The sequence below is a fragment of the Sphingomonas brevis genome, from assembly GCF_023516505.1.
Lineage (GTDB): Bacteria > Pseudomonadota > Alphaproteobacteria > Sphingomonadales > Sphingomonadaceae > Sphingomicrobium > Sphingomicrobium breve.
This window is the reverse complement of record NZ_JAMGBB010000001.1, coordinates 1,673,236-1,727,416: the sequence shown is the minus strand read 5'-3', so window position 1 is coordinate 1,727,416 and position 54,181 is coordinate 1,673,236. Positions and strand designations below refer to the sequence as shown.

General features: G+C 63.2%; 58 protein-coding genes and 2 tRNA genes (2 of these 60 running past the window's edge). 29 read left to right on the top strand and 31 right to left on the bottom strand.

Annotation, left to right across the window (positions count from 1 at the left end; all coding sequences use genetic code 11):
* The 3 genes in view from LZ518_RS08885 to LZ518_RS08875 are tightly spaced (at most 56 nt apart) and all read right to left on the bottom strand, a layout consistent with a single transcriptional unit that may run on beyond the window.
* On the bottom strand, positions 1–209 hold the start of the coding sequence (locus tag LZ518_RS08885; RefSeq protein ID WP_249915642.1) for a thermonuclease family protein. The gene continues 310 nt to the left of window position 1, outside the view; only the first 209 of its 519 coding nucleotides appear in the window; it begins with the start codon at positions 207–209; the stop codon falls past the left edge of the window.
* Positions 210–265: 56 nt separating this feature from the next.
* Positions 266–508 (bottom strand): DUF2171 domain-containing protein, encoded by a 243-nt coding sequence (locus LZ518_RS08880; RefSeq protein WP_249915641.1) that lies wholly within the window; start codon positions 506–508, stop codon positions 266–268.
* Between the two features lie 56 nt (positions 509–564).
* Positions 565–1,149, bottom strand: a complete 585-nt coding sequence (locus LZ518_RS08875) for a hypothetical protein (RefSeq protein WP_249915640.1) — start codon at positions 1,147–1,149, stop codon at positions 565–567.
* A gap of 130 nt (positions 1,150–1,279) precedes the next feature.
* On the opposite strand from LZ518_RS08875, the gene LZ518_RS08870 reads away from it, so the two are divergent.
* The 9 genes from LZ518_RS08870 to trpA all read left to right on the top strand — a co-directional run bounded on the left by LZ518_RS08870 (position 1,280) and on the right by trpA (position 9,287).
* Complete coding sequence (locus LZ518_RS08870; protein WP_249915639.1) at positions 1,280–1,480, top strand: hypothetical protein; 201 nt, start codon at positions 1,280–1,282, stop codon at positions 1,478–1,480.
* A gap of 100 nt (positions 1,481–1,580) precedes the next feature.
* Positions 1,581–2,135, top strand: coding sequence for a VOC family protein (locus LZ518_RS08865; RefSeq protein WP_249915638.1), 555 nt, complete (start codon positions 1,581–1,583; stop codon positions 2,133–2,135).
* Positions 2,132–3,430, top strand: a complete 1,299-nt coding sequence (gene fahA / locus LZ518_RS08860) for a fumarylacetoacetase (protein WP_249915637.1) — start codon at positions 2,132–2,134, stop codon at positions 3,428–3,430. Before LZ518_RS08865 ends, fahA begins: the two co-directional genes overlap by 4 nt.
* 188 nt (positions 3,431–3,618) lie before the next feature.
* On the top strand, positions 3,619–3,963 hold the full coding sequence (locus LZ518_RS08855) for a UrcA family protein (RefSeq protein WP_249915636.1): 345 nt from the start codon (positions 3,619–3,621) through the stop codon (positions 3,961–3,963).
* A 211-nt stretch (positions 3,964–4,174) separates the two neighbouring features.
* A complete protein-coding gene (locus LZ518_RS08850) occupies positions 4,175–4,576 on the top strand; it encodes a UrcA family protein (protein WP_249915635.1) in 402 nt (133 codons plus the stop codon).
* Positions 4,577–4,893: 317 nt separating this feature from the next.
* Positions 4,894–5,964, top strand: a complete 1,071-nt coding sequence (gene trpD / locus LZ518_RS08845) for an anthranilate phosphoribosyltransferase (protein ID WP_249915634.1) — start codon at positions 4,894–4,896, stop codon at positions 5,962–5,964.
* Complete coding sequence (gene trpCF, locus LZ518_RS08840; protein WP_249915633.1) at positions 5,957–7,327, top strand: bifunctional indole-3-glycerol-phosphate synthase TrpC/phosphoribosylanthranilate isomerase TrpF; 1,371 nt, start codon at positions 5,957–5,959, stop codon at positions 7,325–7,327. Before trpD ends, trpCF begins: the two co-directional genes overlap by 8 nt.
* Positions 7,321–8,496: a tryptophan synthase subunit beta gene (trpB, locus tag LZ518_RS08835; protein WP_249915632.1), complete on the top strand. Its 1,176-nt coding sequence runs from the start codon at positions 7,321–7,323 to the stop codon at positions 8,494–8,496. The genes trpCF and trpB overlap by 7 nt, the downstream gene beginning before the upstream one ends.
* Complete coding sequence (gene trpA / locus LZ518_RS08830) at positions 8,493–9,287, top strand: tryptophan synthase subunit alpha (protein ID WP_249915631.1); 795 nt, start codon at positions 8,493–8,495, stop codon at positions 9,285–9,287. Before trpB ends, trpA begins: the two co-directional genes overlap by 4 nt.
* Positions 9,288–9,297: 10 nt before the next feature.
* On the opposite strand, the gene LZ518_RS08825 is transcribed toward trpA, so the two are convergent.
* Positions 9,298–9,373 (bottom strand) — tRNA-Thr (locus tag LZ518_RS08825).
* A gap of 153 nt (positions 9,374–9,526) precedes the next feature.
* Here LZ518_RS08825 and LZ518_RS08820 point away from each other — a divergent pair.
* The 3 genes from LZ518_RS08820 (at position 9,527) to LZ518_RS08810 (ending at position 16,484) form a co-directional block, all read left to right on the top strand.
* Positions 9,527–10,906 carry a PAS domain-containing protein gene (locus LZ518_RS08820; protein WP_249915630.1) on the top strand — a complete coding sequence of 460 codons (1,380 nt, stop codon included), beginning with the start codon at positions 9,527–9,529 and terminating at the stop codon, positions 10,904–10,906.
* 83 nt (positions 10,907–10,989) lie between these two features.
* A complete protein-coding gene (locus LZ518_RS08815) occupies positions 10,990–15,636 on the top strand; it encodes an NAD-glutamate dehydrogenase (RefSeq protein WP_249915629.1) in 4,647 nt (1,548 codons plus the stop codon).
* Positions 15,636–16,484, top strand: a complete 849-nt coding sequence (locus tag LZ518_RS08810) for an ATP-grasp domain-containing protein (RefSeq protein WP_249915628.1) — start codon at positions 15,636–15,638, stop codon at positions 16,482–16,484. The genes LZ518_RS08815 and LZ518_RS08810 overlap by 1 nt, the downstream gene beginning before the upstream one ends.
* Here the strand turns inward: LZ518_RS08810 and LZ518_RS08805 are convergent.
* The 5 genes from LZ518_RS08805 to LZ518_RS08785 are packed head-to-tail and all read right to left on the bottom strand — an operon-like array spanning position 16,452 to position 22,222.
* Entirely contained in the window at positions 16,452–16,691 is a 240-nt protein-coding gene (locus LZ518_RS08805) for a ribbon-helix-helix domain-containing protein (RefSeq protein WP_249915627.1), read from the bottom strand. The two genes, LZ518_RS08810 and LZ518_RS08805, sit on opposite strands and share 33 nt — an antisense overlap.
* Entirely contained in the window at positions 16,691–17,413 is a 723-nt protein-coding gene (gene phbB, locus LZ518_RS08800) for an acetoacetyl-CoA reductase (RefSeq protein WP_249915626.1), read from the bottom strand. Before phbB ends, LZ518_RS08805 begins: the two co-directional genes overlap by 1 nt.
* A 32-nt stretch (positions 17,414–17,445) precedes the next feature.
* Positions 17,446–18,432, bottom strand: a complete 987-nt coding sequence (gene hemH, locus LZ518_RS08795; protein WP_249915625.1) for a ferrochelatase — start codon at positions 18,430–18,432, stop codon at positions 17,446–17,448.
* Positions 18,429–20,555 (bottom strand): molybdopterin cofactor-binding domain-containing protein, encoded by a 2,127-nt coding sequence (locus LZ518_RS08790; protein WP_249915624.1) that lies wholly within the window; start codon positions 20,553–20,555, stop codon positions 18,429–18,431. The genes hemH and LZ518_RS08790 overlap by 4 nt, the downstream gene beginning before the upstream one ends.
* Positions 20,552–22,222 (bottom strand): class I adenylate-forming enzyme family protein, encoded by a 1,671-nt coding sequence (locus LZ518_RS08785; RefSeq protein WP_249915623.1) that lies wholly within the window; start codon positions 22,220–22,222, stop codon positions 20,552–20,554. Before LZ518_RS08785 ends, LZ518_RS08790 begins: the two co-directional genes overlap by 4 nt.
* 62 nt (positions 22,223–22,284) lie before the next feature.
* On the opposite strand from LZ518_RS08785, the gene lgt reads away from it, so the two are divergent.
* From lgt to LZ518_RS08760, 5 genes are read left to right on the top strand one after another with little or no spacing between them, the layout of a single operon-like run.
* Complete coding sequence (gene lgt, locus LZ518_RS08780; protein ID WP_249915622.1) at positions 22,285–23,175, top strand: prolipoprotein diacylglyceryl transferase; 891 nt, start codon at positions 22,285–22,287, stop codon at positions 23,173–23,175.
* Positions 23,172–24,152: a class I SAM-dependent methyltransferase gene (locus LZ518_RS08775; RefSeq protein WP_249915621.1), complete on the top strand. Its 981-nt coding sequence runs from the start codon at positions 23,172–23,174 to the stop codon at positions 24,150–24,152. The genes lgt and LZ518_RS08775 overlap by 4 nt, the downstream gene beginning before the upstream one ends.
* Positions 24,149–24,658 (top strand): GNAT family N-acetyltransferase, encoded by a 510-nt coding sequence (locus LZ518_RS08770; protein ID WP_249915620.1) that lies wholly within the window; start codon positions 24,149–24,151, stop codon positions 24,656–24,658. Before LZ518_RS08775 ends, LZ518_RS08770 begins: the two co-directional genes overlap by 4 nt.
* Positions 24,652–25,419: a peptidoglycan editing factor PgeF gene (gene pgeF / locus LZ518_RS08765; protein ID WP_249916532.1), complete on the top strand. Its 768-nt coding sequence runs from the start codon at positions 24,652–24,654 to the stop codon at positions 25,417–25,419. The genes LZ518_RS08770 and pgeF overlap by 7 nt, the downstream gene beginning before the upstream one ends.
* Before the next feature lie 60 nt (positions 25,420–25,479).
* Entirely contained in the window at positions 25,480–26,742 is a 1,263-nt protein-coding gene (locus LZ518_RS08760; RefSeq protein WP_249916531.1) for a cystathionine gamma-synthase family protein, read from the top strand.
* 37 nt (positions 26,743–26,779) lie between these two features.
* Here LZ518_RS08760 and LZ518_RS08755 read toward each other — a convergent pair whose 3' ends face one another.
* From LZ518_RS08755 to LZ518_RS08745, 3 genes are read right to left on the bottom strand one after another with little or no spacing between them, the layout of a single operon-like run.
* A complete protein-coding gene (locus tag LZ518_RS08755) occupies positions 26,780–27,445 on the bottom strand; it encodes an HAD family hydrolase (protein WP_249915619.1) in 666 nt (221 codons plus the stop codon).
* On the bottom strand, positions 27,442–28,209 hold the full coding sequence (locus LZ518_RS08750) for an NTP transferase domain-containing protein (protein ID WP_249915618.1): 768 nt from the start codon (positions 28,207–28,209) through the stop codon (positions 27,442–27,444). The genes LZ518_RS08755 and LZ518_RS08750 overlap by 4 nt, the downstream gene beginning before the upstream one ends.
* 19 nt (positions 28,210–28,228) lie before the next feature.
* Positions 28,229–29,380, bottom strand: coding sequence for a CDP-alcohol phosphatidyltransferase family protein (locus tag LZ518_RS08745; protein WP_249915617.1), 1,152 nt, complete (start codon positions 29,378–29,380; stop codon positions 28,229–28,231).
* Positions 29,381–29,453: 73 nt separating this feature from the next.
* Here LZ518_RS08745 and LZ518_RS08740 point away from each other — a divergent pair, with 73 nt between their 5' ends.
* Genes LZ518_RS08740 through LZ518_RS08725 form a run of 4 tightly spaced genes read left to right on the top strand, consistent with a single transcriptional unit; the run spans position 29,454 to position 32,892 of the window.
* Positions 29,454–30,557 (top strand): ABC transporter permease, encoded by a 1,104-nt coding sequence (locus LZ518_RS08740; protein WP_249915616.1) that lies wholly within the window; start codon positions 29,454–29,456, stop codon positions 30,555–30,557.
* A complete protein-coding gene (locus LZ518_RS08735; RefSeq protein ID WP_249915615.1) occupies positions 30,554–31,336 on the top strand; it encodes an ABC transporter ATP-binding protein in 783 nt (260 codons plus the stop codon). The genes LZ518_RS08740 and LZ518_RS08735 overlap by 4 nt, the downstream gene beginning before the upstream one ends.
* Positions 31,337–31,342: 6 nt before the next feature.
* Entirely contained in the window at positions 31,343–32,296 is a 954-nt protein-coding gene (locus tag LZ518_RS08730; RefSeq protein WP_249915614.1) for an MlaD family protein, read from the top strand.
* Complete coding sequence (locus tag LZ518_RS08725; protein WP_249915613.1) at positions 32,293–32,892, top strand: ABC-type transport auxiliary lipoprotein family protein; 600 nt, start codon at positions 32,293–32,295, stop codon at positions 32,890–32,892. Before LZ518_RS08730 ends, LZ518_RS08725 begins: the two co-directional genes overlap by 4 nt.
* A gap of 6 nt (positions 32,893–32,898) precedes the next feature.
* On the opposite strand, the gene pepN is transcribed toward LZ518_RS08725, so the two are convergent.
* From pepN to LZ518_RS08705, 4 genes are all read right to left on the bottom strand, one after another.
* Positions 32,899–35,502 carry an aminopeptidase N gene (gene pepN / locus LZ518_RS08720; protein WP_249915612.1) on the bottom strand — a complete coding sequence of 868 codons (2,604 nt, stop codon included), beginning with the start codon at positions 35,500–35,502 and terminating at the stop codon, positions 32,899–32,901.
* A 9-nt stretch (positions 35,503–35,511) separates the two neighbouring features.
* Positions 35,512–36,456 (bottom strand): DMT family transporter, encoded by a 945-nt coding sequence (locus LZ518_RS08715; RefSeq protein WP_249915611.1) that lies wholly within the window; start codon positions 36,454–36,456, stop codon positions 35,512–35,514.
* Positions 36,453–37,457, bottom strand: a complete 1,005-nt coding sequence (locus LZ518_RS08710; RefSeq protein ID WP_249915610.1) for a threonine aldolase family protein — start codon at positions 37,455–37,457, stop codon at positions 36,453–36,455. The genes LZ518_RS08715 and LZ518_RS08710 overlap by 4 nt, the downstream gene beginning before the upstream one ends.
* Before the next feature lie 105 nt (positions 37,458–37,562).
* Positions 37,563–37,637 (bottom strand) — tRNA-Thr (locus LZ518_RS08705).
* A 90-nt stretch (positions 37,638–37,727) separates the two neighbouring features.
* Here LZ518_RS08705 and LZ518_RS08700 point away from each other — a divergent pair.
* The gene (locus LZ518_RS08700) at positions 37,728–37,868 is read left to right on the top strand and encodes a hypothetical protein (RefSeq protein ID WP_249915609.1); all 141 of its coding nucleotides are present in this window, start codon (positions 37,728–37,730) and stop codon (positions 37,866–37,868) included.
* Positions 37,869–37,950: 82 nt separating this feature from the next.
* On the opposite strand, the gene LZ518_RS08695 is transcribed toward LZ518_RS08700, so the two are convergent.
* A complete protein-coding gene (locus LZ518_RS08695; protein ID WP_249915608.1) occupies positions 37,951–39,747 on the bottom strand; it encodes an aminopeptidase P family protein in 1,797 nt (598 codons plus the stop codon).
* A 66-nt stretch (positions 39,748–39,813) separates the two neighbouring features.
* Between LZ518_RS08695 and LZ518_RS08690 the strand changes: the two genes are divergently transcribed.
* Complete coding sequence (locus LZ518_RS08690) at positions 39,814–41,892, top strand: S9 family peptidase (protein ID WP_249915607.1); 2,079 nt, start codon at positions 39,814–39,816, stop codon at positions 41,890–41,892.
* A 12-nt stretch (positions 41,893–41,904) separates the two neighbouring features.
* Here LZ518_RS08690 and LZ518_RS08685 read toward each other — a convergent pair whose 3' ends face one another.
* Positions 41,905–42,249: a hypothetical protein gene (locus tag LZ518_RS08685; protein WP_249915606.1), complete on the bottom strand. Its 345-nt coding sequence runs from the start codon at positions 42,247–42,249 to the stop codon at positions 41,905–41,907.
* A 166-nt stretch (positions 42,250–42,415) separates the two neighbouring features.
* On the opposite strand from LZ518_RS08685, the gene LZ518_RS08680 reads away from it, so the two are divergent.
* Together LZ518_RS08680 and LZ518_RS08675 are read left to right on the top strand one after the other, a co-directional pair.
* Positions 42,416–43,243 (top strand): hypothetical protein, encoded by an 828-nt coding sequence (locus LZ518_RS08680; RefSeq protein ID WP_249915605.1) that lies wholly within the window; start codon positions 42,416–42,418, stop codon positions 43,241–43,243.
* Between the two features lie 39 nt (positions 43,244–43,282).
* Positions 43,283–43,492 (top strand): hypothetical protein, encoded by a 210-nt coding sequence (locus LZ518_RS08675; protein ID WP_249915604.1) that lies wholly within the window; start codon positions 43,283–43,285, stop codon positions 43,490–43,492.
* 33 nt (positions 43,493–43,525) lie between these two features.
* Here the strand turns inward: LZ518_RS08675 and LZ518_RS08670 are convergent, their stop codons facing one another.
* Positions 43,526–43,942, bottom strand: coding sequence for a hypothetical protein (locus LZ518_RS08670; protein ID WP_249915603.1), 417 nt, complete (start codon positions 43,940–43,942; stop codon positions 43,526–43,528).
* Positions 43,943–44,008: 66 nt separating this feature from the next.
* Between LZ518_RS08670 and LZ518_RS08665 the strand changes: the two genes are divergently transcribed.
* Both LZ518_RS08665 and LZ518_RS08660 read left to right on the top strand, forming a co-directional pair.
* Entirely contained in the window at positions 44,009–44,821 is an 813-nt protein-coding gene (locus LZ518_RS08665) for an ATP-binding protein (RefSeq protein WP_249915602.1), read from the top strand.
* Between the two features lie 36 nt (positions 44,822–44,857).
* Entirely contained in the window at positions 44,858–45,106 is a 249-nt protein-coding gene (locus LZ518_RS08660; RefSeq protein WP_249915601.1) for a hypothetical protein, read from the top strand.
* Positions 45,107–45,226: 120 nt separating this feature from the next.
* Here LZ518_RS08660 and LZ518_RS08655 read toward each other — a convergent pair whose 3' ends face one another.
* Both LZ518_RS08655 and LZ518_RS08650 read right to left on the bottom strand, forming a co-directional pair.
* Positions 45,227–45,451, bottom strand: coding sequence for a hypothetical protein (locus LZ518_RS08655; protein WP_249915600.1), 225 nt, complete (start codon positions 45,449–45,451; stop codon positions 45,227–45,229).
* Positions 45,448–45,597, bottom strand: a complete 150-nt coding sequence (locus LZ518_RS08650) for a hypothetical protein (RefSeq protein ID WP_249915599.1) — start codon at positions 45,595–45,597, stop codon at positions 45,448–45,450. Before LZ518_RS08650 ends, LZ518_RS08655 begins: the two co-directional genes overlap by 4 nt.
* Positions 45,598–45,835: 238 nt before the next feature.
* Between LZ518_RS08650 and LZ518_RS08645 the strand changes: the two genes are divergently transcribed.
* A complete protein-coding gene (locus LZ518_RS08645; RefSeq protein ID WP_249915598.1) occupies positions 45,836–46,321 on the top strand; it encodes a nuclear transport factor 2 family protein in 486 nt (161 codons plus the stop codon).
* 324 nt (positions 46,322–46,645) lie between these two features.
* Here LZ518_RS08645 and LZ518_RS08640 read toward each other — a convergent pair whose 3' ends face one another.
* Positions 46,646–47,221 carry a hypothetical protein gene (locus LZ518_RS08640; RefSeq protein ID WP_249915597.1) on the bottom strand — a complete coding sequence of 192 codons (576 nt, stop codon included), beginning with the start codon at positions 47,219–47,221 and terminating at the stop codon, positions 46,646–46,648.
* 61 nt (positions 47,222–47,282) lie between these two features.
* A complete protein-coding gene (locus LZ518_RS08635; RefSeq protein WP_249915596.1) occupies positions 47,283–47,741 on the bottom strand; it encodes a DpnI domain-containing protein in 459 nt (152 codons plus the stop codon).
* A gap of 217 nt (positions 47,742–47,958) precedes the next feature.
* On the opposite strand from LZ518_RS08635, the gene LZ518_RS08630 reads away from it, so the two are divergent.
* Positions 47,959–48,474, top strand: a complete 516-nt coding sequence (locus tag LZ518_RS08630) for a thermonuclease family protein (protein WP_249915595.1) — start codon at positions 47,959–47,961, stop codon at positions 48,472–48,474.
* Positions 48,475–48,572: 98 nt separating this feature from the next.
* Here the strand turns inward: LZ518_RS08630 and LZ518_RS08625 are convergent, their stop codons facing one another.
* The 8 genes from LZ518_RS08625 to LZ518_RS08590 all read right to left on the bottom strand — a co-directional run.
* A complete protein-coding gene (locus tag LZ518_RS08625; protein ID WP_249915594.1) occupies positions 48,573–48,755 on the bottom strand; it encodes a hypothetical protein in 183 nt (60 codons plus the stop codon).
* Between the two features lie 364 nt (positions 48,756–49,119).
* Positions 49,120–49,746: an HNH endonuclease gene (locus LZ518_RS13560; RefSeq protein WP_249915593.1), complete on the bottom strand. Its 627-nt coding sequence runs from the start codon at positions 49,744–49,746 to the stop codon at positions 49,120–49,122.
* Positions 49,747–49,788: 42 nt separating this feature from the next.
* A complete protein-coding gene (locus tag LZ518_RS08615) occupies positions 49,789–50,682 on the bottom strand; it encodes a hypothetical protein (RefSeq protein WP_249915592.1) in 894 nt (297 codons plus the stop codon).
* Between the two features lie 7 nt (positions 50,683–50,689).
* Positions 50,690–51,745, bottom strand: a complete 1,056-nt coding sequence (locus tag LZ518_RS08610) for a ribonucleotide-diphosphate reductase subunit beta (protein WP_249915591.1) — start codon at positions 51,743–51,745, stop codon at positions 50,690–50,692.
* Positions 51,746–51,748: 3 nt separating this feature from the next.
* Entirely contained in the window at positions 51,749–52,093 is a 345-nt protein-coding gene (locus tag LZ518_RS08605; RefSeq protein WP_249915590.1) for a hypothetical protein, read from the bottom strand.
* Complete coding sequence (locus tag LZ518_RS08600) at positions 52,093–52,374, bottom strand: hypothetical protein (protein ID WP_249915589.1); 282 nt, start codon at positions 52,372–52,374, stop codon at positions 52,093–52,095. Before LZ518_RS08600 ends, LZ518_RS08605 begins: the two co-directional genes overlap by 1 nt.
* Positions 52,374–52,604 carry a hypothetical protein gene (locus tag LZ518_RS08595; RefSeq protein ID WP_249915588.1) on the bottom strand — a complete coding sequence of 77 codons (231 nt, stop codon included), beginning with the start codon at positions 52,602–52,604 and terminating at the stop codon, positions 52,374–52,376. Before LZ518_RS08595 ends, LZ518_RS08600 begins: the two co-directional genes overlap by 1 nt.
* A gap of 94 nt (positions 52,605–52,698) precedes the next feature.
* A protein-coding gene (locus tag LZ518_RS08590; protein ID WP_249915587.1) for a ribonucleoside-diphosphate reductase subunit alpha crosses the window boundary here: on the bottom strand, positions 52,699–54,181 show its 3' portion. It continues 395 nt past the right edge of the window; only the last 1,483 of its 1,878 coding nucleotides appear in the window; its start codon lies beyond the right edge, outside the window — the gene reads right to left on this strand; its stop codon occupies positions 52,699–52,701.

The following is a 54,181-nucleotide window of genomic DNA, read 5'->3' as shown; positions in this document are numbered from 1 at the left end:
GAGCCCCGTCCCGGACCGCATCGGGTAAAGGTTGCAGCAACCTCTTCGGTCGCACCGAGAGGGCCGACCGGTTCGATCAGCGACGGGTCGAGCAATGCGCCGGCGAGCAACAGCAATGGCGCGAGCCAGAGCAGTTGCCGAATGTCGCGCCGTTGGGGTTTGAACGACGGCGGCCGCCGGTGCGGCGTGAAGTGCTTCTTCCTGAACATCGGCGCGGACTTTGACTCAGATCATCCGTCTGCGCCAGTCCACGTCGGTTAGGGTGTTACTGACCCTCTTCCTCGAAGGTCACCGCAACATCGGCATTGGCCGACAGCCGCACCTTGTCGCCTTCGACTTCGGCGACGAGGCCGCGCGAGATGAAATGGTGATGGCCTTCATGGCTGCCGATATTTTCCGACTTGGTCAGCTTGATCCGGTCGCCGTCGATCCGGTCTACCGTGCCGACATGGACGCCATCGGCGCCGATCACTTCCATATGTTCCTTAATGTCCTCAAATCCGCTCATCGCTGTCCTCCTTCGAGCTATGTTACGCCAAACGAACCAGAATGATTTCGGATGCGTCAGGGCCGTGCATCGAGGTCGCTCCTGGCAATGTGCCAGCGGCGCTGTTCCTCGGTCGATCCGGGCACATCATTGACTCGCCGAAGAGTCATGGTCCCTACCAGATTGAACGGCGCTCCGCTTGTCGTTTTGCCGTACAATCGGAAGGGGACGTCGATGTAGATCGAGCCGGCGGCACCCTCGCTGTTGCCGGGCTTTCCGACTTCCGAATGAATTTCGGCATATTTGTCATAGGCGGCGACGAATTGTGCCTGGGTCAGCCCGCTCGCGCGGCCATTGTCGGACCACAGCCGATACGCTTCGGCGAATTTGCGCTGTTCGAGCAGGCCGCCAAACATTTGCATGACCTGGCCTGCTCCCTCGGCGCTCTTCGGGTCGATCGGCCCCTTGGGTTCCTCAAGCGGCGTGCGGTCGTCCGGCAGGCCGCCAGGCTCGCCTGGCCTGATCGTTTCCGGATCGACCGGCGCGGGCTCAACCTTATTTGCTTCCGCGATGGGCGAAGGCTCGGCCGTATTATCCGACTGGGCTTTGCCCCATGCGGCGCAAGCCACCGAAATGGCCAGGATCAAGGCAGTACGACTCACGATATGCTCCCTCGGCTGAGCGCCTCAAGCGAATGACGGGCTGCATCGTTCCATACGGGGGCTTGATGGGAACCGGCGGGGAAAGCAATCGTTCGTTTCGCAGCGAAAATGGAATTTCAGGGAGTAAATCATGGCCGACGACAATAACTCGAAAGAACATGTAACCATCGTCGAAACCGATGGTGGCGGCGGAAGCGGCGGAGTGCTGGCAGTAGTGCTGCTGGTGATCGTCGTGCTGGTGCTGTTGTTCCTCTTCCGGGACCAGCTCGGCTTCGGTGCCGACAAGACTGACATCAACATCCCCGACAAGATCGAGGTCAACGTCAACTGATGAACCTAATGGGTCGGGACTCCCAAAGCACGAGGCCCGACCCCATACTTCCCGACTGGCGGTTTGAAATATTTGGCGGGCCAGCGTAACGCGACGACGCATGAGCCATCCGTTCGCCTTGAACCGCATCCATCACGCCGCCTATCGCTGCAAGGACGCAGGCGAAACCGTCGCCTGGTACCAACGGGTGCTCGGCATGCGTTACACCAATGCATTTGCTGAGGATCATGTCCCCTCCACCGGCGCTTACGATCCCTACATGCATGTGTTCCTCGACTGCGGTGGGGGCAATGTCCTGGCGTTCTTCGAGCTTCCCAACCAGCCCGAAATGAGCCGGGACCCCAATACGCCCGAATGGGTGCAGCACATTGCGTTCGAAGTCGCCGACCTTGACTCATTGCTGGCCGCCAAAACGCATATCGAGGCCCAGGGCGTCGATGTGCTCGGACCGACGTTTCACGGTATTTTCCGCTCGATTTATTTCTTTGATCCCAACGGCCACCGGCTTGAGCTTGCGTGCAATATCGGCACGGACGAACAATATGCCGAGCTCGAGCGCGTTGCCCCATTGATGCTCGAGGAATGGAGCCGGACCAAGAAGGCGCCGAAGCACGCCCAATGGCTCCATGTCGATCCTGGCTCATTGGCTGAATGAGCGAGATTGACGAAACCCATGACCCGGCGCGGACCAGCTGGGTCGAAAGCGCCAATGGCCATCCCGATTTCCCGATCCAGAACTTGCCGCTCGGTGTATTCTCGGTTGGGAAGCAGGAGCCGCGGATTGGAGTTGCGATCGGCGAAATGATTTTCGACTTGAAGGGCGCTTCGGCGGCCGGCCTGCTCGACGATCATTGGAAGCTCGCGCTCGGCCTGTCGACGCTCAACGCCTGGTTCACCCACGGGCCGGACGACGCCCGCGAATTGCGCAGGAAACTGTCGGGCCTGCTTAGCGACGAGCGCTACCGGCCCTCGGCCGAGCCTCACCTGGTCCGCGCCGCCACGGTCGAGATGCATTTGCCGTGCGACATTCACGACTACACCGATTTTTACGTCGGCATCCATCACGCGACCAACGTCGGCCGGCAGTTCAGGCCCGACAATCCGCTTCTCCCCAACTATAAATATGTGCCGATCGGCTATCACGGCCGAGCAAGCTCGGTGCGCGTTTCGGGCACGCCGGTGGTGCGACCCAAGGGACAGCGCAAGCCGCCCGACGCGGAAGCGCCCGACTATGGCCCCAGCCGCCGGCTCGACTATGAGCTGGAGCTCGGCATCTTCATCCGCTGCGGCAATGAGCTGGGCAACACTATCCCGATCGGAGAGGCGGGCGGCCATATCGCCGGCTATTGCCTCTTGAACGACTGGTCGGCGCGCGACCTCCAGGCCTGGGAATATCAGCCGCTTGGTCCGTTCCTGGCCAAGAATTTCCTGACCAGCATTTCGCCGTGGATGGTCACCGCCGAGGCGCTGGCGCCGTTCCGTAAGGCCATGCCGCCGCGCCCCGAGGGCGATCCCGCGCCCTTGCCTTATCTGCTCGACGAGGCCGACCAGGCCGCCGGCGGGCTGGGCATCGAGCTGGCCGTTACCCTTGAGACCGCCAGGATGCGTGCGGCCGGGGCCGAGCCGCATGTCCTCAGCAAGGGCGAGGCGGCGACAGCGATGTACTGGTCGGCGGCGCAAATCGTTACCCACCATGCTTCCAACGGCTGCAACCTCCAGCCCGGCGACCTGATCGGCACCGGCACGCTGTCGACCGCCGAAGAGAGCGGACTGGGCTCTCTGCTGGAGATCAGCCAGGGCGGCAAAGCGCCGATCACTTTGCCCGGCGGCGAGACCCGCAGCTTCCTCGAAGACGGCGACGAACTGACGCTGTGGGCCCGCTGCATCGCCGATGGCGCGGTGCCGATCGGCTTCGGCAGCTGCACAGGCCGGATCCTGCCCGCGACCTGACGGCCGGTTTAGCTGATAATCTGAACATCGCGCCCCGCGAAACGTTGTAGGCGCGGATGGAGAGACCATCCTTGAGCGCGCCGATAGTACCGGCGCTCACGGCGTCGCCGCGAGCACTTGCCGGCGACAGGCCAGTTGCTGGCGTCCAGCTCTCCCATCCGAGCGGCGAAGGAAAGGGAGACCTACCCATGTCGGTTCATCTTATTCGAGTCACTGCGGCGATGATGGCTGCCTCGCTAGCCATCCCGATCGCCCCCGCCATCGCGCAAGATCATGAAGTGGTTGTCCGCGGCCTTCCGCAAGGGTCGCAGATGCGGATGGTGTCCTATCGCGACCTCAATTTGAACATCATCGCCCATCGCAAGATCTTGGACGAGCGCGTCGAGCGAGCCGTGCGCCAGGTCTGCGATTTCCAGGGGAAAGACAATCTCGCCAAGGATTATCATATGTGCGCCGACCGGGCCTGGGGCGGGGCACGGCCGCAAATTACGCGGGCCTATGTGCAGGCGTCGCGACTGGCCTATGGCCGTTGAGCGAGCCGAGTTGAACCAGCCGGACGGAACGCAAATGTGACGAAACCGATGCGACCGTCCGGCCACCGGTCGAAATATCAAGGCGCTTGGCAGCGACGAACAGCCCCCGCCGAAATCCCCCTGCAACGCCATCGAAGCGCGGGTGCAATCAATCGATCCTAAGGGCATCTCCCGGTCACCTCTTCGTGACCGTAATGAGGGAGAAGACGAGATGCTTACCCGCTTTAACACTGTTACCGCAGCCGTTTTGTCAGGGGTCGCGGCATCTCTTGCATTCGCCATGCCGGTATCGGCCGCCCAGGAAAAACCGGTGGTGGTCTATGCCGAACCCCAGGAAAATATCCGCACAGCCCATGTCAGCTATGCCGATCTCAACCTGGCCCAATCGCGTGATGCCGGGTTGTTGAAATCCCGTGTCGCCGGTGCCGTCAGGGACGTCTGCCTCTATGAAAATCGGGCGGCGTTGCAGGACGGTGCCTATTACAACTGCGCACAGGGCGCATGGAATAACGCCAATCCGCAGATCGCCCAGGCGGTTGCCAGGGCCAATGAGATAGCGCTCAACGGCTACAGCGCCATCCCAGCGGCCGCGATCCGCATCGCTGCGCGATAGATTTTCGATTGCGCGCAATGCCTGCCCTCGCTTGTCCGCCGGACAAGCGAGGGCAATCATTCAAGGATAAAACGCTGCCATTGCCGTGCTTCTTGACAATTGGATGGGCAAGAACGAGGCTTGGGGCGTGACGGAATTTCGCGCCCTCGCCAATCATTTCCAGCCCGCCGCTGCGGGTTCGGCTTGGCTTTGGTGGCGTGAAATGAACCTCGCGGCGCGATGGCGCGGCTGGTGAGCTGATCGACTGCATCGACACTTACTGACCGACCTTCGACCCGCCTTTTTGGCGGGTTTTTCTTTGCCGAGAGGATTTTCCCATGTTGACCCAAGCCCATTTGACGGCTCCGCCCAGCCGTCACCCCGTCGCCGACACCGGCCCGGTGCCGAACCCGCTGCCGCGCCTGCTGGCGGGCGAGGATCTTCCGGCCGACGATTCAGAGCATCTGTTCGAGCGGCTGGTGCTCGGCAGACTCGAGCCGGCCGAGATCGCGGGCATGCTGATCGCGCTCAGGATGAAGGGCGAAACTGCCGAGGAAATGATCGGTGCCGCACGCGGGCTGTTCGCGGCGGCGCTGCCATTCGACCGGCCGGACTATCAGTTCGCGGATTGCTGCGGCACTGGCGGCGACAGTTCGGGACTGATCAACGTTTCGACCGCCGTCGCATTCGTCGCCGCGGCCTGCGGCTTGCCGGTCGCCAAGCATGGCAATCGCAGCGTCAGTTCGCGATGTGGTTCGGCCGACGTGCTTGAAGCGGTCGGTGCGAGAATCGACGTCGATCCGACAACCGCCCGAAGGGCGCTGGACCAGACCGGATTCTGTTTCCTGTTCGCGCCAGCCTATCATCCGGGAATGAAGCATGCGGCGCTGGTGAGGCGTCAATTGCATGTGCGCACGGTGATGAACTTGCTCGGCCCATGCATCAATCCGGCGAGACCGTCGGTCCAGTTGCTCGGCGTGGCCGATCCAAGGATGTTGCGGCGGATCGCGCAAACGCTCGATGCGATGGGCGTCGACGAGGCGCTCGTTGTCCATGGTTCGGGACTGGATGAAGTCGCACTGCATGCCGAGACCCGGGCAATTCGCCTGTCGAACGGCGAATTTGCCGAAATACTGATTGCGCCCGAAGATGCTGGCCTTCAGCGGGCACCGCTCAGCGTCGTGACCGGCGGCGACGTGGCGGAGAATGCCGCGCGCCTGCGATCGTTGCTGGACGGTGGCGGCAGCGCCGCGGAGCAGGATATTACCATCCTGAACACCGCCGTCCTGCTGCTGGCTGCCGGAAGGGCATCGAGCTTGCGCGACGGAGCGGAATTTGCGCGCGAGGAGCTGCTATCCGGACGCGCCGGCAACGTGCTCGATGCCTATATTGAGGCGACCCGTGGCTGAATGCGTCCTCGACGGGATCGTTCGCCGCAAGCGGCAGGATGTCAGCGCTCGGCTCCAAGGCGTAACGCTCGACCCCGAGCCGACACGAAAGAGCCTGCGATCGGCTCTTGCCCGCCGAGGCGCGCGCTTCATCATGGAAGTGAAGAAGGCATCGCCTTCCGGCCACCGCGGCAATGTCGGAGTGGCCGAGGCGGCCGCCGCCTACGCACCCGTGGCGGACGCGATCAGCGTGCTGACCGACGAGCCCTATTTCTCAGGATCGCTCGACGATCTGAGGGCTGTTCGAGCTGGTTTCGCCGGGCCGATCCTGGCGAAGGACTTCGTTATCGATGCGAAACAGGTCACCGAAGCCCGCGCGCACGGCGCGGACGCCGTGTTGGCAATCCTCGCCGCGCTGAACGACGATGAAGCGGCCGACGTGATTTCCGAAGCGCGGCGGCTCGGCATGGATGTGATTGTCGAGGTTCATGACCGGGCGGAATTGCAACGTGCGATCGCGCTTGATGCCAGGATCATCGGCATCAACAACCGCGATCTCCGGACCCTGGAAACCGACTTGGCCGTGACCGAGCGGCTGGCAGGCCTTGTTCCTGAGGATCGCATCGTCGTCAGCGAATCCGGTATCCGTTCGCGGCGCGACGTCGAACGGCTCTCGGAAAAGGTGGATGCCTATCTGGTCGGATCCTCGTTGATGGCATCGAGCGACATCGCCCAGGCCGCCCGTGCGCTGGTGTTCGGACCGGTCAAGATCTGCGGCCTGACCAGGAGCGCCGATGTCGCGGCCGCTGCCGCGGCCGGTGCGACTCACGCCGGCTTCGTCTTCGTCGATGGAAGCCCGAGGCGCGTCGGCGAAGAGGCCGCCGGGCTAGCGGCAATTGCGCGCGAGCGAGGTGTCCTTCCGGTTGGCGTATTTGGCGACGTAACCGCTGCCGAGATTGTGCGTATTGCAAGCGAACATGCGCTGCGGGCCGTGCAGCTGCACGGCCGCCACGACCTCAAGCAGCTGCGCAAGGGGTTTGCCGCCAACTGCGAGATTTGGGCGGTCTCGGGTGTCGACGATGTGGTCGAGCCCACGCCGACCGGAGCCGATCGAACGCTGTTCGATACCAGGCTCGCCGGTCGAGCCGGCGGTACCGGAAAGGCTTTTGACTGGGATCTGATTGCAGCTCACCCCGATCTTCCTAACGGCTTTCTTGCCGGTGGAATCGGGCCGGCCAATGCTCGCGCCGCCCAACGCGTCGGGACTTATGGGGTCGATCTCTGCTCTTCCGTGGAAGCCACGCCCGGCCGGAAAGACCCTGCCAAACTGCGGGCCCTGTTCGAAGAGCTTCGCCTGCCAAGCCGAGGAAGCCTGCAATGTTGATGGATGGCCGCTTCGGCCGCTTCGGCGGCTGCTTCGTTCCCGAGATTCTCGTTCCTGCCCTTGAGCAGCTCGAGGCCGCGTTCCTTGACGCCGAACAAGACCCGGGCTTTCGCGCGGAACTCGACGAGCTCCTCTCCACCTATGCAGGCAGGCCAACCCCGTTGACGCCGTGCCGCAACCTTACCCGCGGGAAGGCGCGAATCTATTTAAAGCGTGAGGATTTACTGCACGGCGGAGCCCATAAGACCAATCAGGTGCTCGGCCAGGCCCTGCTTGCAAAACGGATGGGGAAGCGCCGCCTGATTGCCGAAACCGGGGCCGGGCAGCATGGCGTCGCAACCGCGATCGCCGGCGCGCTGTTCGGCTTTGAAACCCGAATTTATATGGGCGCCGAGGACGTCGAGCGGCAACGCCACAACGTCTTCCGCATGGAGTTGATGGGCGCTGAGGTCGTGCCGGTGATGAGCGGCGGTCGCACCCTTAAGGATGCGATCAACGAGGCCCTGCGCGACTGGAGCGCCAGCTTTGCCGACACCCATTATCTCTTGGGCACGGCCGCTGGCCCGCATCCGTTTCCGCTGATGGTCCGCCAATTCCAGCGAGTAATCGGTACGGAGGCCCGGGCGCAGATTCTGCGTGCCGAGGGGCGTTTGCCGGACACGGTGGTGGCCTGCGTCGGCGGCGGGTCGAACGCGATCGGTATCTTCGCGGACTTCGTCGAGGACGCCGCTGTCGAGCTTATCGGCGTCGAGGCGGCCGGCCGAGGGCTGGATGGTACTGACCATGGCGCCACCCTGTTGCGGGGTTCGCCAGGCATTCTGCATGGCGCCGAGACCTTCTTGCTTCAGGATGAGGAGGGCCAGGTCCGGGATAGCTGGTCCGTCTCCGCCGGGCTCGACTATCCGGCGGTCGGTCCGGAGCACGCCTTTCTCAAGGAGTGCGGGCGCGCCCGCTATGTCGGGATCGAAGATCGGCAGGCGATCGCCGCCTTCGCAAGCCTGGCGCAAAGTGAAGGGATTATCGCCGCATTCGAATCCTGCCACGCGGTCGCGCATGCAATGCAACTGGCGGAGACGGCCGAAGACAATTCCATCATCGTCGTCAGTCTTTCGGGCAGGGGAGACAAAGACGTCATTCAGGCCGAGGCTCTGCTGGGGAAGCGGCAATGAGCCGCTATGCCAGCATGTTCGAGCGATTGGCCGCGCAGGGCGATGCCGCCTTCGGTGCGTTTCTGGTGCTCGGCGATCCGGATCTTGCCACGAGCGCCGCGCTGCTCGATGCCGCCGTCGAAGGCGGGGCCGACATGATTGAGGTGGGCATTCCCTTTTCGGACCCCGTGGCCGACGGGCCGGTGATCCAGGCCGCGGCGCAGCGGGCGCTGGCGGCGGGAGCCAGGGTTGCTGACTGCCTTGGACTCATCGCCGATTTCCGGATTCGCCACCAGGACGTCCCGGTCGGGATTTTGACCTATGCCAATCTGGTCATGCCGGGACGTGGCTTCATGCATGAAGCGGCGAAAGCCGGGGCGGATAGCCTGCTGATCGCCGACGTCCCGGCGATCGAGGCGGAGCCATTCGCGCGGCGGGCGGAGCAGGCCGGGCTCGAACCGGTGCTGATCGCGGCGGCCAACACACCGGAAGCGGCGCTCAGGCGCATCGCCGCAATGAGCAAGGCTTACACCTATTGCGTCAGCCGGGCGGGGATCACCGGCACTCACTCGGTAGGTGAATTCGATGCAGAGTTGATCCTGCGGCTGAAGGCGGCGGACGCGCCGCCACCGATATTTGGCTTCGGCATTTCTGAGCCAGCCCATGTTCGTGCTGCGCTGAAGGCCGGCGCGGCGGGTGTTATCTGCGGCTCGGCGATTGTCAGCGCGGCGGCGCAATCAGATTATTCGCCGGCCCGGGTGAGCAGCCTGGTTTCAGAATTGAAAGGTGCAACCACGCGCTGCGCGGAATGAGGATTAGTAATGGTGCCGCTTAGGTGACTCGAACACCTGACCCCATCATTACGAATGATGTGCTCTACCAGCTGAGCTAAAGCGGCATGCCCAGGGGCTTGCGGATGCGCCCCTACACGCGCCGCCGCACGCGGGCAAGCCTGCGGACTGCCCTTTCATCGGCCTGTTAACCTTAACGGTTTAGCAACCACTTTTGGACAAAACTGGCTCGGAAACGGGGATTTGCGGGAATTTTGCGCGTGGACAGCTATTCCGACCATCCGAGCGAGTTTGACCAGCCGGCTGCAGCGGTTGTCGAGCCGGAGCACGATATCTCGAACGCTATCGGGGCGGATGAGCGCCGCATGCACGTGCGAGCCTATAATTATTGGTGTTCGCTGCTCGAGGGCCGCGACTATCCGTCGATCGAAGATCTCGAACCCGACAGCATCCAGGATTTCGGCCCGCATTCGGTTTTGCTCGACTTCACCGAGGGCAGCGACAACCCGGCAACTCCCTATATCGGCACCTCGATCCGCGAGGAGTGCGGGATCGGCGACGACATCAAGTCGATTGAGGACGTCCCCGGTCGATCGCTGCTGTCGCGGCTGACCGACCATTATATGCAGATCATCGCCAACCGCGCTCCGGTCGGGTTCGAGGCGGAATTCGTCAACCAGCGGCAGCGCAACATCTGCTATCGCGGCATCCTGATGCCGTTCAGCTCTGACGGCGACACGATCGATTTTATCTACGGGGTCATCAATTGGAAGGACCTGGGCGAGGCCGCCGAGGTTCCCCAGACGATCCGCGCCGAGTTGCCGCCGCTCGCTGTCGAAGCCGAAGAGTCTGACGAAAATGCCGACGATACGCTTGAGCTGACCGAGGCTCTCCCGGTTGCCGAGATCGGGATCGATGTCCCGTTCGATCCGGATGCCGAACCCGAAAACCCCGTCTCGACCCCGCATCTGGTGTGGGAAGACGGGCCGTTGGCCGAGCCGGAACAAGCAGCCGCCGAAGCGGACGAGGAAGACCCGGCGATCGAGCTGAATGACGATGCCGGCCTTGCCGACCGTCTGTGGGCAGCCCGAGAAAGCGCCGAAGTCTGCAAGCAGCAGGACGGCCGCAGCCGTGCCGCGCTCTACCGCACGCTTGCCATGGCCTATGATTTCGCGGTCGCCGCCAAGCGTGTTCCCGACGATTATGCCGAAATCCTCGACGATGCCGGGGTGAAGGCCCAGCTTCGTGCGCCGATGACCCCGATCGTCAAGCTGGTGTTCGGGGTCGACTATGACAAAACCCGCCTGACCGAGTTCGCTGCCGCGCTGAGCTATGCCGAGCGCGAGAATGTCGACTTCGGCGGCTTTCAAATATTTGTTGAGCAGGCCGAGGGCGGCCTCAAAGGGCTGGTCGCCGCCGAGCGCAGGGCTCGCCGCCCGGACCAGCCGGCCGAAGACAAGCTTGAACTGGGCAAGACCGCGCTGCGCGATGCCGCTCCGCTTTCGCTTGCCCAGCTCCAGACCAACCAGGAATTCGCGCTGGTCCTGACCCGCCGCAACGCCGACGGTGTCCATGAAGTGGTTGAACTGGTCGCCGACAGCGCGATGCTCGACCGCGCACTGCGCCGCGCGGCGCGCTAGACTTTCCCCTTCCCACTGTTGCCTTCACAGGCGCGTAGGACTAGGCCGCGCCGCATCGCGAGAGATGCGGAGCAAAAGCGGACATGACGGTTATCACGCGCGCTGAAGGCCAGACGGTCGACGCCCTTGAGCAAGCCCTGGTAGGCAACGCCCTGGCCGGAGAATTGGACGGTTTCAGCGCTGAGGATCGGGAGGAAGCGGCCCGATTTATTGCCGAGGTCGCGCACAAGCGCCGCAAGGGCAATGTTTCGATCCGCCTCGAATCAACCGGCGGCGAGGCCGGCCGACGGCGGATGCGTCTCGGCATCATCAATGACGACATGCCGTTCCTGGTCGACTCTGTCGCCAATGCGATCGCCGGGCGGCAACTGACCGTCCATCGCCTGCTTCATCCAGTAGTATGCGTAGACCGCGATGACAGCGGCGTGCTGCAGGCGCTCGAACCGCTTTGTGACGACAAGAGCCGGCGCGAATCGATGATGTACATCGAGCTCGATCGTACCGACGCCCGCGGCCGGCGCGAGCTGGTCGAAGACCTTCATGCGGTGTTGGCCGATGTTCGCGCGGCGGTACGCGACTGGCCGCAGATGCAGGCGCAAATGCGTGCAGATGCCGCCAAGATCGAGGATCCCGAGGGATCCGCGTTGCTCAACTGGTTCGCCGACGGGGCGCTGACGCTGCTCGGTTACGAGGTCGAGCGCCCAGGCGAGAATTCATCCGGTTGCCTTGGCATCTTCTCCATTCCCGGCGCTCCGACCGACAAGGGCGGCTCGGTTGGGGCCATTCGCTATTTCGAGGCGGGCGGCGCAATTCCGTTGATTGCCAAGGCCGAGCGCCGGTCGACCGTGCACCGGCGCGTCCCGCTCGACCTGATCGTCGTTCCAATCCGCGAGAACGGGAAAGTGACCGGCATCGGCGTCCATGCCGGGCTGTGGACCAGCCAGGCGCTGATCCAGCCGACCGAGGACGTGCCGCTGCTTAGGCGGCGCCTCCAGGACCTCGACGAGGAATTCGGGTTCGATCCGCATGGCCACAGCGGCAAGGCGTTGCGCCACGCCGTGGCGTCCGTGCCGCGGGACCTGCTGGTAAATCTAAGCCAGGATAGCGGCCGCGACCTGGTCATGATGGCGATGTCGTTGGCCGACAGGCCGCGCCCGGCGCTGCTATTGTCCCGGAGCATCCTGGGCGGCCATTTGTTCGCCTTCGTCTGGCTGCCGCGCGACGAGCTCAACACCGAGCGCCGGTTGGCGATTTCTGACCTGCTGGAAGTGGTCACCAAGCGGCCGGTGACCAGCTGGTCGGTCGAACTGGGCGAGGGGGACCTCGCGCTGGTTCGCTATACGCTGGACATCGAGAGAAGCGATCCGACGCCGGACGTCAGGGAGCTAAACCGGCAGCTCGATGCGATGGTCCGCGGCTGGACTCCGAACGTCGAAGAGGCGCTGATCGAGCGGGTCGGCGCGGGCCGCGCCACACGCCTGACACTGACCTTTGCCGACCGTTTTCCCGATTTCTACCGCAACCGTACCAGCCCGTTCGAGGCGGCCGAGGATATCTTGCGCCTTCAGCGGCTGGCCGATCCCAGCGATCGCGATGCGCGCTTCTTCCGGCATCCCGACGATACCGAACGGCAGTTGCGGCTCAAAATCTACCGGCAAGGCCTGATCCCGCTCTCGGAAGTCGTTCCGGTGCTCGAGAATTTCGGTTTCCGCGTGCTCGCCGAGTTCCCGATCGAGCTCGATGGCGAGACCAAGCTGCATATCCATGCCTGTTTGCTGGAACTGTCGGATCACACCTCGGTCGACGCGGTAATGGCGCGGGCCGACGTCATCGAGCCAGCCATTGCCGACGTCTTGCGCGGCGAGGCGGAGAATGACGCCTTCAACCAGCTGGTGCTCTACGCGGGCCTCGACCCCAGGCCCGTCGTCTGGCTGCGTTCCTGGTTCCGCTACATGCGCCAGACCGGCGTGGCGTTCAGCCTTGCCACCGTAGTCGACGCGTTGCGCCGCGCTCCGACGGCTGCCGGCGCACTAGTCCGGCTGTTCACCGTATCGCACGACCCCAAGGCGGCCAGCGGCCGCGAAGCCGCAGTCAAGCAAGCGGCGGCCGACTTCGCCGAGGCGCTCAATTCGGTCAGCGGAATCGATGACGATCGCATCCTGCGGCAAATGCGCGCCGTGGTCGGAGCGACGCTTCGCACCAACGCGTTCGCCCCCCAGGCGGCCGAAGCGCTGGCGTTCAAGATCGAAAGCAAGCAGGTACCGGGGCTGCCGGCGCCGGTACCGTACCGGGAGATCTGGGTTTACAGTCCGCGCGTCGAGGGCATTCACCTGCGCGGCGGGCCGATTGCCCGCGGCGGGTTGCGCTGGTCCGACCGGCGTGACGATTTCCGCACGGAAATTCTCGGCCTGATGAAGGCACAGCTGGTCAAGAATGCGGTGATCGTGCCAACTGGCGCCAAGGGCGGCTTTTATCCCAAGCAATTGCCCAGCCCTGCGGTCGACCGCGAAGGCTGGCTGGCGGAAGGAACTGAAAGCTATCGAATCTTCATCCGCTCGCTGCTCTCGGTCACCGACAATATCGTCGACGACAAGGTCGTTCATCCGGCCGACGTCGTCATTCACGACGGCGAGGACCCTTATTTCGTCGTCGCCGCCGACAAGGGCACGGCGACCTTCTCCGACGTTGCCAATGCCATCGCGCTCGACCGTAATTTCTGGCTGGGCGACGCTTTCGCCAGCGGCGGCTCCAACGGCTACGACCATAAGGCGATGGGCATTACCGCCAAGGGCGCATGGATCTCGGTTCAGCGCCACTTCCTGGAGATGGGCGTCGACGTTCAAAGTGAGCCGGTACGGGTGGTCGGCTGCGGCGACATGTCGGGCGATGTTTTCGGCAACGGCATGCTGCTCAGCAAGGCGATCAAGCTAGTCGCGGCTTTCGACCACCGCCACATCTTCATCGATCCGGATCCCGATCCGGCCAAGAGCTGGGCCGAGCGCGACCGCATGTTCAACCTGCCTCGGTCGAGCTGGGATGATTATGACCGCAAGGCCATGTCGAAGGGCGGGATGATCGTCCCGCGCAGCCTGAAGGCGATCGATCTTACCAAGGAAGCGCAGGCAGCCCTGGGTATCGATGAAGCGACCGTCGATCCGATCAGCCTGATCTCGGCGATCCTGAAGGCGCCGATCGACCTCATCTGGTTTGGCGGCATCGGCACCTACATCAAGGCGTCGCACCAGACCAACGCTCAGGTTGGCGACCCGGCCAATGATGCGCTGCGCGTCGATGCCAAGGATCTCCGCGCCAAGGTGATCGGCGAGGGCGCCAATTTGGCGATAAATCAGGCGGGACGGATCGAATTCGCTTCGTTTGGCGGACGGATCAATACCGACTTTATCGACAATTCGGCCGGCGTCGATTGTTCGGACAATGAGGTCAACATCAAGATCCCGCTGAACCGCGAAATGCGCAATGGGAAGCTGGCCGAAGCGACGCGCAACAAGCTGCTTGCCAGCATGACCGACGAAGTGTCGGACCTGGTCCTGGAAGATAATCGCCTTCAGTCGATTGCATTGTCGATTGCGGAATCGCGTGGCACGGCGGGCATTCCGGGCTTCGTCCGGACGATCGAAATGCTCGAGGCGTCGGGCCGGCTCGACCGCAAGGTCGAGGGCCTCGAAAGCAGTGACGTCCTGCTCCGCCGCGGCCACGAGGGGCGGGGCCTGACCCGGCCCGAACTGGCGGTCATCCTGTCGATGTCGAAAATGGCCCTGCAGGACGCCGCCGAAGAGCTGAAGCTGGCCGACGATCCGTCCATGGAGGCCGACCTGATGGCCGCCTTCCCGGAGCCTATGCAAAAGAAGCATGCCACCGCGATCCGCGCGCACCGGCTGCGGCATCAGATTATCGCCACCAAGGTCGCCAACCGGTTCGTCAACCGGCTTGGGCCCAGCCTGCCGCTCGACATGACCGAAGAGGAAGGCGTTGGCCTGCCGCAGGTCGTCGCCGCTTTTCTGGTCGCCGAGCGACTGCTCGACCTCAAGAGCCTGTGGGCCAAGATCGAGGCGGCGAAGGTCCCGGAAACGGCGCGCATCCGGCTGTTCGCCCTGGCCGCCAGATTTGTCCGGTCGCACATCGGTGACGTGATCCGTGCGGGCGCCGGCGGGACAACCGTCAAGGAAATCGCCGAGCTCTTGAAGCCGGGCCTCGACAAGGTCGCCGCCAAGACCGCTGGGCTCATCCGCGCCGAAGTGCGCGGCGAAGCAGCCGCCCGTCGTGCCCAGCTCGAGGAGCTTGGCGCCGGCAAGGATATTACCGATCGGCTCGTGCGGCTGTATGAGCTCGATGGCATTTTCGGCATTGCCGCGCTCGGCGCGCGCAAGAACCTCGACGAGTTGGCGGTAACTCGGGCTTACACCAGGCTCGGCGAGGTTCTCGGTCTCGACTGGGCCCAGCAGCAGGTCCAGCGGTATATGCCAGCCGACAATTGGGAACGCCTGCTGGTGGCCGGGTTGATGCGCGACTTCGAGCAGGTCCGGATCGACTTCATCAGCCGGGTCCGCAGCGAAGAGCCCGACGAAAGCGTCGAACGTTGGGTCGAGCGCAATCCCAGGCGCATCGCCCAGTTCCGGGCACTGGTCGACCGGGCCAAGCTGGTTGGATCGGTATCGCCGGCAATGCTGGCGCAAATCGCCAGCCAGGCCCGAATTCTATTGTCGCGCTGATGAAGGCCGCAGTCCTGACCCCCGCTCCCAATTTTTGGGAGGAGTGGAAGTGGGCCTATGACGTCGAGGCCGATGCGCTTCGAAGCGGAGGCATCGAGGTCGAGCCGCGGCCGTGGAGCGACGTCGGCGATCTGGACGGGTTCGACCTGGTCATGCCGCTCGTCGCCTGGGGCTATCATCTCGATCCGCCGCGCTGGCATGGCTTGCTCGATCGGCTCGAAGCGGAGGGGCGGAAGGTCCTGAACCCAGTGCCCCTGCTGCGCTGGAACAGCGACAAGCGGTACCTCGCCGAGCTGGCCCAGAAGGGGCTGGCGGTCATTCCGACCCGGATCGCCGAGCAGATCGACGACGCGGCCCTGGCTGACGCCCGTGCCGAATTTGGCGCGGAACTGGTCATCAAGCCGCCGATCTCGGCATCTGCCGATGGAACGCATCGCCTTCAGGAACACGACCCGCTGCCTGAAGAATCGCGGGGCCGGGCGATGATGATCCAGCCGTTCCTCCGCTCGATCGCGGAGGAGGGTGAATATTCGATCATGTTCTTCGGCGGCGAATTCAGCCACGCCGTCGTCAAGCGGCCCAGGCAAGGCGATTATCGCGTCCAACCGCACCTCGGCGGTTCTGAAATGCCCTGTGCGCCCCCGCCCGGCGCGATCGAATTGGCAGGGGCCGCGCTGCAAGCCGCGCCGGCGGATGCAGCCTATGCCCGCGTCGACATGATCCGCGACGGATCAGGGGCCCTGGCGATCATCGAGCTTGAATTGATCGAGCCGGCGCTGTGGCTGCAGCATGCGCCGGACAGCGGCGCATTGGCTTCAGCGGTTCGGCGAGCCCTGGCGAACAAATAGCCACTGGCGGATTGCTGACGTCAGGTTGGGAGCCTTCCCGGGCGTCTCCAATCGCTCGACGTCGATCCGGGCGATGAGCGCATTGACCGGCAACGCTTCGTCCTCAGCGGCCCGCTCCAACGCTTTCCAGAACATCGGCTCCAGGCTTATCGAAGTTTCATGACCGGCGATGGTGACGGAGCGCTTCGTCGGCGAGCCGAGAGCCATCAATACATATGCTGGCCACCGTTGATCGACAGCGTCGATCCGGTGACGAAGCCGGCATTCTCGTCGACGAGGAAGGCGACTCCGCGTGCGATTTCCGACGCCTTCCCAAGCCGGTTGACCGGGATCTTGGCGACAATCTTGGCCAGCACATCTTCCGGCACGGCGGCGACCATGTCGGTGTCGATATAGCCCGGAGCGATGGCATTGACGGTCACATTGTTGCGCGCGCCTTCCTGGGCCAGCGCCTTGGTGAAGCCGTGGATGCCGGACTTGGCCGCGGCGTAGTTGACCTGGCCATATTGGCCGGCCTGGCCGTTGATCGAACCGATATTGACGATCCGCCCGTAATTTCGGGATTGCATCCCTTCAAACACCGCCTTGGCCATGTTGAAGCAGCCACCCAAGTTGGTGTCGATCACTTCCTGCCACTTCTGATGATCGATCCGCTTCATCGTCGAATCGCGGGTTATGCCGGCATTGTTGACCAGCACGTCGACCGGCCCGAGCTCCGCTTCGACCTGGGCGACGCCCTGCTGGCACGCATCAAAATCGGCGACGTCCCACTTATAAGTAAGGATGCCGGTGCGGTCCGTGAACTGGCGGGCCCGGTCATCATTGCCGGCATAGTTGGCGGCAACCTTCATACCCATGTCCTTAAGGGCGACGCTGATTGCTTCGCCAATGCCACGCGTTCCACCGGTTACGATCGCCACTCGCGCCATGACTCTCTCCTGTTTTCTGTTATCGGATTGCGTTAGGCCGGGGGCCACCATCCGGCAAGCTCGCGCCGGATCAAGGCGTCGAGCATCGCCATCCCCTCGGCGCTGTCGTTGAGGCAATCGATCAGGGCAAAATGGGAGCCACCGGCGTGGAGGAACGTCTCTCGGCCGCGAATCCCAAGCTCCTCCAGCGTTTCGAGGCAATCGGCGGAAAATCCGGGCGCGGCGATGGCAATGCGCTTAACGCCCTGCGCGGGGTATGAAGCGAGCACCGCCTCGGTCGCTGGCTGAAGCCATCGGGCCCGGCCGAACCGCGACTGAAATGCGACGTCGATCGGCAAGGCGAACTTCTTCGCCAGCAGCGACGCAGTCGCCCGGCACTGTTCATAATAAGGGTCGCCTAGCGTGCGCGTCCGCTCTGGCATGCCATGAAAGCTGAGGAGGAGCCTTTCGGGCGTGAAATCGAGCGCGGCCATCTGTCGATCGAGACTGGCCTTCAATGCATCGATGTAAAGCGGATCGTCGAAATAGGGCGGCAGAGTGCGGATCGCCGGCTGAGAACGCATCGCCGCGAGCTCGGCAGCGACCGCGTCCATCGCCGAGGCGGTCGTGGCGGCACAATATTGAGGATAGAGCGGCGCTACCAAAATCCGGTTGAAGCCGTGGTCGACCATCTTCGACAAGGCATAGCCGATCGACGCGTCCCCATAACGCATCGCCAAGCCGACGCAGAGTGCATCGCCATAGCGATTGCGGAGCGCTTCGGCCTGGCGCTTGGAAATGGCCATCAGCGGCGAGCCTTCATCGGTCCAGATTTCGCGGTAGGCCCTGGCTGACTTGGCCGGGCGGGTTCTCAGGATGACGCCGTACAACACCGGCTTCCAGATCTTGGGCGAAATTTCGACGACCCTTGGGTCCGACAGGAATTCGGCCAGGTACCGGCGCACGGCGCTCGGTTCCGGCGCGTCCGGCGTGCCGAGGTTGGTCAGCAGCACCGCTACATTGTTGACGTTGGCACTCATGCCGCCGCCATCGGGCTGAACGGCAGATTGCGCAAGCGCCTGCCGGTGCCCGCGGCAATGGCATTGGCGACCGCCGGGGCCAGCACCGCCATTCCAAGCCCGCTGACGCCGCCGGGCTCGTCGCTGCTCTGGATGATCTCGACCTCAATCTCGGGCACGTCGCGCAGTCGCTCATAGCCGGCGGCCATCGGCACCGCGCGGGGCATTCCGGCGATATTTTCGAAGGCCGGAATCGTAGCGGCGGCTAGTGCCGCGAGTAGCCCGCCTTCGATTTGTTGCCGAACCAGATTGGGGTTGACGATGCGGCCGGCGTCAACTGCCGCCACCAGTCGCGAGACCTTGATTTGCTGATCGGCGGCGATTGTCGCTTGGGCCAGCAGGCCGATATGCGATCCGAACAGTGAGGCGCAGGCAAGGCCCATGCTGCTACCGGCGGCGCCGCCGTCCCATCCGCCGATCGCAGCGGCAGTGCTGATTGCCTGTGCGAGCCGCGGCGATCCGCCAAGCTGGCCAATTCGAAAAGCCAGCGGCTCGGCGTGGAGTGCGCGCGCCAACTCGTCGACGAAGCTTTCAGTAGCAAAAGCGAGCATCGCTTCATCGCCGCCACGCATATAGCCGGTGCGAAGTGGTACCTCGGCCTCCACCGCGGAAATCCTGATATTGGCAATGCCGTAGGGCGGCGTGGCGCCGCGCGGCGAAAATGGCGGCGGCTTCTTGGCTAGCGCCCGAGCAAGCGACCCCTCCAATCCGGGCATCCCTGCCACGCGAGTGCTCCAGGCGGCGATTGTTCCGTTAGGCGCGGGTAGTGCTGCCAGCTTGGCCAGCATGGGCGGCCGAACCGCATCCTGATTCTGCGCAACATCCGGTGGCAGTGACAAGCTGACCGGCCGGCCGCTGCGCTGTGCCAGTTCGACCGCCATTTCGATAATGGCGAGGTCCATTGCACCGCCGGACCCATCGCCGACAGGCATTGCGTAAAGGGCGACGTCGCTTGCGGAAATTCCGGCCGCCCTGGCGGCGGCGGTCCGGGCAAGGTCCGGGATTTGCGTCCCCGCCCAAACTTCCAGCCGGCCGTCGGTGAGTCGGGCGACCGCGGCCGGCGGTTCAAGGGAATGGTGAGGGGTTGCGGCAATCGAATAGGTCGCGGCGAGCGGCCGGCTGCCCCTGGAGACGGCCTCATAGTCGCCCTGCTCGAAAAGCCGTGTTGAATCGCCCTGGGCAAGGCTATTCTTGAGTCCGCGGGTAGGGTCGTCGTTCGCGAGGCCGTTGAAGCGAGGCGCGGCGCGGGTCAGCGCGCGATCGGCGGCCCACCATGTCTTGCCTAAAGCGGCAAGCCATTTTTCGCCCACCACCAGGTCGATCAGGCCCTGTTGTCCTTTCGCGGCATTGCGCGAAAAGCCGACCAGCCGACCGCCGGGTGGCGCCATGCGCACCGAGGCGAAGATCATTCGCGGCAAGCGGACATCCCCGGCAAAGCGCAGGCTGCCTTCCGACTTGGCAGGCAGGTCCAGCCGTGGCAGCGGTTCGCCCGAAAGCTTGCCGCTGCCGACTGTCCTAAGCTGCGCCTCGTCCGGAGGAGTTTGAGCGGCGGCGTCGGCCGAAACCTCGCCGAAGCCAAGCCGCTTGCCCTCATGGATCACGAAGCCGCCGTCGGTGTCGCATTCGGTCGCATTGACGCCCCAGCGGTCGGCCGCCGCGGCGCAGAGCATTGTCCTTGCCATCGCCGCAGCTTCGCGCATCGGTTGTTCAAAGGCGCGGACGGAACTGGACTCGGCCGTGATGCGAGTGGTCACCGCGTAATCATGGGCGATCAGTCGATTGGCATAGGCATCGCCATGGGGCGCCGGCTCTATCGCCATGCTGTTCCACGCCGCGCCAAGCTCGTCGGCGGTGATCTGCGCGAGACCGGTCCAAATTCCCTGGCCAGTTTCGACCTGCGGCACCGCCAGCGTGACGCGCCCGTCCACACCAATCCTCAAATATTGGTCGAACACAAAATCGCGCTTGCCGGGACGAAGCGGGCTGCCTTCCCGCCTTGGCCAGGCCAGGAAGGCGACGACCAGCCCGACACCTGCTCCGCCACCGATCATCAGGGTACGGCGATCGACCGCGGGCAGCTTCATTGGCCGTAATGCTGTTTCAATGTGACCCTGTCGATCTTGCCCGTGCCAAGGCGAGGAAGGGGTGTATCCGAAAATATCATTCGAGCCGGAATCTTGAACGCCGCTAGCCGGCCTTGCAGGAATTGGCGCAGCTCATCCTCGCTGATGCTGCTGCCCTCTCGCCGATGCAGGACGGCCACTGGAACTTCCCCCAATCGGTCATCGGGCGCGCCAAACACAGCTGCCTCGCAAATACCCTCGCAAGCATAGAGCGCCGCCTCGACCTCCGCGGCCGAAATATTCTCCCCGCCCCGAATGATGATGTCCTTCTTGCGGTCGACGATGAACAGATAACCGTCCGCGTCGACGTAGCCGATGTCGCCGGTCTTGAAATAACCGTCGGACGTGAAGGCAGCGGCCGTGGCCTCCGGGTTGTCCCAATAACATTTGATGTTTGCCGCCGATCGGATGGCAATTTCACCGCGCTCATTGGCCGGCAAATGGCGGTCCCCTTCGCCGAGGATTGCAAGTTCCGCAAATGGAACCTGAGCCCTGCCGGTCGAGGCGGGTTTGGCCGAATAATTGGTCCAGAAATTTCCGCAGCCGACGGCATTGGTTTCGGTGAGGCCATAACCCAGCGCCGGCTGTGCCGCTGGAAAGGCGTTGCGCAACCGTTCGACATGGGCGACCGGCCGCGGCGCGCCCCCGCCCGCGATGTCGGTCAATGTGCTGAGGTCGTAATTGTCCCGGTCGGGATGATTCATCAGCTCCAGGCTCATCGTCGGAACGCCAACGAAATAGGTGATCCGTTCCTTCTCGATCAGCCGAAGTGCTTCGCCGGCGTCCCACCTGGTCATCAGGACCATGCTGCGCGAAATCACGAAGCTATTCAGCATGACCGGCACTTCCCCCGTCACATGGAATAGCGGAACCACGACCAGAGTCTTGAGCGGGTTGGCCGGGAGGCGGCCTTCCGATTCCAGAATTCCTCGAAGCACCATCAGCGCTGTCGAATAGGCGTAGACGGCGGTGGTCACCGATCGATGCGTTGATAGCGCGCCCTTGGCCTCGCCGGTTGAGCCCGACGTGAACAGGATCGTCGCATCGTCATCGGGCCCGACGTCGGGCAAGGGCGTGCTTTCCGATCCGCTGGCAATCAATTCGGCAAATGCTTCCTCGGCGGGCAGATCAATTGCGATGGTCTCGACGATGCAACTGGAACAAGTCGCTGCAATCCGTTCGGCCCGCGGCGCGTCGGCGAGGACCAGCTTCGTATCGACCAATTGCAACGCCTGTTCCAGCTCGTCGGGCTGCCACCAGCCGTTGAGCAGCGTTGCAACCGCTCCAGCCTTGATCGCGGCCATGTAGGAAAGGACCCAGGCCGGGCAGTTGCGCATGGCGATTCCAACCCGGTCGCCCTTGCCAATGCCACGAGCGACCAAACCTCGAGCAATGTCGTCCGAAATCTCATCGAGCCTGGCGAAGGTCAGGCGCTCTTCGCCGGCGATGATCCCCTCAACCGGTCCGTTTAATGCACAAAAGGTCTTGAAAAAAAGCGGAAGGGTCGCCGGGAAGTTCGAAACGATCGTCCGGCCTAGCTCGTCCTTGGACAGGATCACCCGCCCGCCTGGACCAGTGACCGCGGCCATCACCGCGTCATAGCTCCGATCCAGGTCGGTGGCTGCCATCCGTCACTCCTTGGCGTTTCGTGATCGTCACCCTATGAGGCGGCAACGACAAGGGGAAGCCCATGAGTGTGTTGGTATCGACGATCGCGGCATCCACGGCGATCGCCTTCCCGGATTTGGGTTTGAAGCCGACCGTGTTCGAGATTGGCTGGTTCCAGCTTCGCTGGTACAGCATCGCTTACCTCGCCGGCATCTTCGTCGGATATTGGTACCTCCTGAAATTGCTGAAGCAGCCCGGCGCGCCGATGGCCCGCCGCCACGCCGACGATCTCGTCTTTTACGCGGCGCTCGGCATCATTCTTGGCGGCCGGCTCGGCTATGTTTTGTTCTACAACCTGCCCTTCTATCTCGCGCATCCGCTCGACATTTTGAAACTGTGGGACGGCGGGATGAGCTTCCATGGCGGAGTAATCGGCACATCGGTCGGGATCCTCTACCTTGCGCGCAAGGAGGGCCTGCCCTGGCTTCGGATCCACGATTACGTCGCCTGCTGCGTACCGTTCGGCCTGTTCTTCGGCCGTCTCGCGAACTTCGTGAATCAGGAATTGTGGGGCGCACCGACCAACGTGCCCTGGGCCGTCAGGTTCGAGGAGATGACCGTTTACGGCAAGGTGCTTGGCCCGGCGCGTCATCCCAGCCAGCTCTACGAAGCCGGGCTGGAGGGCCTCGTCCTGTTCGCCATCCTATGGTTCATGTTCTGGCGGACCAAGTCGCGCTACGAGCCGGGCAAGCTGGTTGGCGCCTTCATCCTGTTCTACGGCATTTTCCGCTTCGGCATTGAGTTCATCCGCGAGCCGGATACGCAGCTGGCCGGCTTTGCCCAGGCGACGGGCCTGCACATGGGCCAGTGGCTGACCTTGCCGATGATCCTAGGCGGCCTCTACCTGATCATGACCGCCAGGAAGCGGCGCGAGCGGGTCGAGCCAACGGCCGGGACGGCCAGCGTGGCGTGACGCCGCTCGGGCGCGCCCTGGCGGAGCGCATCCGGAGCGAGGGACCGCTCAGCGTCGAGGCCTATATGGAGGCCTGCAACGCTTACTATTACGCCACTCGCGATCCGCTTGGCGCGGGCGGAGACTTCACCACTGCGCCCGAAATCCACCAGATGTTCGGTGAGCTGGTCGGTGCGGCGCTGTCGGATGTGTGGGTGCGCGCCGGCCGGCCCGACGACGCGGTCTATGCCGAGCTCGGCCCGGGCAGGGGCACGTTGGCCGAAGATGCGCTGCGGGTGCTTCGGCGGGCGGGTTTCGCTGGCCAAATGCACCTGGTGGAGACCAGTCCCAGATTGCGCGAGGAGCAGGCCAAGCGCCTCCCAGGAGCGAAGTTTCACGATGAACTTGGCGACCTGCCGAAATCACCGCTGCTGCTCGTCGCTAATGAATTCTTCGATGCGCTGCCGATCCGGCAGTTCGTCGAGGGGCGCGAGCGGCATGTCATCATTGCCGGGGGCGGACTCGCCTTTGACCGCGATGGACCAATCGAGGAGATCTCGCCCGCGCGCGACGCAGTGACGACGCAGCTCGCCCAGCATCTCGCGGCACATGGCGGCGCGGCCATCATCATCGACTATGGCTATTGCCGCGGCGAACAGGGCGACACGCTGCAGGCCGTCCGAAGCCATGCATTTTCCTATGCCCTCGATCATTCAGGCGAGCAGGACCTGACTGCCCATGTCGATTTCGCGGCGTTGGCCCAAGCCGCGAAGATCGGCGACGTTCAGGCAAGCCGGGCTGTCAGTCAGGGAACCTGGCTCGAAACGCTTGGCATCGGTGCGCGCGCAATGGCCTTGGCTGCCAAAAATCCACAGGATACGGATCGAATCGCGGCCGCCCGGCGGCGGCTGTGTGACGAGGGCGAGATGGGACAATTGTTCAAGGTGATAGGGCTGACCGGCAAGGGGTGGCCAGCCGTGGCAGGGTTGGGGGCATGAACGTCGAATATCGTTTGGCCGATGGAACCGACGCGCAAGCGCTGGCCGAACTCGGCGCCAGCACGTTCATGCACACTTTCGGGCACCTTTATGAAACGAGCGACGTCGAGGCGTTTCTCCAAAATCATTCGCCTGAGAATTGGGACAGGGAACTCAACGACCCGGCGTTTGAAGTGCGCGTCGCCGAAAGTGGCGGCAAGCTGGTCGGCTATGCGAAGCTCGGCCCGCCACACTTACCGTTCGAGCCAAGGGGCGAAGCGGCAGAGCTTCGCCAGCTCTATGTCGTTGAGGAGATGAAGGGTCGCGGTATTGCCCAGTCGCTGATGGATTGGGTGATCGACCGCGCGCGAGACCAGCGCGCTGATTATCTCTATCTTTCGGTGTTCACCGAAAATCACCGTGCCCGCCGCTTCTATGAGAAATATGGCTTCGAACCGGAAGGGACCTACGCTTTCATGGTCGGCAACCACGCCGACGAGGACATCGTCATGAGGCTGAAATTGTGAGTCTCGACATTGTCCGGGCGCGAGCGTTGGAGGGCGTGGCGCACGGTTTTTTCGGGCGCGGGGGTGGACTATCGACCGGAGCGGTAGCCGGCCTCAACTGCGGCACGGGCAGCGGCGACGACCCGAACATCGTCGAGGCCAACCGCCGGCTGGCGGCCGATGCCATCCTGCCCGGGACGCCAATCGCCAGCGTCTATCAGATCCATTCGCCGACCGCGGTGATTGTCACCGAAGCCCTGCCCTATGACGAGCGCGCACAAGCCGACGCCTTGGTAACCGACCGGCCTGGCCTGCTGCTGGGCGTCGTTACCGCCGACTGCGCTCCGATCCTGATGGCCGACCGGCAGTCGGGCGTAGCCGCCGCGGTCCACGCCGGCTGGCGCGGTGCGACGGCAGGAGTCACCGACCAGGCGATCGCGGCGATGCTGACACTCGGTGCGAAAGTCGAGAATATCTCCGCCGCCATCGGCCCCTGCCTGGCCAGGGCCAGCTTCGAGGTTGGTCACGAATTCGCCGAACAGCTCGTCGCGGACGATCCGGCCAACGAGCGATTCTTCAGCGAAGGTCCAAGGGATACGCCGCATTTCGACCTGGAAGCATATCTGATCGCTCGCCTGGCGGCCGCAGGAGTGCGGAAAATCGAAGCAGCCGGGCTCGACACTTATGAGCTTGAGAACCGGTTCTACAGCTATCGCCGCGCGACCCACCGCAACGAACCTACTTATGGACGGCAAATTAGTTTGATTGGCCTATCGGGCTAGCCGGGGCTAAGGCGCGGCCCAAGGAGATTTTAAGTGACTGAAAGCCGTCGCCCCAAGGACATGGAAACGCATATCGGCAACCACAAGCTCGATCCGTCGACGCTGATGATGGGTTATGGGTTCGATCCGGGCCTCAGTGAGGGATCGCTGAAGCCGCCGATCTTTCTTACCTCGACCTTCGTGTTCGAGACCGCGGCCGAGGGCAAACGTTTCTTTGAAGGGATCACCAACAAGCATGGCTCGGGCGGCAAGGCTGAGGGTCTGGTCTATTCGCGCTTTAACGGTCCCAACCAGGAAATCCTCGAAGACCGGCTCAAGATCTGGGAGGATGCCGAAGCGGCACTGACCTTCTCCAGCGGCATGACGGCCATTGCCATCCTGTTGCTGACCTTCGTCCGGCCCGGCGACGTCGTTATCCACTCCGGCCCGCTCTATGCGGCGACGGAAACGATCATCAACAAGATCTTCCCGCAATTCGGAATCCATTACGTCGACTTCCCGGCCGGCGCGACGCGCGAGGAGCTCGATGAGGTCATGGCCCGGGCCAAGGAACTGGGGCGGGTGGCGATGATCTACCTTGAAAGCCCGGCCAATCCGACCAATGCGCTGGTTGACGTGGAAGCGGTCGCGGCGGCCCGCGCAGAGGCCTTCGCTGGCCAGGCGGAACTGCCGCCGATCGCGATCGACAATACGTTTCTCGGGCCGCTGTGGGCCAAGCCGCTCAATGATGGCGCCGACATCAGCGTCTACAGCCTGACAAAATATGCCGGCGGGCACAGCGACCTCGTCGCCGGCGGGCTGGTCGGCAAGCGGGCCTTGCTCGACAAGATCCGGCTGATGCGCAACGTGATGGGCGGCATCTGCGATCCGAATACCGCCTGGATGCTGCTGCGCAGCCTGGAAACGCTGGAGCTTCGCATGACTCGCGCCGGCGAAAGCGCCGAGAAGATCTGCGCCTTCCTGCGCGACCATCCCAAGGTGGAAAGCGTTGGTTATCTCGGTTTCCTTGAGCCCGGATCGCGTCAGGAAGATATCTACAAGCGCCATTGTACTGGCGCCGGATCGACCTTCTCGCTCTACCTCAAGGGCGGCGAGCGCGAGGCCTTCGCCTTCCTCGACGGGCTCAAGATCGCCAACCTGGCGGTCAGCCTGGGGGGCACCGAAACATTGGCTTCGGCGCCAGCAGCGATGACCCATTTGTCGGTGCCTGACGACCGCAAGGCGGCGCTGGGAATCAGCGACAATCTGGTGCGGATTTCAATCGGCGTCGAGAAGGCCGAGGACCTGATTGCCGACTTCGATAATGCCTTGAGGGCCGTCTAGGAGGCTGGCGTTCGTCCGTCTCCCGGACGGCCGAGCCTCAGCCCCAATCCTCGATGCGCCAGCCTCGCTCGGTGGCGAGCTTCCTGAGCCGGTCGTGCGGATTGACCGCTACCGGCTCGTCCGACCATTCGAACACCGGCGCATCGCTCGCATGGTCGGAGTAGAAACGGACATGACCGTGCGCCAGGCCGGCCTTGGCCAGCCAGTCTTCGATCATCCGCAACTTGGCCGGCCCGTAGCAATTTTCGCCGTCGATCTTGGCGTGAACCTGGCTGTCGAGGCCGAGGACCGCATTGGTGCCGATGCAATCGTCGAACCCCAGTCGCTCGGCGATTTCGCGGGCGTAGAATCGATAGCTGGCAGTAGCCATTACCACTCGCCGCCCCTCCGCTTTGTCGCGGGCAATGGCCTGGCGAGCGCCCGGCCGGACATTGCGGGTTAGTAGCTTCGCGGCGAAACTATCGACCAGCGGCTTCAATTCGGCAGGGTGACGGATGCGGCCCAGCAGAAGCCGGTGATTGATCTCTTTCAGGCGGCCGCGATCGATCAACTTCATAGCATAGGCGAGCATCGACAGGATCGCGAACGGAAGCAGCAGCAGGCGCCACGGCGCGCGATGGACCGCGCAATGGAGCAGGAACGGGGTGTAGGTCGCGTAGCGCGTGACCGTCCTGTCCATGTCGTAAATAGCGAGATCGGTCATGCGCGCCCTTCGAGAATGGCGGTGACCAGCTGATGGTCATCGGGCTTGTCGACGTCGACCGCAGCCAGCGGATTGCTTAGCTCCACCTTGCGGATTGAGATGCCGAGCCGCTGGCCGACGGCGGCCAGGGTCTCATCGAGTGTACGCAGTCGCAGCGCCGCTCCAATCAAGGCCGGCAAACCCAGCGCGCCAATGATCCGCCAGCCCTTCTTGCGGTCTTGTTCGACCGAGCGCCACAATTCAACGGCACTGGCGGCCTTGGCGCTCCCGAAGGCGAACAGGTTGGCACCGGAATAGGCACCGCCGCGAAATTTGAGCCAGGTCCGCCGTGTTTGGGGCAGGCGGACCATTAGCGGCGCTCGCTCGACCAAACCGATCGCAAGATCTGCTCCGTCGGCCCTGGCGCAGAAATCGGCAATCATCGCCGGATCGAGCAGGGCGTGATCGGCGGTCGTCACTAGCAGCGGATAGCGGGTTGTCGGATCGGCCAAATAGGCTGCGATGGTTGCTGCGATCGTCTCGCCGGACGGCTCGACGGACAGTCGCGGGTCAGCTGGTAGGGCCGCGGCAATCCGGTCGCGATGCTGCGCGAGTACCCGCACTTGATCGATGTTTGGCGCAGTCAGGAGAGCTTGTACCGGCCGCACGACCATCGGCACGCCACCGACCGGGATCAGCGCCTTTAGGTCCGTCCCATGGGCTTGGGCAAACGGATCGATGCCAGGCCTCGATCCGGCCAGTACCAGCGCCGTCCAACTGGTCATGCCCGCGTTGCCCAGCCGGTCATGCCAGCCAGCTGGTGACAGTCCGGCCGCGGTCGTGGCGGGCGTTGGCCTGAGCCAGCCTCACCGCATGGAAAATCAGCGAGAGGATAGTCCATAGCGCGACCAGTTCGATGCCCAGGTCGGGGCGGCCGACCAGCAGTGCGGCGACAAGGATGACCATGTTGGGGTTGCGCCGCGCGGTGATCAGCCGGAACCGGCTGTCGACCTGCTGCCAGACGTGGATGTGCATCCCGTAGCGGCGGACAAATATCCCCTCGATGACCCGCTGCGCGACGTAGCCGAACACGATCGCCCCGACGATCAGCAGCTCGTAGACCCGCTCGAACGGACGGCCATAGGCTTCCAGGCCTTCGGCCCAGGCCCACCACCAGAAGGGCGGGTGGACCAGATCGACGCCATGGTCGAAGATATTGCCCCAGTGCGACGATTGCCCGGTGCAGCGGGCCAGCTTTCCGTCGACCGTGTCGAGCACCATGAAACCGAATCCGGCCGCGATGCCCGTCCAATACCAGCCGTACATGAACAGGAAGAAGGCGGCAGCGCAAAGGGCAAAGCCAATCGCGGTCACCGTATTGGGCGTCATTCCAGCCTGCGCCGCCCATCGCGTTAAGTAGAAGGCGAGGCGCCGCCAAAGATAGAGGGTCAACACGTCGGTTACCCCCTTGTAGCTGGCGTCATAGGCAGCGCGCTCGACCGGCTCGGGATCGGCTGGGTCGAGCGGCATCACGAACGGTCGTTCGCGCTTGCGCAGCTTGCGGTAGCTGAAATCGGTGGTGTCGGCGTCAATCTGCTCGAGCGCGCCCTGGTAACGATCGCCTGCCAGCATCGCGGCGAGCAAGGGTGCGGGATCCCCTCCGGCGGGGACATTGGCCAACACCGGGTGGCCGTTCTTCACCAGCGCTCCCCCCGGCTTTTCCGCAAGCGCACCGAGCCATTCCGGGTCCCAGGCCCAATTGAGATCGGCGTAAACCGTCGATCGACCTGGTGAGGGCTGGCCGCCCGGCTCAAGCCCGGCCTGGACCGCCATCGCATTTGCCCGGTCCGCGGCGCTCATGCCAAATGCCCGGGCGGGGTTATCCCCGACCGTCACGAACAATGGCTTGGCCGCGCTCGCCGCATCATTGGTCATCGTGGACGCGCTATAAGGCATCAACTCTGGCAACAAAGTGGCAAATTACGCCCGCTCTTGCTGCGTCTGGCGATTTCGAGCAGGGTCGCGCCCGATGGCGTCCCAGTCGACCACATCAGATCCTGCAGCCGGGGGGCAGCCGTATCGCGTCCTCGGCTCGCTCACCATTTCGCGCGCCGGCTCGACGCAACGCGAAATCGAGGCAATGCCCGATCCGCTTACCATCGACCTCAGCGGGGTCGAAAAGGTCGACACGGTCGGCGCCTGGCTGATCTACCGGACGGTTAGGGACCGTGGCGCCAAGGTGGTGGGCGCCAGCAAGGACGTGTCCGGCCTCCTCGATCAAGTCGCCGAAGCCGATCATCCAGCCCAGGTCAGGCCGGAAGAGAAGCCCGGTGCCGTTCGCGTGTTGGACGAGCTGGGCGAATGGGTTGCGGAGTCCGGCACCACGCTTGTTGGCCTGGTCGGATTCCTCGGTTCGGTGCTCATCGGAGTCGCAGCGATAATCCGCCGGCCCAAGCGATTCCGCCTCAATGCCGTGATCCAGCGGTTCGACGTGGTCGGCGTCCGCGCCCTGGGAATCATCGGGCTGATGAGCTTCCTGATTGGCATCGTCATTGGCCAACAGGGCGCAGTTCAGCTCCAGCAGTTCGGGGCCGAAGTCTATACGATCAACCTCATCGGCCGCATCACGATCCGCGAGCTTGGCGTGTTGATGACGGCGATCATGGTCGCCGGGCGATCGGGCTCTGCCTTCGCCGCTCAACTCGGTACGATGAAGATCACCGAAGAAGTCGATGCGATGCGCACCATTGGCGTGTCTCCAATCGAAGCCTTGGTAATTCCCCGCATGCTCGCGGCAGTGGTGATGATGCCGCTTCTTGCTTTCTATGCGATGATCATGTCGCTTCTTGGCGGCGGCATATTCTGCTGGATCTCACTCGATATCCCGCCGCTAACCTATATCCAGCGCCTTCAAGAGGTGGTTCCCCTCCATGACCTTTGGATCGGGCTGATCAAGGCACCGGTTTTTGGTGGCATCATCGCGCTTGCCGGTTGCTTCCAAGGGATGCTGGTAGAAGGCAATTCGGAGGAGGTCGGCATAAGGACCACCAACGCCGTGGTTCAGGCGATCTTCCTCGTGATAATTCTCGACGCCGTCTTCGCGATCTTCTTCAGCTCGATCGGCTGGCTATGAGCGATCCGAACGTCGTCATTCAAATCCGCGGACTGAAGAACAGCTTCGGCGAGCAGGTCATCCACGATGGCCTGGACCTTGACGTGCGCCGCGGTGAAATCCTTGGCGTGGTGGGAGGTTCGGGCACCGGCAAGTCGGTGCTGATGCGCTCGATCATCGGCCTCCAGACGCCTGACGACGGCACAGTCGAAGTGCTTGGCGAGAACATGATTGGCCGGGAGGAAGACGAAGCCAAGAACATCCGCCGCCGCTGGGGGGTGCTGTTCCAGAACGGCGCCTTGTTCTCGACGCTGACCGTCGCCGAAAACGTCGAGGTGCCGATCCGCGAATATTTTCCGTTCATCAAGGAGCCGCTGCTCGACGAAATCGCCAGTTACAAGATTGCGATGTCGGGGCTCCCGGCCAATGCGGGCCCGAAATATCCGTCGGAGCTGTCGGGCGGCATGAAAAAGCGTGCCGGCCTCGCCCGGGCGCTGGCGCTCGATCCCGAGCTATTGTTCCTCGACGAGCCGACTGCCGGTCTCGACCCGATCGGCGCGGCCGGATTCGACGAGCTGATCGAGGGCCTCAAGCACAAGCTTGAGCTTACCGTGTTCCTTATCACTCACGACCTCGACACGCTTTGGGCGATCTGCGACCGGGTGGCGGTGCTCGCCGACCAAAAGGTCGTTGCAGTAGGAACGATTGAAGAATTGCTCGCCTTGGACCATCCTTGGATTCAAGAATATTTTAACGGGCCACGCGGACGCGCTGCCGTCGCCAGTTTGAAGAGGCAATAGACGACCATGGAAACGCGTTCGAACCATGTCCTTGTCGGCGCCGTCACGCTGGCCCTGCTGACCGGCCTGTTGATCTTCATTGTCTGGCTCGCTGGCCTGTCGAACAAGACGACCAAATGCTTCGACATCTATTTCAGCCAAGGCGTCGAGGGCCTCAATAAGGGCTCTTCGGTCAACTTCCAGGGCGTGCCGGTGGGGCAGATCGAAAAGATCAGCTTGTTGCCGGACCGTCCGGAGTTCGTCTGGGTCCGGGTTGTCGTCGACGCGGAAACGCCGGTGCTTCAGGGCACCACCGCTCAGATCAAGGGAGTCGGCTTCACCGGCGTCAGCGAGATCGCGCTGGAAGGCGCGGTTAAGGGCGCCCGGCCACTGACCCAGGCTGGACCGCAAGGCTGTCCGGTGGTCCCGGCCAGTTCGGGCGGACTCGGTGCCCTGCTCAATAGCGCTCCGGAACTGATCGACCGCATCCAGCGCCTGACCGAGCGGCTGACGGAACTGCTGAGCGACAAGAACCAAAATTCGATCTCCGACATTCTCGAGAATGTCGACAAGACCACGGCGGTGCTGGCCGCACGCGCGCCCGACCTGGCCGACGCGATCGGCGATGCACGGATTGCGGCGCGCAACGCCGGAATCGCCGCGCAGCGGGTCGGAGTGCTGGCCGACAGCACCAACCAGATGATCAACGAGCAAGGGAAGCCGGCGGCGGAGGATTTGCGCAAGGCGATCGCCGCGGTTCAGCATAGCGCGGAGAACCTGGATGCGATGGTCGGCGACGCTCGGCCGGGCGTACAGAATTTCAGCAAGAATACGCTGCCAGAGATGAATCGGCTGGTACGCGACCTGCGCGATCTCACTACCTCGTTGCAGGGTTTCACCCAGCGGCTCGATGAAAATGGCGTTGGCGGGGCGCTAGGGCCACCGAAGCTGCCCGACTATAAACCGGGGAAGAAACAATGAGCCCAATGTTGCGTCTAGCCGCGCCAATCGCGCTGGCCATTTCGCTGACCGCTTGCGCCGGATTGCTCGGCGGCGGGGGCAAGGCGCCGCCCTGGCTGCTGACCCTGACGCCGCAATCGCCTGCGCCTGACAGCATTGCTCGCACGGCGAAGGCCGGGGAAGCGGTGATGATCGAATTGCCGCTCGTGCCCAAGGAGATCCGCACGAATCGCGTTCCGGTCCATTCGGGCCCAATCGCCATCGCCTATGTGCAGGACCTGACCTGGGTCGATACACCGGACAAGCTATTCCAGGATCTGCTGACCGAGACCGTTACCCGGGTTACCAACCGGGTGGTCCTCGACCCGAAGCAGTCTTCGCTCGATCCGGGCATGACCATCACCGGCAGTCTGTCGCGCTTCGGCTATGATGCGCAGGAGGGTATGGTCGTGGTCCGCTACGATGCGGCCAAGACCCGCGCCGGCGCCAATGCGGTCGAAACGCGGCGCTTCGAGGCTCGGGAGTCGGCCGACGGCACGGCGGCCAGCGTCGCCCCGGCGATCAATGCCGCGGCCAATCGCGTCGCGATCGATGTCGCACAATGGGTCGGCAACTAGGCTAGCCTAAGCGAGGCTCTTCGACGCCTGTTCGAACACGTCCTTGCTAAGGCCGGGGGTTGCGGCAATCCGCTCCAGTTCGGCGCGCATCAGCGCGGCGCGGTTCGGCTCGAACCGCTTCCACCGGCCAAGCGACGGGACCTGCCGCGCCGCGACCTGGGGATTGATGCGATCAACCTCCAGGATCATGTCGGTGACAAAGCGGTAACCGCGGCCTGACGCGTGATGGAATGCCCATTGGTTGGCTGCGAAATGGCTGACCAAGGCGCGCCAACGATTCGGATTTCGCGCACTAAATTGCGGGTGCCGGGCAAGCTCCTCGACAACATCGATGGTATCGGCGCGCTGGGCCGCGGCCTGCAGGGCGAACCATTTGTCGAGCACCAGGCTGTCTTCCTTGTATCGTTCGTGGAAGCCGGCGAAGGCGGCGTCGCGCTCCGGCCCGCCGAGGCTCGCCAAAATAGCCAGCGCTCCCTGCCGGTCGGTCATATTGTCCGCGGCATCATATTGCGCCTTGGCCAGGGCCGCTCCGCGAGCGGGATCACCGGCAGCCAGAAGGCCCAGTGAAACCGACTTCAGCCGGCGGATCCCCTTCGCGCCGGGCGACAGGTCGTCCCCTGACGCGTGCTGTTCCTGCGCGCGCGCCAAATCGTCGGCCAGCGCCTTGCCGACGGCCTGGCGAAGCGCGTCGCGGCTGGCGTGGATTGCTTCGGGGTCAACCAGGTCCATGCGGTCGCCGATCAGTCCCTCGGTCGGCATGGACAATGCCTCGCCCTTGAAGGCGGGATCGAGGGCATTGGATTGCAATGTTCCACGCATCGCCGCGATTACCGGCGCCGGATCGGCATCCTCGCCCCGGGCTCCAGCAATCAGCGCCCGGTACATTAGCTCCTGCAACGCCTCGTAACGGGCGAAGGGATTGGCATCGACTTCGGCCAGCCGCTCGAGCTCGCCCGGCCGGCGGTCGGCATTGAGTAGGACCGGCGCGGAAAAGTCGCGATTGATCGACAGCAGCGGAGTTTCGCCGATGCCGTCGAAGGTGAAAGTCGCCTCTTCCCGGTCGAGCAGGATCAACCGTTCCTCGCGCAACGCTTCCCCGCTGTCCGCGCCGATCAGTGCCGTCTTGAGCGGCAGCACCATCGGTGCCTTTCCGGTCTGGCCGGGCGTGTCGGGAACGGCCTGCGACAAGTGAAGCGTTGCTTGACCCGAAGCAGCATCATGGTCGATCCGGGCTTCGACCGTTGGCGTCCCGGCCTGGCTGTACCACAGCCGGAACTGGCCGAGGTCGATTCCGCTGGCGTCCTCCATCGCGGTGACGAAATCCTCGCAGGTCACCGCCTGGCCGTCGTGCCGTTCGAAATAGAGATCGCTGCCCTTCCGGAACGCCTCGTCGCCCAGGATCGTCCGCATCATGCGGATAACCTCGGCGCCCTTGTTGTAGACGGTGGCAGTGTAGAAATTGGTGATCTCGATATAGCTTTCCGGCCGCACGGGATGGGCCAGCGGGCCCGAATCCTCGGGAAACTGCGCCGCGCGGAGCAGGCGGACATCATCGATCCGCTTAACCGCCTTCGATCCCATATCGCCGGAGAAACTCTGGTCGCGGAAGACCGTAAAGCCTTCCTTCAGGCTCAACTGGAACCAGTCGCGGCAGGTGACTCGGTCGCCCGACCAATTGTGAAAATATTCATGTGCCACGACCCCGGCGATATTGTCGAAATCAGCATCGGTCGCGGTGTCTTCGTCAGCCAGGACATAGCGCGAATTGAAAATGTTGAGGCCCTTGTTCTCCATCGCGCCAAAGTTGAAATCGTCGACGGCGACGATGTTGAACAGGTCGAGGTCATATTCACGGCCATAGACTTCCTCGTCCCAGCGCATCGCCGCCTTGAGGCTTTCCATCGCGTGACGGGTCTTGGGGAGGTCCTTTTCGCGTACCCAGATGGCGAGATCGACTTCCCGCCCGCTCATGGTGGTGAAACGGTCGCGGTTGGCGGACAGGTCGCCGGCAACCATGGCAAAGAGGTAGCTGGGCTTGGGGAAGGGGTCATCCCATTCGGCCCAGTGGCCATTGCCCTCTCCGGCGCCCGACGCAACGAGGTTGCCGTTGGCGAGCAGGATCGGGAAGCGCGACTTATCTGCGCTCATTCTCACGCTGTAGCGCGACAGCACATCGGGCCGGTCGGGATGGAATGCAATTCGGCGGAATCCCTCGCTTTCACATTGCGTGCAGAGCAATCCTCCTGAAGCATATAGCCCCATCAACTTGCTGTTGGCGGAGGGAGCTATCTCGACCTCGGTTTCGATGGTCGCTTCAATGCCGGTCAGTTCAATTACCAGTGTCTCTCCATCCAGCGTCCAGCGGGCCTCGCTGCCGTCGACCTTGACGGCGAGCGGCCTCAACCCATTACCCGCCAGCCTTAACGGCCGGTCATGATCGCCGTTGCGGGTGACTCGGAGTTTGGAGCGGACGCGCGTTCGTTCCGGGTCGAGCTCGAAATCCAGCGATACGTTGGGCACCAGCCAATCGGGAGGACGATAATCCTGGCGATAAATGGCGACATGTTCCGGAGTGACCGGAGCTTCGGCAAGGTCGATGACGTCGGACATCAAGGGGATTTAGGCGGCGTCGGGCGCCGTCACAAGCATCGGGCGCCGCCGTCCGGCGAGCGCAAGGAGCATCCCGCCGAGTGCGAGTGCTGCTCCGGCGATCGCCAGCGGGCTCCAGCGATAGGCTTCGAACAGCGTCGACAGGCTCATGGCGATGATCGGCACCATCACGCTCGAATAGGCGGCCTTGCCCGGCCCGATCTTGCGGACAACCGGAAAATAAAGCGCAAAGCAGAGCACTGAACCGAATAGGGCCAGGTAGATTACGCCGGCCCAATAGCCGAGCCGTGCTTCGGCCACCGGCGGACCGGCGATGATGAAGGCAAGGATGCAATCGATGATCGCGCCGATCGCCATCGACCAGGCCAGTAACGCCAACAACGGATGGCGCCGCGCTTCCTTGCCGGCCTGATAGACGTTCGCCGACGACGCCCCCATCAGGCCGAGCAGCGTGAGTCCAAGCCCGATAGCGATGTGCTGGTTGCTGACAGGACTGCTGCGCAATTCATTCAGGAACAACAGCCCGACACCGCACACCGCGACCACCCCCGCCGCCAGGAAGCGACGATTGGGTTTCTGATCGAGGAAGGCCCATGCAAGCAGGCTGTTGGGGATCAGCAGGATGGCGAAAACCGTCGCTACCACGCCCGAAGTGATGAACTGCTCGGCGGCATAGACGCTGTTGAAGTTGACGCTGAACTGGGTGACGCCGAGCACGGTTGCCGCGATCAGGCCTCCGCGGTCCATCTTCAGCGACTGCTTTTTCAATTTTGCGACCAGCGCCATGGCCACCGCGGCAATCATGAAGCGATAGGCGACCGACCATTGCGGCGGAACGCTTCCGACCTGGTCGCGGATGATGATCCAGGTCGAACCCCAGATAGCAGTGAAGATGATGAACGGAATGACGATCGACGCGTCGACCCGGCTTGTTCCGGCGGGTGGCCCGCTCATAGCGAGCGGATTGCCGCGGCAAGCTGACCCACGGCATCCATATCCTGGTCCCAGCTGGTAACCAGTCGAACCTCGCCGGGTCCCCAATCGTAAAAATCATAGCCCTTGGAGCGGATCCTGTCGGCTTCCCCTGCGGTCATCCGGACAAACAGCTCATTGGCCTCCACCGGATAAACCAGGCGTTCGGGGCCGCACGCTTCGGCCAAGGCAGCCGCGGCCGCGTTTGCGGCGCGGGCGTTGGTCAACCACAGCTCATCATCGAGCATCGCCAATATCTGGGCGGCGAGATAGCGACCCTTCGACAGCAAATGTCCGGCGCGCTTGCGGAGCCGCGGCACTATTTCCGCCTTCGCAGGATCAAAGAAGATCAGTGCCTCGGCATTCATTCCGCCATTTTTGACGAAGCCGAACGACATCACGTCTACGCCAGCGCGCCACGTCAGATCGGCGGGATCGGCGCCGGTGAAGGCAACCGCGTTGGCGAACCGGGCGCCGTCGAGATGAAGGGCGAGTCCGCGCCGCCGGGCGACTTCTCCCAGCGCGGCGACTTCGCCAGGCGAATAGCTGAGGCCATATTCGGTGGAGTTGGTGATCGACAGGGCAGCGGGCTGGACCTGGTGCACGTCGTCACGCACCCGCTCACACGCATCTTCGACCGTCTCGGGCGCCAGCTTGGCGCCATGGCCGGACAGCAAAGTGAGCTTGGCGCCATGCGTGAAGAAGCCGGGCGCACCCGCCTCATCGACTTCGATATGCGCCATTTCGTGGCACAGGATCGCGCCGTGCGGCGGGCACAGCGCGGCCAGGCCAAGACAGTTTGTCGCCGTGCCTGTCGTCGCCCACAGCGCGCGAACCCTTCTGCCGAACAAGTCGGAAAAGGCGCCGTCGAGCTTCTCGGACAGCGTGTCGCCGTCGTACGCGGTATCGACATGGTTGGCCTTGGCCAGCGCTGCCATCACCTGCGGACAGACCGAAGCTGCATTATCTGAAAAGAAGCGCATGGCGTGCCGGAATGGCGGCGAGGATCGCATGCGTCAATGTGAGGAATTTTCCTCCGGGGGATCATCGAAAATCGCCTGTCCACCGGACAGGCGGTTTTGCGATGATGGTGCTGCCGGTGAGGATTGAACTCACGACCTCAGCCTTACCAAGGATGCGCTCTACCACTGAGCTACGGCAGCATGTCTGAAGGACGGCGGGCCTATGGCCGAGGGCCGCCCCACCGTCAACCCGCTTGCGCCGGGCGCTCGCGAATATTAGCGCCGTCGGGCATGGCGAAGGGCAAGGACGACAAGGCTGAGCGGCTCGCCGCGGCGCTCCGCGAAAATCTAAAGCGGCGCAAGGCGCAAGCCCGCGCCACCGATTCCCGGGATCAGCCGAAGAAGGATCCGACCCAGGCGGCCAAGGAATAACCCGTGTCGAGCGCGCGGTTGAGCGCCACCCGCGGCCCCAGCAAATAAAGACAGGCAAGCGCCCAACCGAGCGCGACCAGCCCTAGCGGCTTAGCGGCGCGCATTGCTTTTCGAGCCATGCCTTGTCCTCCCCAGTAAGTTGCGGCCCGATCTTGGCCAACACCTCGGCATGATAATGGTTGAGCCAGTCGAGCTCCCTGTCCGACAGCATCGAGGCATCGATCAGGCGCTTGTCGATCGGAACGAAAGTCAGCGTCTCGAACCCCAGCAGCTCCTTGTCCGCTCCCATGCCCTTGTCGACGACCAGAACGAGATTCTCTATGCGGATCCCATATTCGCCCTGCTTGTAATAGCCGGGCTCGTTGGAAATGATCATTCCGGCCTGGAGCGGCTCGTCCCCGCCCGACTGCGAGCTGCCGACCGGCGAAATCCGCTGCGGACCTTCATGCACCGCTAGGAAGGCGCCGACGCCATGGCCGGTACCATGGGCATAGTCGCAACCGATTTCCCACAGCGGCCGCCGGGCGAAACTGTCGAGCTGCGACCCGCGCGTACCCTTGGGGAACAGCGCAGTGGCGATCGCGATATGGCCCTGCAGCACCCTTGTGTTGCGATCGATCATTTCCGCCGTCGGCTCGCCGATCGGCACGGTGCGCGTAATGTCGGTGGTGCCGTCCTGATACTGGCCGCCGCTATCGACCAAATAGAGCGTGCCGGTGGTGAACGGCAGGTTGGATTCCTCGGTGCCCTTGTAATGGGGGAGTGCGCCGTTCGGTCCGAACGCCGAGATAGTATCGAAGCTCAGGTCCTTGAGGCTGCCGAGGTCCTGGCGAAGGCTGAGCAGCTTGTCCTGGGCAATGATTTCGTCGAGCCCGCCCTGCGGCGCCTCTTCCTCGATCCAGCGCAGGAAGCGCGAAACCGCCGCGCCGTCGCGAGCCTGGGCCGCATGGTGGCCGGCAACTTCGACCTCATTCTTGATCGCCTTGGGCAGTACCGCCGGATCGCGGCGGCTGAGGATCCTCGCCCCGCCCTCGTCGAGCGCCTGGCTGATTGCCGCTACCGACCGTTCCGGATCGACCGCCACCAGCTTGCCGTTCAATGAGCGGAGGAACGTCTCGAAATCCTCGCGTTCGTGCAGCCGGACGCCATTGCCAAGGTGGGCGCGGACATCGTCGCCGACCTTCTGGCCTTCGACGAACAGGTCCGCGGTTCCGTCGTCATTGACCACCGCAAAAGCCAGCGCGACCGGCGTGTGGGTGACGTCCTGGCCGCGCACGTTGAAGGTCCAGGCGATTGAATCCAGCGCCGCCAATACGGCCGCGTCGGCGCCCTCCCTATGCAGCCAGTCGGCCATTTCATGGCGCTTTTCCGCGGAATTCTTGCCGGCGAATTCGTCAGACTGGACCGCCAGGCGAGCCTTCGACGGCTCCGGCTGGTCAGCCCACACCGCGTCGATCGGATTGCGCTTGACCGCGACCAGCTCGGCGCCCTTGGCTGCCAGCTGTGCCGTCGCCTGCTTGACCCAGTCGGCCGTATGCAGCCACGGGTCGTAACCGATCCTGGCGCCCTCCGGGGCCTTTTCCCTAAGCCATTGCGAAATGCTGGTTTCCGGAACCGACTGATAGCTCCATTCGGTCGGCGAGACCTGCTGCCGCACCTGGATCGTGTAGCGGCCGTCGGTGAAGATTGCCGCTTCCTCGGGCAGCACAACCGCCGAACCAGCCGAGCCCTTGAAGCCGGTCAGCCACGCCAGCCGCTGGGCGTAGCTACCGACATATTCGCTCATATGTTCGTCGGTCAGCGGCACGACGAACCCGTCGAGGCGGTCCTCCTTCAGCTGCTGGCGGAGGGCGGCAAGGCGGTCGGCATAAGAGGACATGGCAATCTTTCAGGCTCTTTGTATGAGGAAGGCAGATAGTCGCTTTGCCTTGCATCAGGAAGCCCGATGACAACCGAAAATCCACCGATCGCCGCCCGCAAGCCGCATGTGAACGAAGCGCACGGCGTGCAGTGGGACGATCCCTGGCATTGGCTGCGCGATCCCAATTACCCCAATGTGCAGGACCCGGAGGTGCTCGACTACCTCAAGGCCGAGAATGCCTATTTCGACGCGGCGATGAAGCCGCACCAGGGCCTGGTCGAAGAGCTGTTCCAGGAGATGAAAGGGCGGATCAAGGAGGATGACGCCTCGGTCCCGATCAAGGATGGCGACTGGCTTTACTGGTCGGCGTTCAAGGAAGGCACGCAGTATCGCGACTGGTACCGCAAGCCTGTCCTGAGCGGAGCCGAAGGGCCGGCCAGCGGCGGCGATGAGCAGCTGATCTACAGCGAAAATAAGGAAGCGGAGGGCAAGGAATATTACCGGCTCGGCGCTTTTGCGGTCAGTCCCGACGGCAAGCTGCTGGCAACGCTGGCCGACGACGATGGTTCGGAACGGTTCAAGCTGGTGGTCCGCGACCTGTTAACCGGCGAAGACATTGAAACGGTGACCAAGGTCGGCATTGGCAATCCGGTTTGGACCAATGATTCCAAAGGCTTGGTATTTACCGAAGTCAATGATCAGTGGCGATCCTACAGGGCCCAATATCATCGCATCGGCGACGATCCGGCCAAGGCGTTGACGATCTATGAGGAAAAGGACGACATCGCCTTCTCGGTCGGCGCGGCGCGGTCGACCGATGACAGCCTGATCTTCGTTTCGACCGGCAACAACAGCTCGAACGAGCTCCGCTTTGTTGGGGCGAGCGATCCAACCGCACCGCTGACGCTGATCAGGCCGCGCGCGGCCGAGGTACAATATGAGGCCGATGCCGCGCACGGAAAGCTGTGGATCCTGACCAACGACAACCATGTGAATTTTCGGATCGTCACCGCCGACCCGGCCAGGCCGGGCGACTGGAGCGAACTGGTCGCCGGCAGCGACCGCACCTACCTTCGCGGAGTCACCAGCCACCGCGATCATCTGCTGGTCACGGCGCGGGTCGACGGGCTCGATCAGCTGCTCCTGCGTGATTATGCAACCGGCGGGCAGGAGCGAGTGCCGTTCGGCGAGGCGAGCTACAGCGCCAGCTTTACCGGAAACCCCGAATATGCGCCCGACAGCTACCGTCTCGCCTATTCGTCGATGGTCACGCCGGCAACGGTCTATGACTATCATCCGGCCGACAGGCGGCTCGACGTCCGCAAGGTCCAGGAAATCCCGTCAGGCTATGACGCCAGCCAATATGTCACCGAGCGCCTGTTGATCGCGGCGCGCGACGGCAAGCAGGTGCCGGTGTCAGTGCTTCGCCGGAGGGACTTCGCCAAGGACGGCGGCGGCAAGCTGTTCGTTTATGGCTATGGCGCTTACGGCTTCGCCATCCCTCCCAGCTTTTCGACTTCGCGCCTCAGCCTGGTCGACCGCGGCTTCGCCTTCGCGATCGCCCACATCCGCGGCGGCGACGACCTTGGTTACCAATGGTTCCTCGACGGCAAGCTTAAGTCCCGTACCAATGCCTTCAACGACTTCGTCGACGTGACCCGCGGGTTAATCGCCGAGGGCTATGCCAGGCCAGGCCGGGTTGCGGCGCAGGGAGGATCCGCCGGCGGCGAGCTGATGGGCGCCGCGGTCAACCAGGCTGGTGAACTCTATGGCGCGGTGGTCGCCGACGTGCCGTTCGTCGATGTATTGAACACGATGCTCGACGATACGCTGCCACTGACGCCGGGCGAATGGACCGAATGGGGCAATCCGATCACCGACAAGGCGGCGTTCGACCTGATCAAAAGCTACAGTCCCTATGACAATATCGAGGCCAAGCCCTATCCGGCGATGCTGATCACCGGCGGGCTTACCGACCCGCGCGTCACCTATTGGGAGCCGGCGAAATGGGCTGCAAAGCTGCGCGCCACCAAGACCGACGCCAATCTGTTGCTCCTCAAGATCAACATGGGCGCCGGTCATGGCGGCAAGTCAGGCCGCTGGAATTCGCTCCACGAGCTGGCCGAAGCCTATGCCTTCGTGGTCACGCAATTGGCCGACTGAGACCGACCTGGGTCAGCAGTGGAAAGCGCCGCCCGACCACCACATTCGGTCGCAATTCTGGTTGCTCATCATCCAGCGCGGATAGGCTCTGTCCGGCCGGTCGTGCCACCAGTCGTTGAAGCTGTTCGACCGCCAGGCGGTGTCGCCCTGATATTCGCGGTCATAATATAGCAGCGCACCATCGCCGTCGCCGCGACTGTGGCGGAAACCGCGATCATTGCCCCGGCCCGAGATCCCGCCATGGAACGACGTGGCGGGCCTGGCGACGAACGTCATATGGTCTGACTGTTCCGCCGCCACCGGCGCGGGGAGGATGGCCGCGGCCGACGCCGCAAGGCCAAGCAAGAGAGCACGCATCAGCTCGCTCCTTCTCTGATCGTCCATTTCGGACGCGCGGAGAACTTAGGAGCGGCGGCTCTTGTTGCAATCATCGTTAATACTGGTGCCGCGGCGGCGATTTTGGCGCATGCGCGGCGGTTTCATGCTATGCGATCAGGCTCGAAAAGAGGGGGGAAGCGCGCCCATGCCATATCGCAACGCGCCTTATTACGTCCTGTTCGTTCTGGCGGTCATCGCGGTCGGCTTCTGGCCGAGCTATTTCGCCAAGTGGACCGAGGTGCCGTGGCAGTTCCACGCCCATGGCGTCGCCGCCACTTTGTGGGTGGCGATGGTGCTGTTCCAGAGCGTCGCGGTGCACAAGGATCAGCTTCCGCTGCACCGGGCCGTCGGCAAGGCGAGCCTGTTCCTGTTCCCCTTCCTGATCGCGGGATTCGCCGGGATCATCGACGTTACTGCCAAGGGCTTTGTCGCGGCCAATGATCCGACCCGGGTGATGTTCGGCGGATCGTTCCTGATCGGCATGGCGATCGCCATCGCCGCCTATGTCACTTTCTACTATCGGGCGCTCAAGCACCGGCGGAAGGTGTGGCTCCACGCCGGCTATATGCTGGTGACGCCGCTGTTCCTGTTCGAATCGCCGTTCAGTCGAATCCTCCTCAACCTGGAGCTGCCGGGCCTTACCATCCGGGGTCCCGCCGATTTCTGGCTGATCCTGGCGTCGATCGAGGTTTCGATGGCGCTGGAGCTGCTGTTCATCCTGCTGGTCTGCTGGAAATATCGCAACCGGGCCTTGCCGTTCATGGTCGCGGCGGGGTTCATCGTAGCGCAAATGATCACCATGCTCTTACTGGGCGACTGGGCAGCGCTTAAGCCGTTCCTCACCCTCATCGCCGCCGTTCCGAGCCTGTCGGTGTGGCTGACCGGCTTCGTAATCGGCGCCCTGACCGCCTGGGCGGGCTGGAACCGGGGCAAGCAGCGCCCCGCTGTGCCAGTTGGGGCCATCGCGGCTTAACCAATTGCGTCCCGCCGAAATTCTGACAGGTTCGCGACCGTGAGCAAATATTTGCGATTCCGCCGCCGCAACCGGCCCGGCTGGGGAACCTCCGCCCGCATGCGCATCAAGGGCATGACCCAGGCGGTGCGGCCATCGTTCGTCAGGCGGCTGGAGCAGATGCGGCAGCAGCGCAAGCTGCGCCTTAAGGCGGCGATTGCGGGTGCGGTGCTGATCGGCTTCGCGGCGCTCGGCTGGCTGCTGGTCTAGCATTGACGAACGGACACCGATGTCCCCCGGACATCAGTGCTGCCGTTCGTTATCCCACACCATCGCCAATATCCTCCAGCCATGCTCGGGATGGTTGAACAGCTGGATCGAGTTGATCCCCCGCCGCTCAGGCGTCGCATCGTCGGGAGAGGTGCGCGCTTCATAGCCGCTCCACACATGGGCGATGTTGCCGAACAGGTCGATGCGGCGGCTGGTCTCGACCTCGTAGAAGGCGTTCGCGGCAAAGAAGGGCGTGGTGTTATCGCGATATTCGTCGAGGGTCATCGCCAGCATTCCCGGCCGGCCCTGTTGGTCGACGAAGGTTCGCACCTGCCGCGCCTCGGGCAGGAAACAATTGGCCTGGCGGCTCCAGTCGCGTGGGCCGGCCGGGCCCGAGATCATTCCGTACATCTCGTCGATCACGGCGCCGACTTCTTCTTCGTCAGTCATTCAATTCCCCTCTCGCCCGACATTCACTAAAGCAAAAGCGAGACGGACCAAGCGGGGGCACTGCCGATGGCCAGCCTGATCGACGAACAACAGCTGAGCACCCTTGGCGCCCGGCGGATCGCGATCGACACCGATCCCGACGAACTGATCCTGCCCGAAGAGGCGCAGCGGCGGCTGGCATGGATCGCCGGCTGGCTTTGCCAACCGCCCTTCATCTTCCGCGAATGGGGCCTCAGCCGCTTCGTCGACGGCGGTTTCCGCGCCCTGTTCAGGGGGCCGAGCGGCACGGGCAAGACAATGGCGGCGGTGGCGCTCGCCAAGCAGACCGGCTTCGAACTTTTGCGGATCGACCTCGCCGCAATCGACAGTAAATATGTCGCCGACACCGAAAAGAATCTGCAGCAGCTGTTCAGGGCGACGGAGGACAGTCGCACCATCCTGCTGTTCGACGAGGCCGACGCCCTGCTGGCCCGGCGAGGCGAGGCCAAGGATGCTCACGACCGCTATGCCAACCTCGAAATAACCCTCCTGTTGCAAAAGCTGGAGCGGTTCGAGGGGCTGGCGATCCTCGCCACCAACCATTGCCCGGATCTGGACCAGAGTGCGCTCGGCCGGATCGACGTGATCGTTGACTTCCCCAGGCCCGACGAGGCAGCGCGCGAGGCGCTTTGGCGGCGCCTGCTCGGCACCGTGAAGCTGGGCCAGGTCGACGACGTCGACTTCCGCAGCCTCGCCGGCGGGTTCGACCTGACCGGCGCCGAGATCCTCCGCGCCGTCAGGATGGCGGCGCTGCTCGCGGCGGAGGATGCCCGCGACATCGACATGGGCCTGCTGAAATGCGCGGCGGAAGAGCGGGTCAGGATGCAGCAGCCGAGCTAACCATTCTGAAACCGCTTTCGGTTAGCTTGCCTGCCCATGGCTAGTCCGCTCAAGAGCGCGAAGCAGACCGTCAACCTGGCGTCGGGCGAGGTGCGCGTGTCGCGCATCCGCCGCGATCCACCGCCGCAAAAGCTCAAGCAGATCAGCATCGAGGAGCGCAACGAGCGCGACCAGCGCAACGCGATCATCGGGATCACGGTCTTCACCATGGCGCTGATGGTCATCATCCTAGCGGTCGCCAGCTGGGCCGGCTGGACGCCGAGGGCGTATCATATTTTCATGTGACCTAGCCTGTCATGCCGGACTTGATCCGGCATCCGCCTTCCCTTGCTTGCCCAGGTCGAATTAAAGGCAGACCCCGGATCGAAGTCCGGGGTGACGATCAGCTGCTCGGCGCCTTGTGACCTACCACAGCGGGCTGGTCGGCCGGTGCCGCTGCCGGGTCACGGCTTCCTTGATCAGGTGCGATTTTAGCTTGCGGGTCATGACGGAGGCGCCATGGCCGCTCATGCACACCAGCCGGGTTCCGCCGGCGGGCAGTTTTTCGATGGCAGAAATGCCGACCTTTTCGGCCAGGCAGCGGCTGACTACGTCGGCCTCGTCGAGCGTGACGAACAGTTCGCGGCTCATCGCCTGTCTCCCCTTTTCGCGGCGGCGATCGCGTCGCGCAGGTTGGAGTACCGATATTCGCCCCACGCGAAGATGCTGGACTGGATGCGCTTGATGCCCAGTCGGGCCAGCTCCATCTCGTCGACGTGATTGTCGTTGGTGATCATGACTGAAAATCGGCTCCCGAGTTGTAAGCGGGAGCGCGAAAGGTCTCTCAGTCGCATAGGCTTACGTCAGGACGTCCGTGCGATGGGGCGCTTGTAGCACAGCGGGGGGCAGCGGCCTAATGCGCAAGCCGCCGAGAGCCGGCCTGGATGTACACCGGTCAGGTGCGGCGGCGATTAAGCAGGGGTGAGAGCGGTCGTAACATGCTACTGCCGCCCGGAACGGGAGTAGGGGGGCATCATGAACAAATTGATTTGGACCGCTGCAGCACTGGCGATGGCGGCTTGCTCGCCGCAGGGCGACGGAACCGCTCAGGTCAAGCAGGCGGCTGCCGCCGAGCGGCCGTCCGACAAGGAGTCGGAGGCCTACATGTGGAAGGCCGAGGAAGATTGGGCCGCGCAGTCGGTTCGGCCGATCCCCGGCCTGATGGAGCGCATCCTCGCCGATGATTATTCCGGCGTGTCGTCCAGGGGCGACACCCGCACCAAGGCCGACCAGATCAAGAGCCAGGCCGAGCCGCTCGACGGCACCTTCGTGTCGAGCAAGCTGGACTATGTGCACTACCGCCATTTCGGCGACACGGTGATCGCACAGGGGCAGGAGTCGCTGAAGCGCGCCGACGGCAAGCCCGACGTCCAGCTTATCTGGCACGACATCTGGATGTTCCGCGACGGCAAGTGGCAGGTCGTCGCTTCGCAGGATTCGAAGCTGCCGCCAAAGTCCTGAGGTACCGAGCATAAGCGAGCGTTTGCGCAGCAAACGGGAGTTTATGTCGAAGAGATGCCGAAGGCCGGCCGACGACCGGCGCAGCCGTGTCGATCGACGTCACGGATTCACTCCGTGACGCCCTCCAGAGCAGGGCGTCATCGCGAGGAGCGGAGCGACGAAGCGATCCAGTCTGGATTGCTTCCCCCGGCTTTCGCCAGGGTCGCAATGACGAGGCCCGGCATTCATCTGTCGATCTTCAGATTTTCAAAGAGCCGCGTTCAAAAGTCGCAATCGTCGCGGTGACAACGCGCACGTGCGCGCACGTGGGCCCGCCCGCACGAGTCAGGCGGGTTGCTCCTCCTCATAAGGGTCCAGGTCCGATGCGCGGTTCGGCACCGCGGGGCAATCATCACCATCGATGTCCGATAGCTTGCGCAATTCCTTCGGCATCTGCTTCCGGGCATGTTGCAGCTTGTAGTAGCTCAAGTCCGGCGCCCCGCCGGGCATGCGATTGAGCCAGCCGAAGCCGGCCGGATCGACTTGACCGAGCAGCCACATCAACAGCTTGTCGCTGGGCTTGCGCCGTTCTTCGACCAGTTCCCCGTTCCGATAGATGCGCTCGACGCTGCCATGGACGGCGCGCTCGAACGCGATCGAGGTGAGGCGGGCCGAGGCGAAGGACAGCGCATGGTCCCATGCTTCGCAGAATGCCTTGGCCTTGGGATGTTCCCGCAATCGATAGGCTGAGCGAGGCGTAATGCCGACTTCGGCGCAAGCCTCGCTGACGCACCCGGTTTCCGCCAATACGGCGATGAAGGCGCGCTGGCGTTCGGCGGTCCAGCCGTCGTGGCGGGGTTTGACCGCGACGGGCGCGAAAACCAGCGGCCCGGATGCTTCGTCGCCAAGTGGATAATCCATATCGCCTCCTCAAAATGGGCGGCGTCTATGAACCAAATAGGTTGCTGTAGGACAGCAAAAATTAAGGCTTAGGGTAAAGTCTGACCAGCCGGTCCTTGATGTGGGCCAGGCGGTAGTAGAACCCCTGCCAGCCCGCTCGCTTTGCCTCGGCGGTTAGTGGCTTACGGGCTTCGAAGATGTCGGGCTCCTGCAGGTCTGCCGACAGATAATAGATGGCGTGCAGCTTCCCGTCGGCGCTGAGTGCGACGACGTAGAGCGGGAAATAGATCGCCGAAGCCATCCGCTTCTCTTGCGGACCCCATGCAGCTCCGAGGATTGAATCGGGCGCCGTATTCACATCCTTGACGGTGCAGGCTTTCACCTGCGCCAGGAAGCCGCAGAAATCGCAGATCAGGTCGGCACATTTGAAATTTGGCGGAAGCCGCTTGAAGGTCTTGGGACCCTTGCATCTGGGGCAAGGGCAGCTGGCCGCCACCAGCTTCTCCCCAAACTCGCCCAGCTTTTGCTTCTCGGTCGCCAAGACGTTTAATGCCCCCTTCGAGGCCGTCCTGATGGGGCGGCCCGAGCGCCGACAATAGATTGGCGAACTGTCAACTTTCAATATGGTTAGAGAACGCGCCCCCAGTTAAGCTGGCCCTCGCAGGGGGATGGCGATGCACGGACGTGGGCGTGGGCCTGGGCGCGGGAGAGCGCGCGGAAGGCGACAGTTTCGGGTAATCAAGGGGGGCAAGCAGGACTTGTCGAGCTATTGGCCCGAGGCGAAGCGACCACGGGCTGGATGGTATCGCGGGCTGTGGGGGCTCGCTGCAATTGCCGCGCTGGTTGGGGTCGCATCGGTCATGGCCGACAGCAACGCGTCATCCTATGCCACGGAGAAACAGGCCCTGCTCGACAGCCGCGGAGTCCGGGAAAGCTTCGGCTATTGCCATACCGGCGGCGGCACCAATTGCGTGGTCGATGGCGACACCATCTGGTTCCACGGCCAGAACATCCGCATCGTTGGCCTCGACACGCCGGAAACCCACGATTTCGGCTGCGCCGATGAAAAGTCGCTTGGCGACCGGGCGACGCGGCGGCTGCACCAGCTGGTCAATGGCGGCGTGGTCAGCCTGTCCACCATCGACCGCGACGAGGACCGATATGGCCGCAAGCTCAGGATCGTGAAAGTCGATGGCGTATCGGTCGCCGACACGCTGATCGCTGACGGCCTAGCCTACCGCTACAATGGCGGGCCGAAGCAGAGTTGGTGTTAGTGCGCGTTACCTCGTCATGCCGGGCTTGACCCGGCATCCGCCTTTTCTTCAAGCGACCGGAAAGTAAGGCAGACCCCGGATCAAGTCCGGGGTGACGCTCAGCGAGCTTTCCCGACGTAAGGGAGTTCCTCCAACCGGCTCTCCTCTTCGCAATCGTGGCAATGGCCGTAGTCGAATATCTCGCCCAGCACCCAAGTCTGCCGGTCGCGATCCCACTCGGCCCAGGCATCGCGCCGGACGTTCCTTCCGCCGCAGTCCCCGCAAACGATATCGATGTTCATTTGTCCCATCCCACCGATGGGTCGAGATGGCGGTCCGCCCCCGCTCTCGACACACCACGATCCTTGGCGATCGGGGAGTAGTAAAACCGACCAGAGCCGGCCCCTACGACCTTTAGAACCGAGGCTCCTGGACATACGTCGCAGGCTCCCCGACCAAAAAGGCGCGGGTGCGTGGCTGATAACGCTCAGCCATCGCTCTGGTTACGGGATTACTAGCCCCGGCAGCCGTGCGTGGCGGCTGCGGGAATGGTTATGCTGCGGGTCGGGAGAGGGCGCAAGCGCGCGGCAGGGCGTTGGCCGCTAGAGGTTGCAGTTCGGCGCTTAGGAAGGCGTACCGGGAAGCCGTCGCGTCAGTTTCCGAGTTTCAAAACAACCGGGTTAAACCGTCCCATCGATCAAAGCCGGGCCAACTCGCGACGATGTCTCGATTGAACGGATTTAGCAGACCTACTTCCTCGATCGTCTGCTCCATCCGACCAAAGTTGCACGGCGCACAGGTGATAATCAGGTTTTCGAGCGTGCTGGCGCCGCCGCGCTGGTTTGGAATTAGGTGGTCAAATTGAAGCCACATGCATTGCAAGGCGGCATGCTGATCATGATTGCGACGGCCCCAGCGCACGCTCTCAGGGTACAGTCGAGCCAGCTTTTGACGGATTTTTGAGGGCACGACCGGAATGCCGCAGAAGCGACAATGATAGCCGTCGCGCCGGATGATTTCTCGCTGAAGCGCTGCGCCCGGCATGCGCGGTTGTGGTCGCAGCGCTTGGCTAAGAAACGGTAACGGATCGGCCTGCGCAATCTTCCAATGAATTTCTGGATTGGACTTGCCCCAGATGGATTCAGTCCATGCCGAAATCGCCGGCAAGTCGGCTTGAACTAGCAACGTGGCTGCCTGATCGGGATTGCCCGCCAGATGGGCGTCCGCCGCGTTACTGAGGAGCGAGGCAGCCTCAAAGATTTCTACAATCGGCCCTTTGAAGCAACGTTTCACCGGCGGCTCATGAAGATTTGTGCACTGTCACCGTCATCCTAATCAAGGTCTACGAAGCGCAAACGAGAACAGCATTTCTTCGGCATAGCGCCTCGAGAATTTGACATAAGATGCGAAGCTGAATGCGAAGAGAAGGTTATACATCGCTACCTTCACGATCGGCTGCCAATCGCTAATCGCATCTGTAGGGAAGGTGTCTTGATAGAAAGCACCGACGAGGCGGGCAAATTCCATCCAAGCGCAACAAGCAAATAAGAAAGTTAGCGAGCGGAAGAGTCCGCCTATGACCAAATAATTGTACATTCTTGGAACGGCGGTAGGGTCGTTGGCTATGACGTAATGCTCTGTCGCCTTGTACCAATCTTTAGTGTGTCCGGGCGTTGGGAGGCGCTTGTTCTGTAGCCTCGTTTTTACACGCTCATATACTGCCTCGGGAATTCGGCTCGTGAAATAACCGAACCATTTTATCGCGTAGGCCAACACAAAAGAGAAAGAGACGGGAAAGAAGAATAGAAGGCGGATGAGGCTACGAGCGCGAGAACCTTTCCGCCATGCCAACTTCCAGCGGCGCTTCACCCAATCCTTGATCTCATCGAATGATTGTTGATCCCGGCGACGGTGCCCGAGGATGCTCGCGTCGCTCATCTTACCCAACAAGAGTTCGGCAGTCTTTTCCACGAAAAGGGATGACAAAAACGCTAAGAGGTGGCCAAGAATGTAAACCGCAAACAGCGCAAACAGCGTCTTTATTGCGGAGTCCGCGAATGGCACGCCAGTCGCAACTTCGAGCGCTAGGAAGCCAGCCTCCTTCGGGGAAGCGATGTAGTGAAATAAGAAAGGCAGCGAAAATAGGCCGCAGCCGAAATAGACGACTACATCGTAGTTTGCGAAAGGCGGACGAACGAGATCCTTGATGCCGTCCGTCAGGGTTGCCACTGCCCCTCTACTCCGCCGCCACTCCAGCTCTCGCGAACATATCCTCGCCGTCGCCTTCGCCGGCCGGTGCGTCGTTCGCCGCTTTGGCCTTCTGGCGCCGGTCGAAATTGTCCCACACGTCGTTCCACGTGCCCCGGGTCGCGGCCTTCGAATATTCGGTCGCGCGGGTTTCGAAGAAGTTGGCGTGTTCGACGCCGTTCAGCAACGGCGCGAGCCAGGGGAGGGGGTGCTCGTCGACCATATAGATCGGCTTGAAGCCCAGCTGCCCCAGCCGCCAGTCGGCGATGTAGCGGATATACTTCTTGATCTCCTTGGCGGTCATGCCCTCGACAGGCCCGAACTCGAACGCCAGGTCGACGAACGCATCCTCCAGCCGAACCGTCTTCTGGCAGCAGTCGATGATGTCGTCGCGCACCGCATTGGTCAGGCAGTCGCGTTCCTTGACGAAGGCGTGGAACAGGCGGGTGATGCCTTCGCAATGCAGGCTCTCGTCGCGGACCGACCAGCTGACGATCTGCCCCATGCCCTTCATCTTGTTGAAGCGCGGGAAGTTCATCAGCATGGCGAAGCTGGCGAACAGCTGCAGCCCTTCGGTGAAGCCGCCGAACATGGCCAGCGTGCGGGCGATGTCCTCGTCGCTGTCGACGCCGAAGGTCGCCAGATAGTCGTGCTTGTCCTTCATCTCCTTATACTGAAGGAACATGCCATATTCGCTTTCGGGCATGCCGATCGTGTCGAGCAGGTGCGAATAAGCGGCGATGTGCACCGTCTCCATGTTGGAGAAGGCGGCCAGCATCATCTTGATCTCGGTCGGCTTGAACACGCGGCCGTACTTGTCGTGGTAGCAATCCTGCACTTCGACATCGGCCTGGGTGAAGAAGCGGAAGATTTGAGTCAGCAGGTTGCGCTCGCCCTCGGTCAGCTTCTGCGCCCAGTCGCGGCAATCCTCGCCCAGCGGGACTTCCTCCGGCATCCAGTGGATCTGCTGCTGGCGCTTCCAGAAATCGAACGCCCAGGGGTATTCGAACGGTTTATACTGCTTGCGGGCTTCGAGCAGTGGCATCGGTTACGCTCCTTTGAACAGGTTGGTGGCGATGGCGAGCGTCGCCACACCGAGCAGGGATAGGGTGAGGGCCAGCAGCTTGAGGCTGCTCGGCGAATAGCTGTCTTCGGGCCGCTTGGAATTGGCGCGGAGCCACATGGTCCAGGCCACCGCCAGCTCGACGAAGGCGATCGGCCACAGGCGCAGCTGCCGCAGCCACACGGGGGCGGATTCGCCGGCGATGGCCGACAGGACCATCACTACCGCGACCAGCACGGCGAAGGCCGCGACGACCCATTCGAACATGGTCGGCGGGCGCTCATGCTGGTCGAGCGGCAGGAAGCCGGTGTCGGTGTCGCGATAGGCCATCACCGCCGCCTCGAGCTCCGCGCGCCGACACCCAGGAAGCAGATGCCGACGAAATAGCCGAAATCGTAGAAATGGCCGTTGTTGGGGACGGCATAGATGGCGATGTCGCCGACGAAGAGCGAAAGGATGAAGGTCACCGGGAAGGCGAAGCCGTGCCACACGCCCAGCAGGAAGCCGGGCGCCTCGGGTTGGACCGTGCTCTGCGTCACGGTCGCGACGCAGGCGGAAAGCGCCAGCGACGCGGCGAGAATGAGTGCGATCCGCTTCATTGTGCTGCTCATCACTGGCTGCCTCCCTGCTCGGCGGCATGGTCAATCTCTGCCTGCGACGGCCGATATTCGAGCAGGCCGAGCCCGTGGACGGCGAGGAGGATGGCGATGAACAGGACGATCACCGAGCCCTGGTTGCCATAGCCGCCCTGGCCCTCCGCGCCCTTGCGGCGATAGACCACCACCGACAGCAGGACGAGGGCCGCCGCGGCGGCCAGCTCGACGATCTGCATCGTGGTCATTGGTTGAATCCTTTTCCGTCATGCCAGCGAAGGCTGGCATCCATGCCGTCGAGGACATGGGCCCCAGCCTTCGCTGGGGCGACAAGACGAACCATCACTGACACGCCAAACACTCGTCGTAATCCGTGCTCGACGCGAGCTGGATTTCCTTGAGGTCGGTCGTGTTGTCGGCCTCGACGCCGCCGGCGAAACCGGCGCGCTGCACCGACTTGGAACGGAGGTAATAGAGCGACTTGATGCCCAGCTCCCACGCGCGGAAGTGGAGCATCATCAGGTCCCACTTGTCGCTGTCGGCGGCGATGAACAGGTTCAGCGACTGCGCCTGGTCGATGTAGGGCGTGCGGTCGGCGGCAAGCTCGAGCAGCCAGCGCTGGTCGATCTCGAACGATGTCTTGTAGACGTCCTTTTCCTCGGTCGTGAGGAAGTCGAGGTGCTGGACCGAGCCGCCCCGCTCGAGGATCGAGCTCCACACCGTTTCGGCATTCTTCGACTTTTCGGTGAGGAGCTTCTCAAGGTACGGGTTCTTGATCGAGAAACTGCCGGACAGCGTCTTGTGGGTGTAGATGTTGGCCGGGATCGGCTCGATGCAGGCCGAAGTGCCGCCGGCGATGATCGAGATCGACGCGGTCGGCGCGATCGCCATCTTGCAGCTGAACCGCTCCATCACGCCCATGTCGGCCGCGTCGGGGCAGGGGCCGCGCTCCTGCGCCAGCATCATCGACGCTTCGTCGACCTGGGCGCGGATATGCTTGAAGATGCGCATGTTCCACGACTTGGCCATGGCGCCTTCGAACGGCAGGGCGCGCGCCTGGAGGAAGCTGTGGAAGCCCATCACGCCGAGACCGACGCTGCGCTCGCGCTCGGCGCTATATTTGGCGCGGGCCATCTCGTCCGGCGCGCGGGCGATATAGTCGGAAAGGACATTGTCGAGGAAGCGCATCACATCCTCGATGAACTGCTTGTCGCCGTTCCATTCATCCCAGGTTTCGAGATTGAGGGACGAGAGGCAGCAGACCGCGGTGCGATCGGCGCCCAGATGGTCGCGGCCGGTCGGAAGCGTGATCTCGCTGCAGAGGTTGGAGGTCGAAACCTTGAGGCCGAGGTCCCGGTGATGCTTGGGCATCGACCGGTTCACCTGGTCGATGAAGATGATGTAGGGCTCGCCGGTCGCAAGCCGGGTCTCGACCAGCTTCTGGAACAGCGAGCGGGCGTCGACCTTGCCGCGCTCGCTTCCGTCGCGTGGGCTGCGGAGCATGAACTCGCTTCCGTCGCGGACGGCTTCCATGAATTCGTCGGTGACCAGCACGCCATGGTGCAGGTTCAGCGCCTTGCGGTTGAAGTCGCCCGACGGTTTGCGGATCTCGAGGAACTCCTCGATCTCCGGGTGCGAAATGTCGAGGTAGCAGGCGGCCGAACCGCGCCGCAGGGAGCCCTGCGAAATGGCGAGCGTCAGGCTGTCCATCACCCGGACGAAGGGAATGATGCCGCTGGTCTTGCCGTTGAGGCCGACCGACTCACCGATCCCCCGGACATTGCCCCAATAGGTGCCGATGCCACCGCCCTTGGAGGCCAGCCAC

What these genes read in the sequence shown, in the direction of transcription:
- fahA (WP_249915637.1), top strand. Translation starts at nt 2,132, where the DNA reads ATGAGCGAGATTGACGAAACCCATGACCCGGCGCGGACCAGCTGGGTC.
- LZ518_RS08600 (WP_249915589.1), bottom strand. Translation starts at nt 52,374, where the DNA reads ATGAGCAGCACAATGAAGCGGATCGCACTCATTCTCGCCGCGTCGCTG.
- LZ518_RS08785 (WP_249915623.1), bottom strand. Translation starts at nt 22,222, where the DNA reads ATGGCAGCCACCGACCTGGATCGGAGCTATGACGCGGTGATGGCCGCG.
- LZ518_RS08855 (WP_249915636.1), top strand. Translation starts at nt 3,619, where the DNA reads ATGTCGGTTCATCTTATTCGAGTCACTGCGGCGATGATGGCTGCCTCG.
- LZ518_RS08670 (WP_249915603.1), bottom strand. Translation starts at nt 43,942, where the DNA reads ATGACTGACGAAGAAGAAGTCGGCGCCGTGATCGACGAGATGTACGGA.
- LZ518_RS08755 (WP_249915619.1), bottom strand. Translation starts at nt 27,445, where the DNA reads ATGACCGATCTCGCTATTTACGACATGGACAGGACGGTCACGCGCTAC.
- LZ518_RS08645 (WP_249915598.1), top strand. Translation starts at nt 45,836, where the DNA reads ATGAACAAATTGATTTGGACCGCTGCAGCACTGGCGATGGCGGCTTGC.
- LZ518_RS08730 (WP_249915614.1), top strand. Translation starts at nt 31,343, where the DNA reads ATGGAAACGCGTTCGAACCATGTCCTTGTCGGCGCCGTCACGCTGGCC.
- LZ518_RS08810 (WP_249915628.1), top strand. Translation starts at nt 15,636, where the DNA reads ATGAAGGCCGCAGTCCTGACCCCCGCTCCCAATTTTTGGGAGGAGTGG.
- LZ518_RS08680 (WP_249915605.1), top strand. Translation starts at nt 42,416, where the DNA reads ATGCCATATCGCAACGCGCCTTATTACGTCCTGTTCGTTCTGGCGGTC.
- LZ518_RS08660 (WP_249915601.1), top strand. Translation starts at nt 44,858, where the DNA reads ATGGCTAGTCCGCTCAAGAGCGCGAAGCAGACCGTCAACCTGGCGTCG.
- LZ518_RS08880 (WP_249915641.1), bottom strand. Translation starts at nt 508, where the DNA reads ATGAGCGGATTTGAGGACATTAAGGAACATATGGAAGTGATCGGCGCC.
- LZ518_RS08865 (WP_249915638.1), top strand. Translation starts at nt 1,581, where the DNA reads ATGAGCCATCCGTTCGCCTTGAACCGCATCCATCACGCCGCCTATCGC.
- LZ518_RS08735 (WP_249915615.1), top strand. Translation starts at nt 30,554, where the DNA reads ATGAGCGATCCGAACGTCGTCATTCAAATCCGCGGACTGAAGAACAGC.
- trpD (WP_249915634.1), top strand. Translation starts at nt 4,894, where the DNA reads ATGTTGACCCAAGCCCATTTGACGGCTCCGCCCAGCCGTCACCCCGTC.
- LZ518_RS08715 (WP_249915611.1), bottom strand. Translation starts at nt 36,456, where the DNA reads ATGAGCGGGCCACCCGCCGGAACAAGCCGGGTCGACGCGTCGATCGTC.
- lgt (WP_249915622.1), top strand. Translation starts at nt 22,285, where the DNA reads ATGAGTGTGTTGGTATCGACGATCGCGGCATCCACGGCGATCGCCTTC.
- LZ518_RS08710 (WP_249915610.1), bottom strand. Translation starts at nt 37,457, where the DNA reads ATGCGCTTCTTTTCAGATAATGCAGCTTCGGTCTGTCCGCAGGTGATG.
- LZ518_RS08595 (WP_249915588.1), bottom strand. Translation starts at nt 52,604, where the DNA reads ATGACCACGATGCAGATCGTCGAGCTGGCCGCCGCGGCGGCCCTCGTC.
- LZ518_RS08610 (WP_249915591.1), bottom strand. Translation starts at nt 51,745, where the DNA reads ATGCCACTGCTCGAAGCCCGCAAGCAGTATAAACCGTTCGAATACCCC.
- LZ518_RS08625 (WP_249915594.1), bottom strand. Translation starts at nt 48,755, where the DNA reads ATGAACATCGATATCGTTTGCGGGGACTGCGGCGGAAGGAACGTCCGG.
- LZ518_RS08650 (WP_249915599.1), bottom strand. Translation starts at nt 45,597, where the DNA reads ATGATCACCAACGACAATCACGTCGACGAGATGGAGCTGGCCCGACTG.
- LZ518_RS08815 (WP_249915629.1), top strand. Translation starts at nt 10,990, where the DNA reads ATGACGGTTATCACGCGCGCTGAAGGCCAGACGGTCGACGCCCTTGAG.
- LZ518_RS08740 (WP_249915616.1), top strand. Translation starts at nt 29,454, where the DNA reads ATGGCGTCCCAGTCGACCACATCAGATCCTGCAGCCGGGGGGCAGCCG.
- LZ518_RS08725 (WP_249915613.1), top strand. Translation starts at nt 32,293, where the DNA reads ATGAGCCCAATGTTGCGTCTAGCCGCGCCAATCGCGCTGGCCATTTCG.
- pepN (WP_249915612.1), bottom strand. Translation starts at nt 35,502, where the DNA reads ATGTCCGACGTCATCGACCTTGCCGAAGCTCCGGTCACTCCGGAACAT.
- LZ518_RS08605 (WP_249915590.1), bottom strand. Translation starts at nt 52,093, where the DNA reads ATGGCCTATCGCGACACCGACACCGGCTTCCTGCCGCTCGACCAGCAT.
- LZ518_RS08745 (WP_249915617.1), bottom strand. Translation starts at nt 29,380, where the DNA reads ATGCCTTATAGCGCGTCCACGATGACCAATGATGCGGCGAGCGCGGCC.
- phbB (WP_249915626.1), bottom strand. Translation starts at nt 17,413, where the DNA reads ATGGCGCGAGTGGCGATCGTAACCGGTGGAACGCGTGGCATTGGCGAA.
- LZ518_RS08790 (WP_249915624.1), bottom strand. Translation starts at nt 20,555, where the DNA reads ATGAAGCTGCCCGCGGTCGATCGCCGTACCCTGATGATCGGTGGCGGA.
- LZ518_RS08685 (WP_249915606.1), bottom strand. Translation starts at nt 42,249, where the DNA reads ATGCGTGCTCTCTTGCTTGGCCTTGCGGCGTCGGCCGCGGCCATCCTC.
- LZ518_RS08695 (WP_249915608.1), bottom strand. Translation starts at nt 39,747, where the DNA reads ATGTCCTCTTATGCCGACCGCCTTGCCGCCCTCCGCCAGCAGCTGAAG.
- LZ518_RS08760 (WP_249916531.1), top strand. Translation starts at nt 25,480, where the DNA reads ATGGAAACGCATATCGGCAACCACAAGCTCGATCCGTCGACGCTGATG.
- LZ518_RS08770 (WP_249915620.1), top strand. Translation starts at nt 24,149, where the DNA reads ATGAACGTCGAATATCGTTTGGCCGATGGAACCGACGCGCAAGCGCTG.
- LZ518_RS08805 (WP_249915627.1), bottom strand. Translation starts at nt 16,691, where the DNA reads ATGGCTCTCGGCTCGCCGACGAAGCGCTCCGTCACCATCGCCGGTCAT.
- LZ518_RS08655 (WP_249915600.1), bottom strand. Translation starts at nt 45,451, where the DNA reads ATGAGCCGCGAACTGTTCGTCACGCTCGACGAGGCCGACGTAGTCAGC.
- LZ518_RS08640 (WP_249915597.1), bottom strand. Translation starts at nt 47,221, where the DNA reads ATGGATTATCCACTTGGCGACGAAGCATCCGGGCCGCTGGTTTTCGCG.
- trpA (WP_249915631.1), top strand. Translation starts at nt 8,493, where the DNA reads ATGAGCCGCTATGCCAGCATGTTCGAGCGATTGGCCGCGCAGGGCGAT.
- trpB (WP_249915632.1), top strand. Translation starts at nt 7,321, where the DNA reads ATGTTGATGGATGGCCGCTTCGGCCGCTTCGGCGGCTGCTTCGTTCCC.
- LZ518_RS08690 (WP_249915607.1), top strand. Translation starts at nt 39,814, where the DNA reads ATGACAACCGAAAATCCACCGATCGCCGCCCGCAAGCCGCATGTGAAC.
- LZ518_RS08870 (WP_249915639.1), top strand. Translation starts at nt 1,280, where the DNA reads ATGGCCGACGACAATAACTCGAAAGAACATGTAACCATCGTCGAAACC.
- LZ518_RS08750 (WP_249915618.1), bottom strand. Translation starts at nt 28,209, where the DNA reads ATGACCAGTTGGACGGCGCTGGTACTGGCCGGATCGAGGCCTGGCATC.
- hemH (WP_249915625.1), bottom strand. Translation starts at nt 18,432, where the DNA reads ATGAGTGCCAACGTCAACAATGTAGCGGTGCTGCTGACCAACCTCGGC.
- LZ518_RS08700 (WP_249915609.1), top strand. Translation starts at nt 37,728, where the DNA reads ATGGCGAAGGGCAAGGACGACAAGGCTGAGCGGCTCGCCGCGGCGCTC.
- LZ518_RS08850 (WP_249915635.1), top strand. Translation starts at nt 4,175, where the DNA reads ATGCTTACCCGCTTTAACACTGTTACCGCAGCCGTTTTGTCAGGGGTC.
- LZ518_RS08665 (WP_249915602.1), top strand. Translation starts at nt 44,009, where the DNA reads ATGGCCAGCCTGATCGACGAACAACAGCTGAGCACCCTTGGCGCCCGG.